Raw genomic sequence first — 57266 nt, 5'->3', positions numbered from 1 at the left:
GTCTCGCCAACGAGCATTTCCTCGTGGTGGCCAATGCGGCCAACGCGCCGACGGTGCACCGCGAACTGGCGGCACGCGTCGAGGGCTTCTCCGCGAACGTCGACGATCAGTCCGCGGAGACCGCACTGATCGCGGTGCAGGGACCGGCCGCGCAGGGCATCGTGCAGTCCCTCGTTCCCGCCGAGCAGGTCGACACTGTGGCGGAGTTGAAGTACTACGCGGTCACGCGCGCGGTGGTCGCCGGCATCGACGTCCTCCTCGCCCGTACTGGGTACACCGGGGAGGACGGCTTCGAGCTGTACGTGCCGAACGAGCTGTCCGTGCCGTTGTGGCGCGCATTGCTCGACGCCACCACGACCCGCGGCGGCGTCCCCGCCGGCCTCGCCTGCCGCGACACCCTCCGCCTCGAGGCCGGAATGGCGCTGTACGGCCACGAACTGAACCTCGACACGAATCCGTACGAGGCCGGGCTCGGCAAGGTGGTCCGGCTGAACAAGGAATTCGTCGGCCGCGATGCCCTGCAGAAGTTGTCGGATCAGTCTCCGCAGCGGGTGCTCGTCGGCCTCGCCGGAAGCGGCCGCCGGGCCGCCCGCGCCGAGTACACCGTGTTGGACGCGTCCGGCGGATCGGCGGTCGGCACCATCACGTCCGGGGCGCTGTCTCCGACGCTCGGGCATCCGATCGCGCTCGCGTTCGTAGACGTCGCGTTCCGCGAACCGGGCACCGAACTCACCGTGGACATCCGCGGCAAGAAGGAACCGTTCGTGGTCACGCCGTCGCCGTTCTACCGCCGCTCCTGAGCCGTTCCCACCCACTTCAGCCCCGAAAGGGTCACACATGTCTTCGCACGCCTTCCCTGACGACCGCAGCTACACCGACGATCACGAGTGGGTCCTGATCGAGCCGGGCGCCACGCTCCCCGACGAGCCGGTCCGCGTCGGCATCACCTCGGTCGCCGTCAACTCGCTCGGCGAGCTCGTCTTCGTCGACCTGCCGGAGGTCGGTGCGACCATCGTCGCCGGCGAATCGTGCGGCGAGGTCGAGTCGACCAAGACCGTGTCCGAGCTGTATCCGCCGGTGAGCGGCCGGGTCACCCTGATCAACACCGCCGCCGTCGACGACCCGGGACTGGTCACCGCCGACCCGTACGGCGAGGGCTGGCTGTTCGCCGTCCAGCCGTCCGCCGCCGGCGAGCTCCTCACCGCGGCCGAGTATGCCGAGAAGAACGGGGTGCAGGCATGAGCGTCCTGAACCGCGATCTCGCGGATTTCGATCCGGACGTCGCCGCACTGATCGGCAAGGAGCTGGGGCGCCAGCGCACCGGCCTCGAGATGATCGCGTCGGAGAACCACGCACCGCTTTCGGTGATGCAGGCGCAGGGGTCCGTGCTGACCAACAAGTACGCCGAGGGGTACCCGGGCCGGCGCTACTACGGCGGCTGCGAGCACGTCGACACGATCGAGCAGCTCGCCATCGACCGCGTCAAGGCGCTGTTCGCCGCCGAATACGCCAACGTGCAACCGCATTCCGGTGCCACCGCGAACGCGTCGGTGATGCACGCGCTGATCAAACCGGGCGACACGATCCTCGGACTGTCCCTCGCCGACGGCGGCCATCTCACGCACGGCATGCGCCTCAACTTCTCCGGCAAGCTCTACAACGTCGCCGCCTACGGGGTGTCCGAGCAGGACTACCGCATCGACATGGACGAGGTGGCGAAGGCGGCACGCGAGCACCGGCCGCAACTGATCATCGCCGGCTGGTCCGCCTACCCCCGGCACCTGGACTTCGCCCGCTTCCGGGAAATCGCCGACGAGGTCGGCGCGTACCTGATGGTCGACATGGCCCACTTCGCGGGTCTGGTCGCCACCGGATTCCACCCGTCCCCCGTCCCGCACGCACACGTCGTCACGTCGACGACGCACAAAACCCTCGGCGGACCCCGCGGCGGCATCATCCTGACCAACGACGCCGCCATCGCGAAGAAGATCAACTCCGCGGTGTTCCCCGGCCAGCAGGGCGGCCCACTGGAACACGTGATCGCAGGCAAGGCAACGGCATTCAAGATGGCGGCCGAACCCGACTTCGCGGAGCGTCAGGAACGCTGCCTCGACGGTGCGAAGGTCCTCGCCGAACGGCTCAGCCGACCCGACGTCAAGGAAGCCGGAATCAGCGTCCTCACCGGCGGCACGGACGTGCACCTCGTCCTGGTCGATCTGCGGGATGCCGCCATCGACGGGCAGCAGGCCGAGGACCGCCTCGACGCGATCGGAATCACCGTCAACCGCAACGCCGTCCCGTTCGATCCGCGGCCGCCGATGGTGACGTCCGGTCTGCGCATCGGCACGCCCGCACTCGCCGCCCGCGGCTTCGGCCGCGACGACTTCGTGACGGTCGCCGACCTGATCGCCCAGGCACTGGTCGCGCCCGCCGACGCGGACACGTCCGGGTTGGCCGCCCAGGTCCGGGTGCTCGCGGACAAGTACCCGCTCTACCCGGGCTTGTAACTCGTGACGATCAGTGTGTTCGACCTGTTCTCGGTCGGTATCGGACCCTCGAGTTCGCATACGGTCGGGCCGATGCGGGCAGCGGGCACGTTCGTCGGCGACCTCGACACACTCGGCCTTCTCGGGGACGTCGCCGGTGTCCGTGTCGATCTGTACGGATCGCTCGCGGCCACCGGCGCCGGCCACGGCACCATGTCGGCGATCCTCCTCGGCCTCGAGGGGTATCGGCCGGAAACCATCGCCACCGAGGAGATGGAGACGCGACTCGACGAGGTGCGGGCGAGTCGGCGGATCCGCCTCGGCGGGACCGCCGACATACCGCTCGCCGAGGACGAGATGGTGCTGCACCCGTTGACGGTCCTCGATTTTCACCCCAACGGAATGACCCTCACCGCCACCGGCGTGACCGGCCGTGAACTGCACGCGCAGACGTACTATTCGATCGGCGGCGGATTCGTCGTCACCGGCGCCGAACCGGAGCTGCCCGTCGACGCGGGCGCGAATTCGCTGTCGTTCGGGTCGGCGCGCGAACTGCTCGCCCTCAGCGAGCACTACGGTCTCACGATCAGCGAGGTCATGCTCGAGCACGAACGCGCCCTCCGGCCCGAGCCGGAGGTCCGGGCGCGGCTCCTGCACATCCGGGACGTGATGGTCGAGTGCCAGCAACGCGGAATCAGCCGGGACGGGTACCTGCCCGGCAGTCTGCGGGTACGCCGCCGCGCCCGCGGCTGGTACGAGCGGCTGAATGAGGAGGATCCGGGTCGTGATCCCGCGTTCGCCGAGGACTGGGTGAACCTGGTGGCGCTCGCCGTCAACGAGGAGAACGCGTCCGGCGGACGGATCGTCACCGCCCCCACCAACGGGGCGGCCGGCATCATCCCGGCGGTCCTGCACTACGCGCTGCACTACACCCCCGCCGGGAAGGCCGACCCGGACGGAACGACGGTGCGATTCCTGCTGGCGGCCGGCGCAATCGGATCCCTGTACAAGGAACGGGCCTCGATCTCCGGGGCCGAGGTGGGCTGTCAGGGCGAGGTGGGTTCCGCGGCGTCCATGGCCGCCGCCGGGCTCGCCGAGATCCTCGGCGGCAGCCCGCAGCAGGTGGAGAACTCGGCGGAGATCGCGATGGAACACAGTCTCGGTCTGACGTGTGATCCCATCGGCGGCCTGGTGCAGATTCCGTGCATCGAGCGCAACGCCATCTCGGCGGGCAAGGCGATCAACGCCGCCCGGATGGCGCTGCGCGGCGACGGCACCCACCGAGTCAGCCTGGACCAGGTGATCGAGACGATGCGGGCCACCGGCGCCGACATGAGCTCGAAGTACAAGGAGACCTCCACCGGCGGTCTCGCCGTGAACGTGTCGGTGAACCTCGTCGAATGCTGACGTAAGTCCTCTAGGGCCAGTGAATGAACGCGGTGCCGGGGATCCGATCGGGATCCCCGGCACCGCGGTCACGCATGTGCGGGCTGCAACAGACCTATTCGGTCGAATCGCTCCGCACGGTCGGAGAGTCGCTGGGTGGTGTCTGCCGCATCGAGGAGCGACAGTTCGCGGTGGAGTACCGCACCCACCCGGGTGCAGAACGCCGTGGATTCGTCTGCCGCGTCCGGTAATTCGGGAATCACCTCGTCCACGATGCCGCTCGCGAGGAGATCGGACGACCGGATTCCCTGCCGGGCGGCCATGTCCGGAGCGTGTGCGATGTCGTGGTGCAGGATCGCGCTCGCACCTTCGGGCGGCAGGGGCGACAGCCAGCCGTGCTGGGCCGCGAGCACCCGATCGGCCGGGATCAACGCGAGCGCGCCGCCACCGGTGCCCTGCCCGAGCAGCAGGGAGATGGTGGGGACGTCCAGCGAGACCATATCGGCGATGCAGCGGGCGATCTCACCGGCCAGACCGCCTTCCTCCGCCTCCTTCGACAACGCCGCGCCCGCGGTGTCGATGACCGTCACCAACGGCAGATTCAGTTCCGCCGCCAGCCGCATTCCCCGGCGGGCTTCCCGCAGAGCGCCCGGGCCGAGTGGCGACCGCGTGGTCTGCCCTCGACGGTCCTGCCCGAGCAGGACGCACGGCATGTCACCGAACCGGACGAGAGCGAGGATCAAGCCCGGATCGACCTCACCCTGACCGGTTCCGTTGAGCGGAAGAACATCCGACGCGGAGTGGAACATCACCTCCCGCACACCGGGCCGGTCCTCGCGGCGCGAGGCGACCACCGAATCCCACGCGGGGACGTCCGGCAGACTCTCGGGCACGGGGGCGTCGGCGAGCGCCGGCCGGCAGGCACGGCTGGAGGTTATGATGCGCAGCGCGCGGTCGACGATCTCGGCGAGCTGATCCGGCGGCCGCACCGCGTCGATGAGTCCGTGCGCGTGCAGGTTCTCGGCGGTCTGGACCCCCGCCGGGAACGGCGACTCGTACAGCGCCTCGAACACGCGCGGTCCGAGGAAACCGACGAGCGCTCCGGGTTCCGCGATGGTGACGTGCCCCAGCGACCCCCAGGACGCGAACACTCCGCCGGTCGTGGGGCTCCGCAGGTAGACGAGGTACGGCAGGTGCGCCTCCTTGTGCTTGATCACCGCCGCCGTGATCTTGACCATCTGCAGGAACGCGGTGGTTCCCTCCTGCATTCGCGTGCCACCGGACGTGGGCAGGGCGAGCAGCGGAAGGCGTTCGCGCGTGGCGCGCCGGATCGCGGCGACGAGACGCTCGCCTGCGGCCACTCCGATGGAGCCGCCGAGAAAGCCGAATTCGCAGACGAGGATTGCCGTTCGGCGGCCACGGATGGTGGCCACTCCGGTCAGCACCGCCTCGTCGAGGCCGGTCTTCTCCTGTGCGCGAAGAAGTTCGTCGGCGTACTCGGGGTCCGCCGCGACCTGGATCGGGGGCGTGTCCCACGACTCCCACGTGCCGGCGTCGACTACCAGGTCGAGCAGTTCGGGAGCGGTCAGGCGAGCCATCAGCTGCACTCTTTCAGCCACGACAGCACGGTGTCGTTGTCCGCACCGAGGACCGGTGGTGCGGTGTGCCGGGTCTCGGTGACCTCGGTGCCGTCCGGTTCGAAGAACCGCAGGGGCGGGCCCGGCAGCGTGATGTTGCCGAGTGTGCGGTGGTCGACGTCGACGAGCAGTCCCTGCGACTTGGTCTGCTCCCATTCGTAGACTTCGGAGATCGTCCGGACGCGTCCCGCGGGCACCCCGATGCGGTCGAGTTCGATGAGAAGTTCGTCGCTGGTGTACGCGCCGAACGCGTCCTCGACCAGTTCCAGGACCTGCTTGTGGTTCTCGACGCGTTCGGGATTCGTGGCCATTCCGGGGGTTTCCGGATCGAGGTGGAAGCCCGCGCAGAACCGCTTCCACAGTCCTTCGCTGCCGACCGAGATCTGGACGGCGCCGTCGGCGGTGCGGAACAGCCCGTAGGGCGAGATCGACGGATGGTGGTTGCCCTGCGCCTCACCGACCTCGCCGGCGACGGTCCACTTCGTCCCCTGGAAGGCGTGCACGCCGACGACGCTGGCCAGCAACGACGTTCGCACGACGCGGCCCCGTCCGGTGCGCTCACGTTCCTGCAGGGCGGCGACGACGCCGAACGCCCCGTACATGCCGGCGAGCAGGTCCGCGATGGGCACGCCGACGCGCTGGACGTCGTCGGGATTGGGGCCGGTCAGCGACATCAGTCCGGCCTCGCCCTGCGCGATCTGGTCGTACCCCGCGCGTCCGCCTTCGGGTCCGTCGTGACCGAAACCGCTGATGGACAGGACGACCAGGCGCGGGTTCAGCTCCGCGAGCCGTTCGGTGGTGAATCCCAGGCGGTCGAGGACGCCGGTGCGGAAGTTCTCCATGAGGACGTCGGCGCGCCGGACGAGGGATTCGAGGGTGGCCCGTCCGTCTTCGGCCTTGAGGTCGAGGGTGATCGACTTCTTGTTCCGATTCGCGGACAGGAAGTACGTCGATTCCCGCTTGGCGTCAGCAGGGTTCACGAAGGGCGGCCCCCATCCGCGGGTGTCGTCGCCGCCGTGCGGGGTCTCGATCTTGATGACGTCGGCGCCGAGGTCGCCGAGCATCATCGCCGCGTGGGGGCCCGCGAGTGCGCGGGTCAGATCGACGACGACCACTCCTTGCAGCGGACCTGTGCGCTCCATCGTGTTCGTGGACATGTGAAACCACCCGTTACTTCCTGGCGAGAGCCGCGAGAGCTGGACTGTTGGTGCAGTGACCTAGTGGACTAGCCAATTAAATGAAACATCTGATTCGGCCGATGTCAAGAGGTGAAAAGTCGATGCAACGACGCGGGGAGGCGGGCCGGTCGCCTCCCCGCCGGCCGTCAGAGCCAGCCGGGCACCACGAGAATCGCCCAGGCCACGAGTGGCCCGATGGCCACGACGAGGGCGCTGTACTTCAGGATCTGCTTGTAGAAACGGTCTCGATCGACATTCTGTGCGTTCGCGAGGACCAGCGCTCCGTTGGTCGAGAACGGGCTTACGTCCACGATGGTCGAGGAGATGGCAAGCGCGACGATGACGCCCACCGCGCCCACCTCGCCGGCGAGGAGGAAGGGGACGGCGAGCGGAATGGTCGCTCCCAGAATCGCCGTGGACGACGCGAATGCGGAGACGATGGCCCCGATGTAGCAGAGCAGAAGAGCGACGAGAAGAGGCATCCCCAGGCTGGCCACCGCGTTTCCGACGTACTCGACGGTTCCCGCCTCCTGCAGGACCCCCACGAAGGTGAGCACGCCGCCGATGAGCAGAACCGTCGACCAGCTGATCTGCGCGATCGCACCCTTCTGCGCCTTCGGCGAGGCGAGCGCCAGGACGACGGCCACCGTCATCGAGATGAACCCCACGTCCAGGTCGAGGATCAGCGAGAACACCGCGAGCGCGGCGAGACCGACCAGAGTGAGGGCCTGATCGAATGTGACTCCGGGGCGTGCGGGTGCGCCCGCGAGGGCCGGCGTCGGGCGCACCTTGGTCGCGGTGGCCCCTCCGGACCCCGAGTCGCCTCCGGTCGCGGGCACTCCTCCGCCCGAACCACCGGCGCCGCTTCCTACCGTGTCCTCGGCGCCGTCGTCGTGCACGCTGCGCCCGATCAGGTCGCGTCCGCCCAGGAAGACGAACAGGAGCACCCCGATAGCGGCGTTGAACAGGAGGCTTCCGAGGAACAGGGTGAGCGGGCTATTGGTCAATCCCGCCTTGGACGCGATGTCGTTGACCGTGACGCCGTAGATGCTGATCGGCGAGAATCCGCCCGCCTGGGCTCCGTGCACGACCATCATGCCCATCAGGAGAGCGTTGATCTTGTAGCGGGCGGCGAAGCCGAGGGCAATCGGCGCGACGATCGCGACCGCGGCGGGGCCGAGCGCGCCGATAGAGGTGAGTACCGCCGTGATCCCGAACATCACCCAGGGGATCAGCGCGACACGTCCGCGGACCAGCCGGACCGCCCCGCGGACCATGAGGTCGACGGTCCCGTTGTTCTGGGCGATCGCGAAGAGGTAGGTGATGCCGACCAGCGTCAGGAACAGGCTGCTGGGGAATCCGGCGATGATGTCGTCGCTGCTCATGTGCAGCGACAAGGTTCCGACGAAGAAGGCGGCAACGAAGCCGAGAGCGCCCATGTTCACGGGCAGCACGGTCGCCGCCAGGAACATGACAGCGAGCGCAAGTATGGGGATCAACTCGGTCGACATGAAAGTCTCCGGTTCTGTGGCAGTGGCAACTGGTCTCGACCGCCGCCGGCGAGCAAATTGACTCAGTGGCAGATTGGCCTAGCCACTTCATAAAAGCAGTGTCGTGGATCACTGTCAATAGGAACTGTGGATGCGGTTACATGCCTGTGCGAGATACCGTGGAGTAGTTTCAGTGGAATGGAGAGTGGGTGGCCCAGTGGCTGAGCAACTGCGTCCGGTAGCACGACCGCGGCTGTACGAGGTGATCGTCGAACAGCTCTGCGCTCATATCGCCGACCACGAGATGACGCCGGGCGACCGACTCCCCGCCGAGCGTGAACTCGCCGCTCAACTGGGCGTGAGTCGCGCTTCCCTGAGTCAGGCGCTCGTCGCCCTCGAGGTACAGGGCGTGGTGTCGGTCCGGCACGGGGACGGTGCCGTGCTCGTCCGCCGCCCCATCGAGGAACGAGCCGTCAAGGCGCTGCGCGAACACGCCGATCGTCTCCCCGAGGTGATCGAGGCCCGCGAGGCACTCGAGGTGAAGCTTGCCGGGCTCGCCGCCGAGCGCCGGACCGACGCGGAAATGGCGGCGATCGATGCCGCCCTCGCGACGATGGAAGCCGAGATCGCCGCCGGCGATCGCGGCGTCGTCGGCGACGAACAGTTCCACGAGGCCATCACCGTCGCGGCGCACTCGTCACTGCTGGCCAAGCTGATGCACGAGATTTCCGGGCTGATCCGGGAGACCCGGATCGAATCCCTGTCCCAAGCAGAACGCCCGCGGGCCTCGCTCGAAGGGCACCGCCGCATCGCGACGGCGATTCGAGACCAGGACTCCGCGGGCGCTTCCCGTGCGATGGCCGATCACATCCGGATGGTGTCCGACGTCGCGCTGCTGCGCGAGGGCGGATAACCGGGTCTACCCGCCGACCACCGACTGCGGCCGGTGGGCACCGAGGATCTCGTCGGTGTCGGCGCCGAGTACCGGCGGCGCGGACGTCAGACGCGGGCGCTCGCCTGCGAAACTGACCGGGAACGCGATCTGCTGCAGGCTGCCCAGCGTCGGGTGGTCGACCGTGCCGATCATCCCGAGTGCCGCAGTGTGCGGGTCGGCGTAGATCTCGTCGAGGTGCCGGATCGGTGACACGGGCACGGCGTGAGCGGCGAGTGTGTCGCACCAGTGCTCCACGGTTCCCGACGCGAAGGCCGTCGACAGTTCCCGCTCGAGATCGGAGCGATTCGCGACGCGGTCACGGTTGCGCTCGAATCGCGGGTCTGTCGTCAGGTCTTCGCGTGCGATCGCGGAGCACAGGCTCCCCCACTGAGTGTCGTTGCCCACCGCGAGGACGAAGTATCCGTCGCTCGCGGGAAATGCTTGGTACGGAGCGAGATTGGGATGACCGGAGCCCAGCGCGCCGGGACGCTCGCCGGTCGCGAAGTAATTGGTCGCCCAGTTCACGTGCAGGGCGAGCTGGCATTCGAACAGTGACGTCGTCACGTACTGGCCTCGGCCGGTCCGCGACCGCTCCACCAGGGCAGCGAGCACTCCGATCAGACCGAAGAGTGCCGCCCCCAGATCACCCATCGCGAATCCTGCCTTCATCGGCGCCCCGCCCGGCTCACCGGTGAGAGACATCAGCCCGCCTGCGGCCTGCGCGATCATGTCGTAACCCGGTTCGTCGCGCAGCGGACCGTCCTCGCCGAACGCGGAGATGTGCAGCACGACCAGATGCGGGTACCGCTCGGACAGCGTCCGGTAGTCGAAGATTCGCTGCAATCCGCTGCCGGGCTTGAAGTTCTCGACGACGACGTCGGTCTCCTCCAGGATGCGATGGATGACGTCCTGTCCCTCTTCCGATTTGAGGTCGACGGTCACCGACTTCTTGCCCCGGTTGATCGCGAGGTAGTACGTGGCGTCGGGGCCGACGAACGGCGGACCCCACGACCGTGTCGGGTCGCCGCCGTCGGGGTGTTCGACCTTCGTGACGTCGGCGCCGAGGTCCGCGAGCGACATGGTGGCGTACGGTCCCGCGAGGATCTTCGAGAGGTCCAGCACCCGCACACCCGCGAGGGGCGCCGGGCCGGTGTGGGTGGTGTTCACAGGAGAACTCCTGTCGCAGAGTCGGATCGGGGTGCGGCGGTCTGAGCGGCATCGGCGGTGACATCGGTGTCGTCGACGACGGCAGCGAGGTGGTCGAGGGCAGCCCCCGGGAGATGTCCGGTGTCGCCGGACAGGTAGGCGTTCGCGACGAGCAGCGACCGGTAGCCGCTGCCCGAGGTGATCGCGAAGTCGGCGAGGTCGTAGAGCAGGGTGGCCATCGCCGCCCGGGCCAGCTCGTTCGCGTAGCGCGCGCATCCGGCCTGCGCGGTGTCGTCGTCGCCGGCGACCAGCAGATCGCCTTCCTCGACCAGGTCGTCCCAGCGTCGGCGGAGAACGTCTGCGCCGGTGCCGCAGTCGGGTCCGAGTCCGGCGAGGATGCCGCGCATCGTGTCCGCCAGCCGGCGATGCGCATCGAGCTTGCGCATGCACCGCAGCACGTCCAGGGCGATGACGTTGCTCGACCCTTCCCAGATCGACCCCAGGTGGGCGTCGCGGACCAGGCGCGCGTGGGCCCATTCCTCGATGTAACCGTTGCCGCCCCGCACCTCCATGGCCTCGCCGGTGACCACGCGCGCCCGCTTGCAGATGTAATGCTTCGCGAGCGGGGTGAGGACCCGGATCAGGGCACGCGCGGAGTCGTCGCCGGCGTCCGCCGCCTGCAGACACTGCGCGCTGTACGCCACCAGGGCGAGCGCCGCCTCGGCGTCGAGGGCGAGCGGCAGCAGGGTTGCCCGCATCAGGGGCTGGTCGAACAGGGCCTTGCCGAACACGACCCGCTCCCGGGTGTGGTCGACTGCGTCCCGCACGGCTCGTCGCATCAGCGCACTCGACCGCATCGCGTTCGACAGCCGCGACGTGTTCACCATCTCGGCCATCTGCCGGAACCCGCGGTCGAGTTCGCCCACCTGAAGGGCGTACGCACCGGCCAGCGACACTTCACCGCTGGGCATCGAGCGGGTGCCGAGCTTGTCCTTCAGCCTGTCGATCGTGTAGCTGTTGCGGTCGCCGTTCGCCAGAACCTTGGGCACCATGAACATTCCGACGCCGCGGGTGGACTGGTCGTCGCCGCCGGGGAACCGGGCCAGGGTCACGATGACGTCGGCGTCGGGATTGGACGCGAACCACTTCTTCCCGGTCAGCCGCCACGCGTCGCCGTCACGCTCGGCCCGGGTCTCCGTGCGGGCGATGTCGGTGCCGGCCTGCGGTTCGGTCATGAACATCGCACCGGTCATCGCGCCGTCGGGGTCCGTCGACGTCAGTGCGTCGATCCACGGTCCGAACACGTCCGGGTCGCCGAACATGCGCAGCGTGCGGGCGGAAGCATCCGTCATCGACACCGGGCACGCCAGCCCGAACTCGGCCTGCACGAACACGTACGACGCGAGGTACTTCACCAGGTGCGGTGGGACGTCGTCCCAGCCGTGCAGGCCGCCGCGGTGCGACAGTGCCGACAGTCCGTATTCGCTGTAGGCGGCTCGGCACAGTTCCTGGTAGGAGGGGTGGTACGCGATCCGGTCGATGCGTTCGCCGTCCCGGTCGAACTGCTGCAGCACCGGCGGATTCTTGTCGGCGGTGGCGGCGAGGGCGTCGAGCCGGTCGCCGGCGTCGGCGCCCAGCCGGTCGAGCAGGGTGTTCAGCTTGTCGCGGTCCGACGGTGCGGTCCACCGGTCGACGACGGCGCGCAGGGCGGGATCGGTGTGAGCGAAATTCATGAGTGGGCAGCATCTTTCCGGGTCGAGGTGTGTTCGGGGCGGGGCTCGGCGTCGGCCCGGTCCGAGCGGGCTTTCCCGCGGCGGAGCAGCAGCGTCATGCAGGCGAGCGAGAGCACGACGTAACCGAGTCCGAGGGCGACGACCGGCCAGATCGAGTCGGTGTGGGTGAGCAGGAACTGGCAGAGCATCGGGGCGGTTCCGGCGAAGATCGCCGTCGACAGCTGATACGACAGCGAGATTCCGGTGTAGCGGACGTTGGTCGGGAAGACCTGGGCGAGGATGCCGGCGAGCGCGGCGTAGTACATCGCGTGCGGCGCGGTGGCCAGCACCATGCCGAGCATCGCCAGGGGCACCGACCCGGTCTGCACGAGGAGGAACATCAACGGCAGCAACACGAGTTCGGGCAGCAGCATCCACCGGACCGCCCGCGACGGATCGATTTTCGTGGCCAGCACGGCGCCGAACGGCTGCACGAGTACCTGCGCGACGAGCGCGATCGTGATCACGAGGAGGAAGTCCCCGCGGTCGAATCCGAGGTCGGCGGTGGCCCACGCGAGTGCGAACGTGGTCTTCACGTAGGTGATGGCGACACCCGCGACCACGGCCCCCACGCCGAGGGCGAGTTCGACCGGGTGCGAGCGCAGTACCTCGACGAGCGGCATCCGGGTGCGCTCCTGGGCGACGACGGCCTTCTTCATCTCCGGCGTCTCCGAGATCCGCAGCCGGATGTACAGCGCGACGACGACGAGCGCGGCGGACGCGAGGAACGGCAGACGCCAGCCCCAGGACTCGAACACGCTGTCCGACAACAATGTCAGCGCCAGGAACGCGAGGGTCGCGAGCAGATTGCCGACGGGCGATCCCTGCTGCGCGAATGCGCCATACAGCACCTTCTTGTTCGGTGGCGCGAATTCGGTGGCGATGAGCACGGCGCCACCCCACTCACCGCCCATCGCGATGCCCTGGACCACGCGGAGCGCGACGAGGAGGATGGGCGCCCAGATCCCGATCTGCGAGTAGGTGGGGAGGCAGCCGACGCCGACCGTTCCGATCCCCATCAGGATCAGCGTGATGATGACGGCGTTCTTGCGGCCGAACTTGTCGCCGAAGTGGCCGAACACGATCCCGCCGAGTGGGCGGGCCACGAAGCCGATCGCGAACGTCGCGAATGCGGCGAGGGTGCCCACCGCGGGCGAGGCGTCGGGGAAGAACAACCGGCCCAGCACGAGTGCGGAGGCGGTGCCGTAGATGTAGAAGTCGAACCACTCGATGGTGGTGCCGACGAACGCGGTGACACCGGCCTTGCGGGCCTGCTTGGTGCTGTATTCGGGTGGTGCCGCGTCGCGGCCGGGATTCGGGTTCACGGTTCTCCCTGACTTTCGTGGGGCGTCACGCCGACGCAGAGGTGGTGTGCATCACTATGGTCGGGATTCCGTGTAGAGTCCAAGACTTAATTCAGCTTGTTTAGGTGATTCAGACACATAGTCCCGAGGAGGGTCGTGGAGCTCCGTCACCTGCACGCGTTTCTCGCGGTCGCGGAAGAACTGCATTTCGGGCGGGCCGCCGAGCGTCTCCACGTGGCGCAGTCCCCGCTCAGCCAGACCGTGCGGGCCCTCGAACGGGAACTGGGAACCGATCTGTTCGTCCGCACCACCCGCTCCGTGCGGCTCACGGCCGCCGGCGAGGCGCTGGTGGGTCCGGCCCGGACCATCGAGGCGCAGGTCGGGATCGTGAAGGGCATCGCGCAGGCGGCGGCAGCCGGGGAGACCGGCCGCGTCACCGTCGGCTTCGGCGGCGCGGGCGGCTACACGGTGCTGTCCGTTCTCGCCCGCTCCCTCGCCGACGCCTACCCCGGCATCGAACTGGACCTACGCCCGCAGATGTACTCCGGTGAGGTGCTCGACGCCCTCACCCGCGGAACCCTCGACATGGGCATCGTGGGGTTGCCGATCCCGCGGGGCTTCGCCACCCACACCGTGCGTGTAGAGGCACTGATGGTCGCGGTCCCGGCCGGGCACCGTCTCGTCGACGCGGGCGCCGTCGTGCCGCAGGAACTGGCGAGCGAACGGTTCGTGATCTACCCCGCCGAACACGGTTCCGTGGTCCGCGACGCCACGCTCGCCCTGTGCGCAGCGGCAGGATTCGCCCCCGTCGTCGCGCACGAGGCGCCCGACCCGTACAGCCTGCTCGCGATGGTCGGCGCCGGGGTCGGCGTGGCCGTCGTGGTGGATTCGACCGCGCACCTCACGATGGACGGCGTCGAATACCTGCCCATCGCCGGCGACGCCCCCACCCTCCCCATCGCCATGGCCTGGCAGGACTCCAATCCCTCACCTGCGGTGCAGACGGTCACGCGGGTTCTGCGCGACGTTATCGGGGAGGTCGGGTAGCCGCTGCACGGGGGAAGCTCAGGCCGACACCGAGAAGACGTCGGCCAGGTGGGTGATTCGCAGGGCACGCGCGAGCTTCGGGCGATCGCTGCCGTCGGCGATGTTCTCACCCTGCGCGCCGAGGTGTGCGATGACCTCGGCAGCCCAGGCCACATCGCTCTGTAGCGGGGACAGTTCGCGATTGACGATCGGTGTGTGGCCGACATGCATGCAGAGCTTGCCGGTCATGCCCATCGACCTGGTGACGGCCAATGCCTCGGACAGATCGGGTTCGCCTGTCAGGCAGGGGCCGTCGATGGGACCGGGGAGTCCGGCCGCCCGACTGGCGACGACGAGCCGTCCCCGTGCGTAGGCCAGCGCGTCGGGGTCGGCGCCCGCATTGGTGTCGCGGCGGAAGTCGCCGGTGCCGAATGCAATTCGGGTCGTGGCATCGGCCGAGGCGATGTCGAAAGCGAATTCGACGCCACGCGCCGATTCGACCAGGGCGAGGATCGGGATGCCGGGCAGCTCGGCAGCCGTGCGATCGATGTGGTCCGCAGATTCGGCCTTGGCGAGCATCACGCCACTCAGTCCCGGGAGCCCCCGGATCGCGTCCAGATCAGCGGTCCAGTCCGCGGTGGTGACGTCGTTGATGCGCACCCACCCGGTACCCCCACCGGCCAGAAAAAGCGCAACATCCTCGCGGGCTTGTGTTTTCGAGGACGGAACGACACCGTCCTCGAGGTCGAAGATCACCGCGTCAGCCGCCGAGTTCGTGGCTGCGGCGAACTCGTCCGGACGTGAGCCCGCGACCAGGAGCCAGGAGCGCGCATGTGTCGCGGGGACTATGGCGGCGTGTGCCGACGATGTGAGGGTCATCCGATTCTCGTTTCCTCTCGATGTGACTTCTACTCGGGCGAGGACTGCGCTGTCCTGCATTCGAGGTGCTGGTTGTGAAGCGTCGATCAGTGCGCGGCGACACCGGTGAGATGGTCGAGTGCGGAGAATTCGCTGTCCACGGTGGGCGCGGTGAGCAGGCCGGCGAGTCGCCGGGGGGACAGGATGTCATCGACCTGCGCGCGAGTGAGCAGACCGTCGTCGACGGCGAGGTCGCCGACGTAGGCGCCGGTCGCCAGCGCCCTCTTGGCGATATCCGCGCTGGCGGCATAGCCGATGAACGGCGAGAGCGCGGTGACGATGCCGATCGAGCGCCGAACACCCCGCTCGAGGTGGTCGCGGTTGGCGGTGATCCCGTCGACGCACTTCACCGCCAGGGTGTCCGATGCCGCGGCCAGGTGCGTCGTCGAGCGCAGCAGGCTGTAGACGATCACGGGTTCGAACGCGTTGAGCTGGAGTTGCCCACCCTCGGCGGCCATCGTGACCGTCAGATCGTTGCCGATCACCTCGAACGCGACCTGGTTCACCATTTCGGGGATGACCGGGTTGACCTTGCCGGGCATGATCGACGAACCGGCTTGGGCCGGAGGCAGATTGATCTCACCGAGTCCGGCGGTCGGCCCGGAGGAGGTGAGCCGCAGATCGTTGCACGTCTTGGACAGTTTCACGGCGACACGTTTGAGGATTCCGGAGACCTGCACGAATGCTCCGCAGTCCTGGGTTGCCTCGATCAGATTGCCGGCCGGGACGACCGGTTCACCGGTCAGCTCGCGCAAGTAGTTGCAGGCGAGCGCGGAGTACTCGGGATGTCCGTTGATCCCCGTGCCGATGGCGGTGCCGCCGAGGTTCGATTCCAGCAGCAGAAGCGCTCCCTCGGAGAGCCGGGCGCAGTCCTCGTTCAGCATGATCGAGTAGGCGGCGAACTCCTGCCCCAGGGTCATCGGTACCGCGTCCTGCAGCTGGGTGCGACCCATTTTGACGATGTCGTCGAATTCGATCGATTTGCGCTCGAACGACTCCGCGAGCCGACCGAGCGACGCGATCAACATTCGGAGGTGCTCGACCAGCGCGAGCTTGATCGCGGTCGGGTAGACATCGTTGGTGGACTGACCCAGGTTCACGTGAGCGAGGGGGTCGAGTTCGGTGTAGGCGCCGCGCCCGAATCCGAGGATCTCGAGTGCGCGGTTCGCGATGACCTCGTTGACGTTCATGTTCGACGAGGTGCCCGCCCCGCCCTGGATCGGATCGATCGGAAACTGGTCGAGCAGTGCCCCGGCGCGAATCTCCGTGCACGCGGCCACGATCGCATCGRCCCGCCGGGCATCGAGGAGACCCAGGTCCCGGTTCGCCAGGCAGGCAGCTTGTTTCACGGTCGCCAACGCCGCGACCAGCGCCGGGTACTGACCGATGGCAGACCCGGTGATCGCGAAATTGTCCATCGCCCTGGCGGTGTGGACGCCGTAGTACGCCCCCGCCGGTACCGCCAGATCTCCGATCGAATCGTGCTCGATCCGCACATCGCTGTCGCTCAACTTTTCCACCAACACCCAACTCGCCGTTCTACTTGACAGGGACTATGACGTCGATCACTGTTGTCGAACAGTACACCACATCCAATATATTGGAGCTGCTGAATGACGACAACCCGAGCCATCCCCGCTGACTCCGCGACAGCACCCGAGGACGCCGACGCGTCTCGCACCCCACGCAGGTGGTGGAAGTTCTGGAAGCTGCCGATCGGCGTGCAGTCACTGATCGCCGTCGGCGTCGGCGCACTCATCGGCACGTTCGCCCCCGCCGTCGGCGAGCAACTCAAACTGGCCGGCGACGTGTTCCTCAACCTTGTTCAGATGATCGTCGTCCCCTTGGTCTTCCCGCTCATCGTGCTCGGCATCGCGCGCATGGATTCGGCGAAGAAGGTCGGGCGCATGGCCGCCAAGGCGATCCTGTACTTCGAGGTCGTCACCACGATCATCCTGCTGATGGCCGTCGCGCTTGCGAAGCTGCTCGACATCGGTTCCGGCGCCCCCGTCGCCGGCGCCGACGGTGCGTCCGTCGAGACCCTCGAGCAGGGAATCGACTTCCACGAACTACTCCTGCACGCTGTTCCCAAGAACGTCTTCGCCGCCTTCGCGGAGGGGAACCTGCTGGCAGTGATCGTGTTCGCCGGGTTCGTCGGCGTCGCACTCGCCGCGATCGGTGAGCAGTCGAAGCCGATGACGTCCGTACTCGACTCACTCGCCAGCGCGATGTTCAAGGTGGTCGGTTACGTCATTCGCCTCGCGCCCCTCGGGGTCCTGGGCTTCATCAGCTACGACGTCGCGCACTACGGGTTCGGGAACCTGTCGAGCCTGCTCGGCTTCCTCGCCGTCGTCTACGTCGGTATGGCGATCATCCTCGGCGTCATCTTTCCGATCATCGCCGCGATCTTCCGCGTCGAGTACGTCACCATGCTCAAGGCCATCGGAAATCTGGTCGGCCTCGCGTTCGTCACCCGCAGCTCCGAGGCAGTGCTCGCGCCGCTACTGCTCAAGCTCGAGGGGCTCGGCGTCAGCCGCTCGACGACCTCGTTCGTCGTGCCGCTCGGCTACTCGTTCAACACCGACGGCTCCGTTCTCTACCAGGCTGTCGCCCTGGTCTTCCTCGCCAACGCGTACGGCGTCGACACCTCGATCCCCACCCTGCTGCTGATGGTCGGCGTGCTGGTCATCTTGTCCAAGGGCATGGCCGGCGTTGCCTCCGCCTCGATCGTGGTGCTCATCGCCGCAGGTAACACCATCGGCCTGCCCGCCGAAGCCGTCGCGCTCCTGCTCGGGGTGGACTTCATCGCCGACATGGCCCGCACCGCGGTCAACGTCGTCGGAAACTCCCTCGCCGCATCGGTGATCGACAAGTCCGAGGAGAAGGCCGAGGCGAAGGCCGGCCGGTCCGCCGCAACGCCGGGCGACGAACTCGGCGACAAGGTCCTCGCCGGGCGACGCAGCGCGGATGGGTAGCGGGGGCCCGGACAATGGACAGTCGACGAAGACGCACTCGGTATCGTCACGACAAGGCGCCCGGCACTCACCCACGCGGCCCCCGGGAGCGTGCGGCGTGCAGAGTACAGTATCCAGTATGTTGCGTGATAATCCGGTGGAGCGCCCCCGCATGAGCGACGTCGCGTTCGAGCGGATCTGCGACGCGATCGTCACCGGTGAGCTCGCGCCCGGATCCAAGGTCAAGGACAGCGAGCTGGCCGAACATCTGGGCCTGAGCCGCACCCCGGTGCGAGAGGCTCTGACACGGCTGATCGACACCGGACTCGTCGAGGCCAAACCCGCCGCCTTCACCCGGATCACCCCGCTGAACCGGGCCGATGTCGAGGCAACGCTGGCGGTGATGGAGGTCCTGGATCAACTGGCCGTGAAAACGGGGGTGCCCAACCTCACCGACGACATGATCGACGTGATGCGCACCGCCAACGACGACCTCGCGCAGGCGATCAAGACCGACAACATCGGTGCCGCCCTCGCTGCGGACGACACTCTCCACGGCGTCATCGTCGACGCCGCAGGCAACCCACTGCTCAAGCGCCTCATGCACCAGGTGCACCCGCAGATCCACCGGATCTACTACCGCAAGTTCTCCAGCCTCCGCGGCTGGCAGGACGCCATCGAGCACCACGACAACCTGATCACACTGTGCGCGGCCCGGGACGAAGCAGCGGCCGCCGAGATATCGTCGCAACACCGACGGTTCCTCGGCGGCCTGATCGGCGAACTCTTCGACATCGACGAGTCCACCTCGTAACCTGCCGCTACGAACGGCCGCCGCGGGCATGATCGGTCATCACCCGCGGCGGCCGTTCGGCGCGCCGGACCAAGGCATCCAACTGCTCGGTGCCGATCGGACTGCCGGGGAATGCCGCGACGCGGTTCAGCGGCATCGAGGCGGCCATGCGCAGCAGTGACGGGTCGTCGAACACGCCCGACCCGGAGGTCTGCGCCAGCGCCTCCCCGAGGATCTCGCTCCCCACCGGATGCGCCAGCCATTCACCGATCGTGGACTCCGCCGTGAGCACCGGAAGGGGTGCGTCACCCTTGACCGTCACGACCACCTCCCCGCGCAGGTCCCGCGACGAGGCGCCGACCCACACCCGGTAGTCGCCGCCTTCGACGACCCACCGCGACAGCGCCGCATCGAAGTACGCCAGGTCCTCGAACGGAATCGGGATCCGGACGGATTCGCTCGCACCGGCCGCGATGTCGACGTTCGCGAAACCTTTCAGCTCGCGCACCGGCCTGGTCACTGCCGAACCGGGGACGCCGACGTACACCTGGACCACCTCACGTCCGTCCCGGGGCCCGGTGTTCGTGACCGTCAGCGCAACCTCGAGTCCGGCGGCGGTCCGCGTCGCGGCGGGGGCGGAATAGTCGAAGCTGGTGTACGAAAGGCCATGCCCAAAAGGGAAACTCACCGCCACGTCCCGGCTGTCGTGATACCGGTAGCCGACGAACAGGCCTTCCCCGTACCGCACGTGGCCCGCCTCGCCCGGGAAGTCGAGGTACGCCGGGGTGTCCTCGAGTCGAACGGGAATCGTCTCGGCCAGCCGGCCCGACGGGTTGACCACCCCGAAGAGCACGTCGGCGACGGCTCCCCCACCGGCCTGACCGAGGAGCCAGCCCTCCACGATCGCGGGGACTCGCCCGGCCCAACCCGACACTCGCACGACGCTGCCGTTGGACAACACGACCACGACGCGCGGGTTGGCCGCGAGCACCGCGTCGAGCAGTTCGGTCTGCGCCGCGGGCAGTTCGATGTGTTCCCGGTCGAATCCCTCCGACTCGTCCTCCGCGGGGAGCCCGAGGAACACGACGGCGATCTCGGCGGAGGCGGCCAGCGACACCGCCTCGTCGACCAGTGTATTTGTCGCGCTGTCGGATTCATCGAGTGAGTATCCGGGCGCGAACGTGATCTCGGGGCCGACGGCGAGCGTCCGAATCTCGTCGAGAGCGTTGTCGAGGCGGGTCGGGACGATCTGCGAACTGCCCGCACCCTGGTAGCGCGGAGTGCGTGCGAACTCGCCGATCACGGCGATCGTCGTGTTCGCTGTGGGATCGAGCGGAAGGATTCCGTCGTTCTTCAGCAGCACGACACTACGGGCGGCGACATCGCGGGCGAGGGCGTGGTGGGCGTCGCGGTCGTAGTCGGCGGAGGGATCGAGGTTCGACCGCACCTTCTCGACCAGCGCGAGCACCCTTTCCGCCGCGGTGTCGAGTGCGGACTGCGCGAGGGCACCGGACTCGACCGCGGCGACGATCTGGGCGTCGGTGACCCCGTTGGTCGACGGCATCTCGAGATCGAGCCCGGCGGAGAGCGCGGCAACCCGATTCGACACGGCACCCCAGTCGGAGACGACGAGCCCGTCGAAACCCCATTCGCCGCGGAGGACGTCGGTGAGTAGCCACCGGTTCTCCGACGCGTAGACGCCGTTGATGCGGTTGTACGAGCACATCACCGTCCACGGAGCCGCGTGCTCGACCACGTGCCGGAACCCGCGCAGGTAGATCTCGTGCAGGGGCCGCGCGTCGATGTCGGCGCTCACCCGGAGCCGGTCGGTCTCCTGGTTGTTGGCGGCGAAATGCTTCAGCGACGCGCCGACCCCCCGTCCCTGCAGTCCGTCGACGAGGGCGGCACCGAGTCGGCCGCTCAGAATCGGGTCTTCGGACAGGTACTCGAAGTTGCGGCCGCAGAGCGGTGAACGCTTGATGTTGATACCCGGCCCCAGCAGGACCCCGACGCCCTCGGATTTCGCCTCGTCACCGAGGGCCCGACCGACCGCCTCGAGCAGGTCCGGGTCCCAGGTCGAACCCAGCGCGACCGCCGGTGGGAAGCACGTCGCGGGCACGCTGTCGCCGATGCCGAGGTGGTCGCCGCCGCCGGTCTGCTTCCGCACTCCGTGTGGGCCGTCGGTGAGATAGATCGAGGGGACACCCACCCGGTCGAGCGCCTTTGTCTCCCAGAAGTTCTCACCGCTGGTGAGCGAGGCCTTCTCTTCGGTGGTGAGTTCGGCGGATGCGGACGAACGAGTGTCCATGGTCCCTCTCTCCGTGGCGGCCGGGGTCGGGAGCATCGTATCGGGGGGACCGTCGAATCGGTGCGACTTTCCGCCGTGCCAATACATACGTACGTATGGTTTTCCCGCCTACGACAGCCGCACCACGACCGGCACGGATTCCCACGACCGCAGCGTGTTGTTCAGGTGCCGGCGCACCGGCCCGGCGATCTCCAGCGACTCCACCCGCGACGCCAGTGCCGTCAGCAGCGCCTCCGATTCGAGCCGGGCGACGTGCTGGCCGACGCACTGGTGAATTCCCATCCCATACCCCACGTGCCCCGACGGGTTGCGGCCGAGATCGAACACGTCCGGGTTCTCCCACCTGCGGGGGTCCCGATTCGCGGCGCCGAGGAACATCAGGATCTTCTTGCCGTCCGGGATGGTCGCACCGCCGATCTCGGTGTCGCGGGTGGCAGTGCGGAAGAACGTCTGGACCGGCGACTCCCACCGGACCGCCTCGTCGAACGCCGTCCGGGCCAGCGTGCGGTTCTCGCGCAGCCTCGCCCACTGCTCCGGATGCGTCGCGAACGCGTAGAGCACGGCCGCGAGACCGTTGACCGTGGTGTCCACCCCCGCCGTCAGCAACGAGCGCACGACGAGCGGCGCCTGCTCGTACGTGATGTCGCCGCGGTCCGCCGCCGCCCAGATCTGCGCGCCGAAGCCGTCGCCGGTGAGCGCGTCGCGGGCACACTGCGCCTTCACCCATCCGGACAGTTCGGCCACCCGCGGCGCCCCCTTCTCCACCAGACTGTTGGCGGGACCGAAACTGTTGAATGCGTGGTCCCCGTACGGCAGCAGGTTCTCCCGTCCGGCGTCGGAAATGCCGACGGCATCCGGAAAGACCCGCAGCGGAAACGCTGCGGCGAGGTCGGTGACCGCGTCGAATTCGGTTGTGTTCGCGAGCAACTGGTCGACGAGGACCTCCGCGTCCCGGAACCACGCTGCCCGCAGTTTCTGCAGCGCGCGGGGGCCCAGAATCTTGCTCAGCACCACCCGCGGAGCGTCGTGGTGCGGCGGGTCGGCCTCGAGCAGGACACTCGGGGGACGCCACGGCGTCTCGTACCGGAAGTTGCTCAGGCCGACCCCGGCAGCGGATTGGAACGACTGCCAGTCGGTCAGCGCGGCATGGACCTGCTCGTAGCGGCCCAGCGCAAAGACGTCGTATCGCCGCAGGTACACGACTGGTCCGGCGTCCCGCAGATCGGCCTGGAACGGTAACGGGTCCCGTAGGACGTCGAGGGCGAACGGGTCGGCGTCGCTGACGGGCAACGCGGGAGCGGGGGCGAACATCGTCACGGTGAGTCCCTTCGGGGTGGGGGTGTCAGAGGTCGAGCACGAGGCGGTCGGAGCAGGACCGGGAAACGCAGATGAGCATGCAGTCGCCGGCGGACCGCTCCTCGTCGTCGAGGACGGAATCGCGGTGGTCGGGGGCGCCGGCGAGGACGGTGGTCTCGCAGGTCCCGCACGTGCCCTCGCGGCACGAGGACAGAACGTCGACCCCGGCCGCCTGCACGGCGTCGAGGACGCTGGCGCCGGGTGTCACCGTCACCGCAAGGCCGGAGCGCGCGAGTTCGACCTCGAACGGTTCGTCGCGCACCGGCGCGCCGTTGTCCTTCGGCACGAAGCGTTCGGTCCGCAGCGTACCGACAGGCCAATCCGCGCAGCAGTTTTCGACGGCGGCGAGCAGCGGTCCGGGCCCGCAGACGTAGACCTTCGCGTCGGCGGCGACCGCCGCGAGACACGCGGGGAGGTCGAGGTGGCCCTGCTCGTCGCGAGGCACGACGGACACCCGGTCGCCGTAGGCGGCAAGTTCGTCCCGGAACGCCATGGACGTGCGGGTGCGGCCGCCGTACAGGAGTTGCCAGTCGATTCCCATCAGCTCCGCCTGGCGGACCATCGGCAGCAGCGGGGTGATCCCGATACCGCCGGCGATGAACAGGTACCTCGGTGCGGGGACGAGCGGGAAGTTGTTGCGCGGACCGCCGACCCCGACGAGATCACCCTCCGCGAGTACGTCGTGGACGTACGCCGACCCGCCCCGGCCCGCCGGTTCCCGCAGCACCCCGACCCGGTAGCTGTACGCGTCCCACCGGTCACCGCACAGCGAGTACTGCCGCGTCAGCCCGTTGGGGAGCAGCAGGTCGATGTGGGCCCCCGGGGCCCAGTCCGGGAGGCGCCGGCCGTCGGGGTGACGCAGGGTCAGTGCGACAACACCGTCCGCGACAAGCTCTTTGGCGACAACTCGCAGCGCCGCGTCCGCTGGCGCACCGGAACAAACCGGGTTCTGTGGCATCTCGACTCCTCGATCTCGCGTTTGTTCGAGGATCTTCCGAGCCGGGGGTGAGCCGCCAGATCATTTTCAATAGTTGAAAGTCGGGATGTAACCGGGGTCACTCAACGAGGCTGCCCGCCCGGACGCCGCCGAGGCTGAGTTATCAGGTGTGCGCCCTTCGGCTGATGTCTTTGTCGACGGCGGTGGCGATGTCGTGGACGAGCCGGGAGTGCCAGAGTTTGTGTGCCTCGAGGTCCGCGGTGAGCGCGTGGCAGTCCGGGCATTCCCGGGGGCTGGGTTGCGAGGTGCTTTCCATGATGCTGCGCTTTCTGGGAGAAGTGGTTCCGATTCCACCGTGGCACGGGCGGGGCGGATAGTCCACCGCGCACAGCGTCACAGACATTGGTCAGCCGCCCGCGCAATTGCGCCGGATTCCGGCAAATCCGTGGGAATCTGCCACCTGGGCTTGCCTCATGTCGACGCCGCCGCCATCACGCGGGTGATGCCCTTCGCCGCCGCCCGCAGTGCGGGGATCTGCGCGTACGCCTTCTCGTCGTTCGGCACGATGACCGACAGCGCGGCGACCACCTTGCCGTGGCCGTCCCGCACCGGGACCGCGACGCCCGTGGTGTCCGGGTAGAGGTGTCCGGCGCAGAGGATGTAGCCGTGCCGGCGCACGTCGGCCAGGACTCCCCTCAGCTGTCGTGCGGTGCGAATCGTGTTGTCGGTGTAGACCTTCAACGGTTCGCTCAGGATGCGCTCCTGCAGCTCCGACGGGCCGTGCGCGAGCAGGACCAGCCCGGACGAAGACACGTGGAGCGGCATCCGGCCCGCGATGCGCGTGTAGTTGACCACGGCGCCCGGTGCCGTGAGCCGCTCGATGAACAACACCTCGTCGCCTTCGAGGACACCGAGCTGAGTGTGCTGCCCGACGACGGCGTGCAGGTCCTCCATGAACGGCATCGCCGCTTCCCTGAGTCCGAGGGTCGGGGACGCCCGCGACGCGACCTCCCACAGGCGGACCCCGATCCGCACCTTCCGGTCCTCACGCTCGAGCCAGCCGCACCCCACCAGCTCGTCGATCAACCGCGACGTCGTGGAGATGTGGAGACCGGACCGTCGCGCGATCTCGGACACCGTGAGCAGCGAATCGTCCGAACGGAACGATTCGACTATCCGCACCGTCCGGGCCAGGACGGATTCGCCGGTGTGCACACGTGCCATGAGTTCAGTGTGCACACCGGCCGGCGCTCAGCGCAGGTCGCGCCGCCGGAACGCCGCCACGCCCACCACGAGCAGCACCACCGTGATCAGGAGCAGCCACACGATCGGCGTCGCCTCGAACTGCCCACCCGGCAGCTTCGGGGCGTGGCTGAACGGCTCCAGATTCAGCACCGCCTGCGGGAACTGCGCGATCGACCCGACCATGAAGATCAGGAGGAACGCGACGAGCACGCCCCACGCCACCGGCGTGAACCGCGGGACCACACCGAACAGGAGGACCGTCACGCCGGCGAGCATCCAGATCGCGGGAAGTTGCACGAGCGCCGCCCCGATCACGTCGGGCAGGGCTCCTCCCACGTCGCCGATGGATGCGCCGTACGTGAGTCCGGCGGCCGCTCCGGCCACGATCATCGCGACCGCAGGTCCGAGCAGCGCGAACAGGATGTGGCTCGACGCCCACCGGACGCGGCCGACGGAACCGGCAGTCACGGGTTCGAGGCGCTGGGCGTTCTCCTCGGAGTACAGCCGCAACGACGCGGAGATCGCGTAGGCCGCGGCGGCGACCGCGAGCATCGTGAACGCGTAGCCGATGAACGATTCCTCCAGCGACTGCGAGCCGCCCATCCGGGTGATGATGTCCCGGATCGTCTGGCTGTCGCCGACCTGGCCACCGATCCCTTTCGCGGCGCTGCCGATGAGCAGGCCGTACAGTCCGAGCCCGGCGGTCCAGGCCGCGAGCGTGCCGCGGTGCATCCGCCACGCCAGTCCCAGAGTTCCGGCGAGCGCCGGCGACGCGTCCGTGGGGCCGGGGCGTCCGGCGATCAGACCGGCGCCGACATCACGTCGACGCAGGAGAGCGTATGCCGCCCAGGTGAGTACAACTGCCGTGACGAGACTGGGGACGACGACCCACCAGCGTTCCTCGGCATACGGCCGGATCTGCAGATCCCAGCCGAGCGGCGACAACCACGACAGGGTGCCGGACCCGGCGTCACCGACCGCGCGCAGCGCGAACGCGACCCCGAGCACCGTCAACGCGACGCCGCGTGCGACGCGGGCGCCGGTGCTCACCTGCGCCGCAACGGCGGCGACCGCAGTGAACACCAGACCGGAGCAGGCCAGTGACGTCCCGAAGGCGACCGAACCGCCCGCCGGAAGGTCGCGGGCGAGCAACGCTGCCGCACAGACGATTCCGGTGACTACGGACGCGCCGCCGGCGAGGAGCAGCGCCGCGGTCAGGCCCGAGTACCGTCCGACGGAGGTGGAGTCGAGAAGCTCCGCCCGACCGGTCTCCTCCTCGGCGCGGGTGTGCCGGATGACCGTCAGGATCACCACCAGCCCGATCAGCGTGTAGTAGATGCCGGCCTTCCAGACGCCCACCGAGCCGAGGCTGGAGTTGAAGATCGGCCCGTACATGGCGATCTGCGCGGGGCTGGCCGCGGTGGTGGCCGCGAACTCCGCCAGCTGGGCGTCGGAGGTGTAGATGTCGGCGATGCTCGCGACGTACAGCGCGGGCGCGAACGCGAAGATCAGGATCCACAGCGGCAGCGCGATCCGATCCCGGCGCAGGAACAACCGCAGAAAGTGCAGCGTCCCCGTGAAATCCGAGGAAGATACCGGCGCCGGTTCCACGGGCCGGTAGCGGGACACCGTTGCGGTACTCATGCCCGCACCTTCTCCACCGTGTCGGACGACGTTGTACCGTCGTCGATCTCGTAGTGCCGCAGGAAGAGTTCTTCGAGGGTCGGCGGCTGACTGACGAGGCTGCGTACCCCGGTGTCGCCGAGCACGCGGATGAGCTCGCCGAGATGTTCGCTGTCGACCTGGCAGTGCAGCGTCGACCCGTCGAACTCGATGTCTTCCACGCCGTCGATGCGGCTCAGATCGCCGGGGTCACCGAGAAGTTCGGCGGTGATCGACGTACGGCTGAGGTGCCGCATCGACGCCAGTGTCCCGGATTCGACCGTGCGTCCGGCCCGGATGATGGTGACCCGCTCGCACAGCGCCTCCACCTCGGACAGGATGTGACTGGACAGCAGCACCGTCACACCGCGGTCGCGGGCCTCGGCGACGCACTCACGGAAGACCTGTTCCATCAACGGATCCAGGCCCGACGTCGGTTCGTCGAGCAGCAGCAGGCGAGCGTCGGACGAGAACGCCGACACCAATGCCACCTTCTGACGATTGCCCTTCGAATACGCCCGACCCTTCTTCCGCGGGTCGAGGTCGAAACGCTCGATCAGATCCTGCTTGCGGGGCTCGTCCAGACCGCCGCGCATCCGCGCGAGGAGGTCGATGGTCTCACCGCCGGACAACGACGGCCACAGGGTCACGTCGCCGGGGACGTACGCCATGTCGAGGTGCAGGGCGACGGCGTCGCGCCACGGGTCGCGCCCGAACACGGTGGCCTCACCGCTGTCGGAGTGCAGGCTGCCGAGGAGAACGCGAATGGTGGTGGATTTGCCGGCGCCGTTCGGCCCGAGGAAGCCGTGCACCTCCCCTTCGCCGACCTCGAGGTCGAGTCCGTCCAACGCCCGGGTTCGTCCGAACGTCTTGACCAGGTTGCGCACTTCGATGATGGCACTCATAGCTGCTCCTAGTTCGGGGAGTCGGTATGTTCTGAGCGAGCCGCGCCCGCCTGCGCGGCGCCGTCTTCGGTGGCCAGATATGCCTCGAGCGTCGACGAATCCGGCAGCAGGCCCTCGGTGTACATCTCGAGGGCGGGCAGCGTGACGTCGGTGGCGAGGTCGCGGATGGCCGTGGCGTAATCGAGCGGAGTTTCCTTGTCGGCGCGCATCTGCAGGTAGAGCAGCATGGCGCCGACGTTGTAGAGGGTGAGGTAGCGCGCCCGCGCCTTCGGGTTGCGGCTGGGCCGGACAGTTCCGGCCGCCACGCCCATCGCGAGATACTGCTCGGTGTCTTCCACCATGTGCTCGAAGAGGGACTCGCCGAGACCTCCACCCGCCTGGAAACTCCGCACGATGTACGCGACGAGCGGGGCGTACTGCTCGATCTCGGCGAGGGCGTGCATTGTGCCCGCCGGCCCGGGGGTCGAAATCGCCTCCGCCTTCTGCTCCCGGATGATCCGCAGGACGTGGTCGTCGCATTCGGCGCGCAGGCCGTCCTTCGAACCGAAGTGGTGAATCACCAGACCGGGTGACACCCCGGCTGCGGTGGCGATCGCCCGTACACCGGTACTGAAGCCGTGATTGCCGAACACCGTGATGGCCGCGTCGCGCACTCGGGCACGCGTGGTCAGATCGGGTTGCGGGACCTCGGAACCGGCACTGGTTGAACGCATGTTTAATACGCTAAACGCGCGTTCAACCGAGCGCAAGGGGTGAGGGCGTCAAGATTTCGTCAACGCGGGGAGTCCCGGCTCGGCCGGGTGTCCGGTGAACACGACGCTCGGGCGGGGATACCGATTGCGGGCGCACGCCTCGTCAAGGGCCTCGTCGATGACCTCCCGCAGATCGGCCCGGTCTGCGCCCTCCAGGACCAGTTCAGTCAGGATCACCCCGTAGTCGCGCCGGACCTGTTCCATCAGCCCGATCGCGTCGTCGATGGCGTCGAAGTCGGCTGTGCAGCGGAAACCGATCAGCCGCAGTTGCGGCTGTTCCATCACCGCACGCAGCGCGTCCTCGACCCCCGGGCCGAGCGCCGAAGGGTCGAGCACGATGTTCTGCCGTGGCTGCTCGTGCACGAACGGGTGGGGAAGACGAAGCGTCATCGGAACCTCCTCGGGGATTCAGTTCCAGATCTACCCCCGCCACGCGAGGTCGCGGCCGTTCTTGACGGCACTATGACTCCGATGGCCGCAATCCTGACGCGGTGTTGGCGCCGCGGCGGGTCTTGTCGCGCGCGTTCTTCCCTATGCCGTTGCCTTCTCGACCGCGTCGTGTGTGAGACCGGCCAGCTTCTCGACGTTCTCGGTGGTCGCCGGATAGCCGGCCGAGGTCACCCCGATCACGTACTCGCCGGCGAGCGCGCCGTACCCGATGTGCGTGTCGTCTCCCTGGGTCACGGAGCCGGCGAAGGCCTTGTCGCCGACGTCGGCCGGCGCCGGTAGCGCCACGAACCCCTGGACGGCTTCGCTGTTGTCGATCGCTTGCTCGAATGCGGTCGCGGCTGCGTCGACGCTGGGATATCGATCGACGGAGACGGTCACCCTACTGCCGTCGCCCCCTTCGTAGATCACCATTCGCGTCGCGTCGGGAGTACCGGAAGCAGTGGAGTTCTCACTCGTCGCCGTCTGTTGTTCCATCTCCGGGAAGTACGTCTGGACGACGTCCAACCCCACCACAATCTCCTGAGGCAACAGGATCGCCTCGGATGTCGTCGCGTCCTGCTGCGATTCGGCGTCAGACTGCGTGTCCTGCTGCCCACACGCACCCGCGAAAAAGACTCCGGCCAGGATGATCGCGAGGATGGCGAGAGGCGCGCTACTGCCGATCCTTCGCACTCGGTACCGCTCCGCTCGTTGCACCATGCTCGACACCCCCTGTTGCTCGGGACAATGCCTCGTCGGGTGGCCAACTGGTAGCTGACCGACCGGAACTCGCACGGCGTTAATTCTCGCCGATCCGGGCGCCGTGGACACTCACTTCGCTACGTTCGGCCGTTCCGCAAGCTCACCGGGGTCGATGTCAGAACGGGTTGTAGATCCAGACACCGCGGTAATCCCACTCGGTCGACCCCGTCGGAATCTTCATCTTGTACAGATCGTGTTCATTCCCGACGTGATCGAACTGGCGACACCAACTCTGCCCGTGAAAGGACGCACACTCGATCGTCCGACTCGTGCCGTACGGACTCAGGATGATCGATTTGCCTGCGTTCGCTCCGAACACCCCGGGATCCAGAGGTATGACGAAGTCGGATGTCCGGTCCTTGTAACCGAACGGGTCGGGATCGACGGGGTCGGCGAATGCCGCCGGCACACAGATGCCCAACGGGATCAGGGATAAGATCGCTACTGCGATAAACCTTTTCACTTGCACTCCTTTCACGTTGGGACACGATCGCCGCATTTGTTGAATCACCGCCTGCTCGAGTGCCTCCGCGCGCGCGTCAGGGGACGGCGAACGTCCCACCGGCCGGATGGAGAACGGGCCATGGAGAGTTCAGCGTTGCCACCGCTACAACCTGACCGGCTCCCGTTCGTACCGCTGCCGATCGACGTTCGCACGAATAAAGGGCGCCCGGTTCCAGTAGGACGGACCCGCGAGCGCCGGTTTCGAGGTTGAGCCAATGAACCCACGCGCTCTCGCAGTACGCGCCTGTGGGAAGCGGTTCTCGCGCTTCGAACACGACCATTCCGGATTCCCCGCCCGAAGTCGCTGTGGGAGTCATCGCGACCACCCACGGGAGCATGCACGTGGCGAGCCCGCCACACCGAGACAGATAGGGCGACGACACCTGGAACGGCACTGTGGTCTCGCGCGTCGTGTCGGTTGGCGCCGCAGACGCTGCAAATGCGTTGAACGCAAGAAGGCCGAACATCATCACCGCCAGAACAACGATTTGTGCGAGAGGTGCACGCCGTCTTCGACACCAGATCTCCACTGCCGACCTCCTGACACCCCGCGCGCTGCATCGGGCAACTGCCCTGTACATCGAGAGCCACCGTAGGCCGTTACTGCCGGCGCGTTGGCGGGCAGTTCCACCCCTTGAATCGGGCTCGGACGACGGTGATCGTCAGGTCGGTCACGCGTTCGGGGGCGCCTGCGGGATGTGCTGGGGTCCGATGACGGAGAGAAGCTGTAGTTTTTCGTGGCTTTCGCTGCCGGGGATGGCGGTGTAGACGAGAAGGAGGTGCGACTGGTCGGGGTCGAGAAGTGTCTGGCAGGTCAGTTCCAGGGCGCCGACCTCGGGGTGCATGTAGCGTTTGACGCCGTTGTAATGGATGCCGATTTCGTGTTCGTTCCAGACGGTGCGGAATTCTTCGTTGTGGGCGAGCAGCAGTTCCATGAGGTGAGCGGCCCGTGATCTGGGGCCGCGGAGCGTGACCATCGCGCGTAGTCCGGAGGCGAAGACGCGGGAGTGCAGCGCGTGGTCGTCGGGGTGGTAGAGCGCGCGGGTGGCCGGGTCGGTGAACCACCGGTAACCGATGCTGCGGGCAGGGCCGGTGTACCGGGTGGTGTCGCCGGTGAGCGCGACGCCGAGCGGGTCTGCCGAAGTGTCTCGCCGAGCTCGGTGACGACCTCGGCGGGGGTGTCGGTGAGCCGGTCGAAGATGCGGAGCAGGCCGGGACTGATGTGTTCGCTGGTCGCGCCTCTCGCGGGTGGGTTGTGCCCGGCGAGGCGGAACAGGTGGTCGCGTTCGTCGAGGGACAGATGCAGCCTCTGCGCGATCGAGGCGATCATCTGCTCGGACGGGTGCGGGCCGCGCTCCCGCTCGAGCCGGCTGTAGTAGTCGGCGGAGATGTGGCAGAGCGTGGCGACTTCTTCGCGGCGCAGACCAGCGGTTCTGCGCCGTTGCCCACGCGGGAGTCCGACGTCTTCAGGTTGAAGTGACTCTCGGCGGCGGCGCAGGAACTCGGCGAGCCCCGCTCGATCGATCACGACTGCTTCCTCCTTGCTTCCAGTTCTGGTTTCAGTCTGCCCTCGGTACCGGAGGGCTGCCTGGGATCGACAGGCCGTGGATGTCTCGGTGGATCGGGCGCAGCCTGAGACCACATCCACATTGCAGAGAAAACAGGAGCAGGACATGACACGCACACGACCGGACATCACCGTCCCCGACCTCTCCGGGAAACTCGCCGTGGTCACCGGCGCAAGCGACGGCGTCGGACTGGGCCTGGCGGCGCGCCTCGCCGCCGCCGGCGCCGAGGTCGTCATGCCAGTCCGCAACCCTCGCAAGGGCGACGCGGCGGTCGCGAAGATCAAGCAGCAGCACCCGGAAGCGGCCCTGTCCCTGCGGGACCTCGACCTGTCGTCGCTGGGCTCGGTCGCCGCGCTGGGCGCCACGCTGCGCGACGAGAACCGTCCGATCCACATCCTCGTCAACAACGCCGGCGTGATGACACCCCCGGACCGGCAGACCACCACCGACGGGTTCGAGCTGCAATTCGGCAGCAATTACCTGGGGCACTTCGCGCTCGTCGCCGACCTACTACCCCTGCTGCGCGCGGGACACGCGCATGTGACCTCGCAGATCAGTGTCGCCGCGAACCAGCACGCCATCAACTGGGACGACCTGAACTGGGAACGGTCCTACCACGGCCAGCGCGCGTACAGCCAGTCCAAGATCGCGCTCGGCCTGTTCGGACTCGAGCTGGACCGGCGCAGCCAGGCAGGAGGCTGGGGGATCACCAGCAACCTTTCCCACCCCGGCATAGCGCCCACCAATCTCCTGGCCGCACGCCCCGAGGTCGGCCGCGCGCGAGACACCGCCGGCAGGCGCCTCATCCACGCACTCTCCCGCCGCGGCATCCTCGTCGGAACGGTAGAGACCGCACTGCTTCCGGCCCTGCTGGCCGCCACCTCACCGGACGCACGCGGCGCCCGCCTGTACGGTCCCAGCGGTCTCGGTCACCTGTCCGGCCCGCCCGCCGAACAGTCCGTCTACTCCCGGCTTCGCAGCGACGACGACGCCACACGCATCTGGCAGATCTCCGAGCACCTCACCCACACCTCCTTCCCGACCGGCGACAGCGTCCGTCCCCGCCTCGGATCGACAGGCCCTGACAACCGTCGACCGCGGTGAGCACCTCGCGGTCGCCCTCGGGGAGCCGCGCCGCCACAGTCATTCGTGGTGTTCCACGACACGCCGAGGCCCTGGGCGCCCCGAGCGAACGTGTATCCGGCTGCCAGATAGGCATTCTCGTTGCGTCGGTAGCCGCCGTCGATGTATCGGTTGTCGCCGATACCGCAGGGAGGGTCTGAGGGACTCAGCGGCTGGTTGCCGAATACAGCTGCGTGAGTGGCGGTCCAGTTTGCACGATTTGTAACAGATCCTGTCCCGCTGCCGAAATGGAATGGGGGGCGACGGACGTCTCAATTCTCGTGGTCACGAACGAATGGAGCGCTGATGAACAAGCAGCTGGGACGACGGGTCTGTGCTGCGGCACTCACTGCTGTCGGACTGGGAACCGCGGTGGCGACCGGAGGAGGCGCTGTTGCGAGTGCTCAGCCCGCGCCACCGACATCGACGACGATGACGTGCTCGAGTGCGAATCCCCTCGTCTGGGCACCGCCGTTCACGTGGACCATCAACGCCGCGTCCGGGGAGTCGCTGCGACCGGGTGGGTCTGCACTGGAGCCGGCAATTCTGCTGAGCGGCGGCAACGAACTGCCGACGCCGCCCGGCGGTCTCATTCCGAGCATCGGCGTCAACTGGTACGGCACGCGGGTGTCGGTCGACTGGCACAACACGACAACCGGCGCGACCGGACACAGCGTCAGCGATGAGGCGGCCTGGCAGCAGAAGCCCGGCATCCCGATCAACCGAACGTGGACGGGAACCGGGACGGTGGCGTTCACCGTGACCGTCCAGACCGGCGCGGGATGGTGGTTCGTCAATTCGCAGAACGCCGTTTGCCAGGGAACGATTTCCGTCGTGCCCGGTCGGTGACCTCGGACGCCCCTCGGCTACAGGTCAGGCGAGGGGCCGTTCGCCGTTCGCCTCGGCGAGTTCGGCAAGCCTGTCGACTGAGGCCAGAAGCATGTCCGACGTGGTGGCCCGGGCGCGCTCGAGGCGTTTCTCGTCGGTCAATCGCGACCAGTCGTAGGTATGCGTGACGCGGACGCTCGCCTCATCGACTCGGTCGAGTTCCCAACGCCACAGATGACCCGGCGGCTGATCGCCTTGCACCGAGGGCAGCCAGGCGATCAGGCGCCCCTCCTCGAATTCCACCACGTGGTTGTCGCGGATGCCGCCGTTGGTGAGCGTCATGGTGAACACGTCACCGACGGCGCGCACCCGCTGCCCGGCGGCGGCCTCGGCCAGGTTGTCGTTGCCGTCCCAACGCGGCTGCTGCGCCGGGTCGGCAATCAGTTCGAAGACCGTCGGTGCCGAGGCTGCGATTATGCGGCCGACGGTCACCACGGTGGGAATTCCGTTCTCCTCAGTCATAACTCGATCCAACCATGAGACGTCCGCAGATCCCGAGCACCATGTCTCTTCGCACGCGCGGCAAGTCGGTCTGTGGAGGGGTGATCGACTTCCCGGCGACACGGAGATCAACGTGTATCGAGTTCGCGAACCGGCCGACGTCTGGATCGCGGATCCGGAGTCGAGCCCGTATGTTCTGAACAAATGTCCATCGAGGGATGGTGACCGTGACAACTGGAACAAGGATCGAGCGACCGCGATGCTGTTGCACGGGGTGTGGGACTCCATGGGTGCTCTGGTGCGGGGGCACACGACGTTGCTCTTCGTGCTGAAGTTCGCAGTCATCGTCATCGCATGGCAGTCGCGATCAAAGGCTTCGCGATGACGGCCCGACAGAACGCCAATTCTTGCGCGCGAGCGTGGCGCCCGAGGTCACCCGGGGCGTGCTGACCGCCGCCGAACTCGAGGCGATGTGCGGCGACCGCAAGGCGCGAAAGGCGTTCCGCAAGGCCGGAGCCGGTCGAATGGAGCGGACCCGCGCCGTACATGTCCTCGACGCCGCCGACGAACTTGCCGGTGCCCGCGGCGCGGACACCGACCGTGTCGCGTTTGCCCGGTCCGAACTCGCCCGCATCCGCAACGGCGCCCCGCCACCTACGAGGGACGCCGCCCCGACGATGTGAGCGCACCCGGTGCACGCCACGGGCGGGTGGGCGAACAGTAGCGTACCGATCGAGACATTCCGGACAACCAAGGAAAGGGCACAACCATGCGCAATTTTCGACGTACGGCAGCAGTGGGAGCCATGCTCGCGGGACTGATGACTGCCGGGGCGGCAACGGCGTCCGCCGCTCCGTTCGGCTCCCTCGGCGACGGACCCGACCTCGTGATAGAGCAAGCGAACGCCGAGGGTGTCAACGCGTGCGCCGTGCGTGTCACGAACGAGGGCGACGGGACCGCCACCGGAGTCACGGTCCACACGCCGCTCGTTTACGAGAGCAGAAGCCTCGGCACGCTCGCCCCCGGCGAATCGAAGATCGCCGAATACTTCGATTGCGGATTCTCGGAGCGGATCTTCTACTTCGCGACGACGAGCGGCGAAACGAATTGGGCCGACAACTTCCTGTACATCGAACTCTGAGCGCCGCCGACAGCCCCGGAGCGGAAGAACTGTCGGCATTCGTCCCTGTTGGACATTTGTGCATGTGGCGGAAAGCGTGACTGTGCTGTAGAACATAAACAGCGAGACCGGTTTGTGATATGAACCACATCTAAACGTTACTTTGCGACACCACTACACAGACATGAACAACAGTTCCGGGGGGAGCGGATCCGCGCAGGTGGATCCGGGTTCGGGAACGGTAAGGACACCACATGCTGTTACCGATGGCACCGACCGATTCACTGTTTCTGCTCGGCGAATCCCGCGAGCATCCGATGCACGTCGGCGGCCTGGCGGTGTTCACGCCGCCCGAGGGGGCGTCGGCGGCCGATGTGCGCGCGATGTTCGATGCCGCGCTGATCGGTGACCAGGTGGCGGTGCCGTTCCGTAAGCGGGCCCGCCGTTCGGTGACGTCGCTCGGCCAGTGGGGCTGGGACACCCTCCCGCACCACGAGGTCGACCTGGAACACCACGTGCGCCGGGACGCCCTGCCTCAGCCGGGCGGAATGGCCGAACTGATGACCCTGGTGTCGAGGCTGCACGGCACCCTGCTCGACCGCAGCCGCCCCCTGTGGGAGATGCACCTGATCGAGGGCCTCGCCGACGGCCGCTACGCGATCTACACCAAGATCCACCACGCCCTCGCTGACGGTGCATCCGCGATGAGGCTGCTCCGCGACAGCATGAGCGAGGACCCGCATCGTCGGAACATGCCCACACCGTGGCAACCCCGCAACCCGCTGACGGCCGTGCCGGACGCGGGCGTCGCGGTTTCGGGTGGGCTCGGCTCGGCACTGCCCGCGATGGCGTGGGACGCCGCCCGCGCCGCGGTCGGCGAGGTGGCCGGACTCCTGCCCGCAGCGGTCGGCACCGTGGATCGCGCCCTGCACGGCAAGGGTGGTGCGGTGTCGCTGACCGCACCGCACACCCTGTTCAACGTGCCGATCAGCGGAGCCCGGCACGTCRCCGCCCGGTCCTTCCCCCTCGAACGGATCCGCCTGCTGGCCAAGCACGCCGACGCCACCATCAACGACATCGTGCTGACGATGTGCGCGGGCACCCTCCGTGCCTATCTGCACACCCGCGACGCGTTACCGGACAATCCGCTGATCGCGATGGTCCCCGTCTCCCTCCGCGCGCCGAATACCGGGGCCGGAGGCAATCGGGTGGGAGTGCTCATGTGCAACCTGGCCACCCACCTCCCCGACCCCGCGCACCGCCTCGAGACCGTGCGCAACTGCATGAACGAGGGCAAGGCGGCCCTCCAGGCGATGAGTCCCGCCCAGGTGCTCGCGATGAGCGCCCTCGGCGCCGCCCCGCTCGGAGTCGAGATGTTCCTCGGCCGCCGCGGCCCGCTGCGGCCACCGTTCAACGTCGTCATCTCCAACGTCGCCGGCCCCCGAACCCCGTTGTACTGGAACGGGGCCCGGCTCGAATCCCTCTACCCGCTCTCCATCCCCACCACCGGGCAGGCACTCAACATCACGTGCACCAGCAGCGACGACCAGATCGTCTTCGGCCTCACCGGTTGCCGCCGCACCGTCCCGGATCTGCACCCCATGCTCGATCAGCTCGACGCCGAACTCGATCTCCTCGAGACCGCCGTCGGACTGTGACCTCGGCGGAGCATCTGCGCGATCACACCGTCACCGTGCTCGCGGCGGCCACGCGCACCTGAAATTCGAGGCGTGACACGGCCTCCCGGGCGGCGTCGAGCGCCTGCTCGGCGGTGTCCCCGACCGCGCGTGCGCATGCGACACGCGAATCGGACGACTCCAGGACGTTGACCGCGCCGCCCGGGCGGACCAGGAGTTGCACGTCGGTCACGCCGTCGACGTTCCGGGCGTCGTCGACGCCGCTGACATCGGTGAGAACACCCGCGACCGGTGCGGCGGCGAACCAGATCGCGGAACAGCGAGCCGGCCGCTCCTCGGCGAGGACGGCCCGGATCCCGGGAAGGACCTTCTCCCCGACGGTCTGCCGCACGACGCATTCGGCGAGGTCCACGCCGGTGGCATCGAGGGCCAGGGACGGTATCTCGTCGCCGCCCATCCGCACATGGGTTTCGATCACCCGGGGACCGGTCGGGGTGAGCACGATCTCGGTGTGGGTTGCACCGAACTCCACGCCGACGGCATCGAGCACACTCGTCACGTACGTATGGATCCGTTCTTCCTGCGCCGCGGAGAGGGCTGCCGGTGCCACGTGCCCGAGTTCGACGAAGGTCGCCGGGTCGGAGTACTTGCGGGTGACGGCCACGATCTGGTGTTCGCCGCATTCCGAGAAGGCCTCCACGCTGAATTGCGGGCCCTCGTGGAACCGCTCCACGAGCACCCCGCTGGTGGTCAGGCCGTCGAAGTCGCCCCCGGCGCGTGCGAACGCCGCGGCCAGTGCGCTCTCCTCCCGAACCACGGCCACCCCGGCGCTGCCCGCGCCGCACACCGGTTTGACCACGCAGGGAAAGCCGTGTTCGAACGCGAAGGAACGCAACGCCTCCACGTCGGCGACGACGGCGGAGGCGGTGGCGTCGACGCCGGATTCGCGAAGCGCGGCGCGCATGGCGTTCTTGTCGTGGACCGACGTCACCGTGCGGCGCGAGTGGGTGGACAGGCCGAGGGCCTCCCCGATCGCGGCGCAGCGGTCCTGGTCGCGTTCACCGAACGTGGCGATCCGGGTGAACGGATGCTGCGCATGCGCGGCCGCGGCCAAGGCGATCCACTCCTCGTCCGGCGCGTCGTGCCGCACGGCGATGACCCGCGAATGCTCGGCCAGACGGCGAAGCTTGGCGACGAATTCCAGTCGGCAGATCACCGAGGTCTGGGTGCCGGGGAGGGCATCGCGGACCCGGCCCGGGAGGTCGCGGCCGCTGCCGACGACGAGGACGTGTTCGGTCATTTCTTCACCTCGAGTATCGAGAAGGGAGACAGTGCAGGATGGTCGCCGGCCGGGAGTTCCTTCGTCCGTGCGCGTTCCGCGAGACTGCGACGCGCCGCCGTCCGGGAGACCAGTGCCGCGGCACCGAACGTCCCGGCCAGGACGGGCCACGCCAGGAGACCGGCCGGCAACAGGACGACGACCAGAACGGCGGGGCCGAGCACCTTCTGGCCCGTCATGCCGAGGCTGAACGCGCCGAGATAGCGGGCCACGGCGGGCTGCGGGGACAGTTCGGCCGACAGTTCCCAGGCGGCCACGGAGTGGATGTTCTCGGCGATCGACAGTGCCACCACCGCAACGACGACGGCGGCGATCGCCGGACCGGTGTCGGCCATCTGGCCGACGGCGAGTGCACCGCAGCAGAAGGCCATCAGCGCCCCGGTCCACGTCAGGAGTCGCGCCGCCGCGGACGTGCCGTCGGCGAACCGGGCGACGTAGACCTGCAGGACCACCGTCAGCACGGTGTTGACCGCCATGAGCACCGGCACCCACGCGAGCGGCACCGACGTGTACTCGATGACCCAGATCGGGAGCAGAACGATCAGCACAGTGTCGTACAGCGACAGCACACCGTTGCCGACCGTGAAGACCATGAACCACCAGTCGCGGAACGGCGAGCGCACCGCGGTTCCGGCCGGCCCGGGATCAGCCGGGAGAGCCTTACGTTGCACCACCGTTCCCGTCCTCCGGAGTACGAACCGGACGGCGAACGCGATGACCACGAAGGAGATTCCGTTGCCCAGGAACAGCGCCGTGAACGCGGCGGAGGTGCCGGTCACGAAGACGACGCCCGCCAGCAGGAACCCCGCATTGAGACCCACGTTCCGGATGGCGCGGATGGTGGCCATCGTCCGGGTCCGGTCGTGGCCACCTATCACCGCCGTCACGACGGCCTGCTGGATCGGGCTGCTCGCCCGGTCGGCCGCGGTGAGCAGCACGGTGAGCACCAGGTAGCCGGTGAAGTCGGATACGAGCGCGAAGCATCCGTAACCGATACCGCGCACCAGCAGGAGGGCCACATAGAACCGGCCCGGTCCCACCCGGTCGGCCAGCCTGCCGAGGGGCACCGGGGCGAGCAGGGCGAGCGCACCCGCTGTCGTGGTGGCCAGGGCGATCTGGTTCGCGGGGAGACCGACGACGCCGATGAAGTACAGGGCGAAGGACGCGAAGAACATCCCGGTGCCCAGCGAGTCGATGCCGGCGCCGACGGCGAGCGTGCGACCGGCCGGGCTGTCGGGGAGCAGCGCATCACCCAGCCGTCGCAGGCGGGCGTTCACGGGATGCTCCCCGGCGTCAGGAAGGCGTGCACCAGATCGGCCGACCGCTGCACGTGGGTGGGTGTCGCCGCCTCGGGCGCCGGACGCCGCAGGTGGTTCCAGGCGTACCGCCGGGCCGCGTTGACGAGTAGTTCGGCGTCCTGAGCCGACGCGGCCGACGCGGACTGCGCGACCAGCGCCGCCGCGATGAGGAGCCGGCTCATCCGGTCGACGAGCACCCACCCGGCGGCGGCGACGGTCGCGGGGTCTGCCCCCACCCATTCGTGGCGGGTTCTGTCCAGGGCACCGAGCGCGTCGTCCACCATCTGCCAGGCCGCGAGCAACCTGCCCTGGGGGGCCGCTCCGAGAAGCTCCCTGGCCCGGTGGGCGGCCGCGTCGAAGTGTTCGCGAATCGTCAGCAGTTCCAACGCATGGGTGGTCAGGGTCCAGCAGTCGGACCGGGCGGTGCCGCTCCCGTCGGCGCGGGTGGTGTCCGCGGCAAGGGAGTAGGCGATGCAGCGCCGGGCCACTCTCCGGGCGCGGCCGTGCGACTGCTCCGGGAGGGCCTGCCACGCCCGGGCGGCCATCACGTCGACGACCCGGTCGGCGATCTCCTCGCGACGCGCATTCGCCCACGCGCTGCCGTCGAGCAGGTATGCCGCGCTGGCGAATCCGGTGACGGCACCTTCCAGGATGCCGAGACCCTCGGCATCCCAGATCGCCGCGACCCGATCCGGTACTGCCGAAGACAGTAGACGCGTGCTCATGCGAACTCCAGCCAGTGCCGGTAGGTGGGCTCACGCCCGCGGACCACGTCGTGGAAGACGTCACGCAACTGTTTGGTGATCGGGCCGCACCCGCCCGCCGCCACCGGCCGGTCGTCGACCGACGCCACCGGGACCACCTCGGCGGCCGTGCCGGTGAGAAACGCCTCGTCGGCGACGTAGAGCTCGCTGCGGGTCAGGCTCTGCTCCCTCACCGTGATCCCCAGGTCGCGGGCGAGCGTGATCACGGTGTCGCGGGTGAGACCGGGCAGGATGTTGTCGCCGACCGGCGGGGTGATCAGCTCACCGTCGCGGACGGCGAAGATGTTCGCGGCGGACGCTTCGGCCACGTGCCCGGTGGAGGTGAGCATCAGCGCGTCGTCGTAACCGGCGCGCAGCGCCCCGACCTTGGCCAGAGCCGAATTGACATAGGCTCCCGTCGCTTTGGCGAGCGGTGGGACCGAGTGGACACCGTTTCGTTGCCAGCTGCTGACGACGAGTCGGCAGCCCTCCTGGTCCGCGGTTGCGCCGAGGTACGAACCCCACGGCCACGCCGCGATCGCCACCCGGGCAGTGTCCAGCGCGGGCGCGACACCCATCGAGCCGTAGCCGAGGTAGACGATCGGTCGCAGATAGCCGGAGTCCAGGCCCGTCCGGCGCAGCAGTTCGAGCGAGATCTCGGTGAGCTCGTCCACCGACCACCCGGGGTCCATCAGGTACACCCGCGCCGAGTCGTGCAGCCGTCGCAGGTGGTCGCGCAGCCGGAACACGGCCGGACCGCGGTCGGTCGCGTAGGCCCGGATGCCCTCGTAGACACCCCATCCGTAGTGCAGACTCGGTGTCAGCACGTGGACCTGCGCCTGGTCCCAGGCAACGAATTCACCGTCCATCCAGACGGTGCCGGTCGGGATCAGTTCCATTGTTCTGCTTTCGGTTCGGTGGCGGCGGGCCGCCGGGACGGGACAGGGACTGCCGGTGCGCCGACCTGGTCCAGCCGCCGCTCGATGCTGCGCGACTGCAGTGTCAGAGCCTCTCGATACTTGTCGGCGCCTTCACCGCGGAAGGCGAACCAGCCCCAGCGGGGTCGCAGTTCGCATCCGCGGGCGATCTTGGCCTCGTAGGCGGCGAGTCCGTAGTGGACGCGACGGATGCCGTGCTCCACCGCCCACCGCGCGGTCTCGTGGTAGGTCAGGGTCAGGTAGCAGCCACGAATCCCCGGGGCGAAGCCCGCGGTCCTGGCGAACAACGCGTCGGGGGTGCGGAGGTAGAGCACGAATCCCACGAGCCGACCGTCGAGTTCGGCACCGAGCACCACACATGAATCGCCCAATTCTTCACGGACGGCGTCGAAATCGCGTCGGACCCGGTCCTCGCCGCCGGGCAGTCCGTACTTGGCCCGGTGCGCGACCTGGAGGGCGACGACCTCGTCGTCGATCGCCTCGCCACCCCAGCGGACCACCGTACGCAGGCCGGCGGCGGTGTAGTCCGCGACCTCCTTGCGGAGCCGGACGCGCCGGCGCTTGCTCAGGCTCGCGACGTATTCCGCCCAGGTGTGTCCGCTCAGGTCCTGCACACCCTCGGCGCCCAGCAGGGCCGCCGTGTACCCGGTGCGGGTGGCGGACCCGTCCACATCGTCGGCGTCAGGACACCCGACGTACAGCAATGCCGTACTGCGGCAGCCGAGTTCGTCGCCGGCCTGGTGGAGCAGGCCGGGCAGGGCCGCCATGACCGCGCGGCGCTGATCGCGGGAACGGCCGGGCGCGTGCGCGACACCGTGGTGGTTTCCGAACGTCGCGAGCGCCAGCGACGGGTACTGATCCTCGCGGGCACCGGACAGCGCCGCGGTCAGCTCGGCCCAGCGCAGCCGATCGGGGTGATCGAGCAACTCCGGTTCGGCCATCGGCCCTGCGGTTCCCGCCAGCCGGGGCGGATCGTAGAAGAGCAGGCCCTCTGGCCGCGCCGTGAACAGCAGCGGCGCGACCGCGACGGTGCGGCCGTCCGCGCGCACCTCGAGGTAACGCACCTCGTGCAGGTCGGTGCGTTCGGTGAATCGCCACCACCGCGCGTCCTCCCAGATGATGTCCGGGTCGGCGATGCCCGCGAAGTCGGCGGCGGTGGGGCGGGCGCCGCGGGGCAGGACGTGGCCGGTGATCCCGTCGACATGGGTGGCGGTCATGCTGCGCCCTCGCTTTCGGCACGGTCCCAATCGAATCCGGCGCTGACCTGTTCTCCGGTGGCGATCAGCCGATTGCCCAGCGCCGTGAAATCGGGGTCGGTCACCACCCAGTAGGCGAGGAAGTCCGCCGACTTGCGCTCGTTGTACCGGGCAGGGGTCCAGTCGTCGCCGACGTGGGTGTTCAGCGTGAAGTCATGCACGCCCGGCGGAGTGTCCGGCAGTCGCAGCACCCGGCCCCGGCGTGGCGGCACGCCGTAGAACGCTGCGTGCGGGGCGATCGCCACCCGGTCCCGGACCGCGTCCAGGTCGGTCGGCAGCCCGCATTCCACCCGCGCCCAGAGATGCCGGGGGTCGATGCCCAGGACGTGGCGGAGCATCGTCGGGATCGGTCCGCCGCCGATCCGTGCGGCCACTTCGCAGAGCACGATGTCGCCGTCGGCGGTGACGAAGAACTCGGCGTGCACGCAGACGGTGGGCGGCGAGCGGAGTGCATCGACGAGCCGCCAGGTCTCGTCCACCAGGCGTGCGCAGACCGGGTCGGTGGTGTCGACCGAGCGGGAGCCGAACGGGGCGTCGGTCCAGTGCTCGAGGCACCCCTGACCGGTGTAGCGGGATGCGATGGCGGCCACCGGGTCTCCGGCCACGCGGAACGCGTCCACGTGGTGCACCGCACCGTCGACGAATTCCTCGACTTCGTACGGTGTCGCCGTGACGATGTCGGCGAGTCGGGCTGCCTGCTCCGGCGAATCGAGCACGTACACGCCGGTGGAGCCGGAACCGCTGCGCGGTTTGACGACGACGCGACCCGGGTTCTCGGCCATGAAGTCGACGATGTCCGCCGGGCCGCGCACGGGGGCGAAGGCCGGGACGAGAAGCCCTGCGGCCTGCGCCAATTCCTTCATCAGGATCTTGTCGCGGTAGGCCCCCGCCGTGGCGGTGTCCAGGCCGGGGAGGCCGAGTTCGCCGCGCAGTCCGGCGGCCCGCTCCACGTCCACCTCGGCCAGCGCGAAGACCGCGGTCGGCCGGTGTCGTCCGGCGAGTTCCCGAGCGGCGGCCAGCACGGCGTCGTCGTCGTGGTAGTCGGTGACCGTGACGATCTCGGCGAATCCCTCACCCGGATCCGATCCCTCGGCGCAGACCGCCCCCAACCGTCCGCGCATCTCCGGCAGCCACTGGGCGAAGGGCAGCCCGGCGGCGCGCGGGCTGATCAGTACGAGAATCATCGAGAAGCCTCCTTTCTCGTCACGGTCAATACGTCGAAAGTTGTTTCGAGCGTGGCGAAAACCTCCGCGGTCCGGGGGTCGAGCGGTATTCCCCGGACCCGCCGTTCGCGCTCGTGGGCGCGTTGCGGATCGCCCGGGGCCACCACCGGTGTCCCGGTGGCGGGCGTTGATCCGCGGACGGTGCCGAGCAGGTCTGCCAGCCCGGCCGCGAAGTGCGCATGCCCGCTGAACGCTCCGGGATCGAGGGCGAGGACGAAATGGCCGACCCCCCGGCTTCGACCGGGCGTTCCCTCACCCACTTGCTCGAGCTGCCAGTCGGGCGGCGACCCGGTCAACACGGCCCCCAGCAGAGTGACCGCCATTGCCAGGCCCTGTCCCTTGTAGCCGCCGAGGGGCGACAGGGCGTACGCCTCGCCGGGCTCYGCGGTGGGCTGCCCGTCGCGGTCGGTGGCCCAGCCGCTGCCCAGTGGTCGCCCCTCGGCCCGGCGGTGCTTCACCTCACCGAAACACACCTGACTGGTGGCCATGTCGAGGGCGAGCCCGTCGTCCCCCGTGCCCGCGGCCACGCTGATCGGGTTGGTGCCGAACAGCGGTTCGACCCCGCCGTACGGAGCGACCCGGGAGGCGGCGGACGTGACGGCGATGCCGATCATCCCCTGCCCGGCCAGGTGCCGGGTGTACACCGACGCCGCGCCGAAGTGGTTGGAATTGCGCACGCCCACCGCCGCGACGCCGAAGGCCTTGGCCCGGTCGGCTGCGAGGCGGGCGGCGGCGAGTCCGGCGAGCACGCCGAGTGCGCCGTCCGCGTCCAGCAGCAGTCCGGCCCCACGGTCCCGGACCACGGTCGGGCACGCCGCCGCATTCGCGACGCCGGTCGCGAGTTCGTCCAGGTATTGCGGCAGCAGCCGCAGACCGTGGGTGTCGATGCCGCGCAGGGACGTGTCGACGAGCGCGGCAGCCACCTGATCGGCGTCGTCCTCGGGCACTCCGGCCTCGACGAGTGCGATCGAGGCGAGCCAGCGGGCCTCCTGCTCGTCGATCAGCGAACCAGTGTTCGGTGTCTGGTGGATCATGAAGTACTCCAATGCATGAAGACGTGGGGCCCGATGCCCGGGATGTCGAATTCCGGGCCCAGAATCCGGAAGCCCTGCTTGACGTAGAAGCCGGCGGCGGTGGTGCGGGCGTTGCACCAGACCGCGCCGGCGCCGGCCAGCGTGGCGTTCGTGAGTACGGTGCGCAGGAGTGTGGTCCCCGCACCGGTACCGCGGACCTCCTCGAGGGTGGCCATACCGCGGAGGCGCCGCCCCCGGCCGGGGAGAAGATTTGGCACGGCGTGCGTTTCGGGGGGATCCTCGTGGTACAGCGAGGCCACGCCGACGGGGCGCCCCGCGACGAGGGTGGCGAAGTGCCGGGTGCCGGCGTGCGCGTCCTCGGGGTAGACGCAGGTCTCGGCCGGTTGACCGGGCCGGAGCACAGTGTGGCGGATCGGTCGCACGTCGGCGGCGGACACCGGCCGCACCCGCCAGCCGTGGGCGGCCGGATCGGGAAGGTAACCGGAACCGGGACGATCCGGCAGGCTGACGCGGCCGGCGCCGTCGAGTGTCAGTCCACGGCCGGTGTTCACCGCCAGAAGATCGACTGCGTCGACATCCAGGTGGTCGGCCAATCCCCCGAGATGGGCTGTGGCCGACACCCCGGCCGCGGATTCGGGCATGCACCCGAGCATCGTGATCAGACCGCGTTCACGCGCCCGGCGCAGCAGCGCGAGCGACGGGGTGATGCCTCCGGCCTTCATCGGCTTCACGTTGATGCCGTCGAACGCGTCGGTGCAGGCGTCCAGGTCTTGCGGCGACGCGATGCTCTCGTCCGCGATCACCGGGATCGGGCTGCGCTCCTTCAGGATCCGGGCATCGCGCCACGCCGAGCGCGGAAACGGCTGCTCGATCAGCTGCACGCCGAGTTCCTGCAGGCCGGGCAGGACGGGGAGCAGCCGGGACAGCTCCCACCCGCAGTTGCCGTCCAGGGAGAACGGCGCGGTCGTATGGCAGCGGAGTTCCTTGACGACGGTGAGGTCGCCCGGATCGGCGAGCTTGATCTTGTACGCCGACCACCCGGGTCGCTCGCGGAGTTTGCGGACCATCACCTCGGTCTCRTCGAGCCCGATGCTGAAGCTGGAGCGCAACTCCTGYGGGCGTCCCAGCCCGAGGGACTGCCACAGCGGCACACCGAGCAGCCGTGCCCGCAGGTCGTGCACCGCGGTGTCGAGGGCGGCCAGGACGAACGGCGAATCGGGAAGCTCCGCGGACAGGGCTCGCCACACGGCGAACGGGTCGTCGGGACCGAGGTCGATCAGTAACGCCGCAATCCGCCGCAGATCCGCGTGCATCCGGTCCAGGCCCGAGTTGTAGTGGTCGGTCATGAACGCGGATGCCTCGCCGAACCCGGCGACACCGTCCTGCTCCACCTCCACCACCAGGCCCCGCTGCACCGGAATCGCTTCTCGGGCAGAGCGCCACAGATGCCGTTGCGTCAAGCTGATCTCGTGCGCGGTGACCTTCACGCGGTGCCTCCGACGCCGAAGAACTCGCGGTCGCGCGGGCCGTGCGGGCGGAGGTCGTCCCACCACTGCGCGTGCTCGTCGTATTTCGCGAAGAACGGTTTGCCGACCAGGTCGGGCCGGCGTGCCTGCAGGAACCGCAGCGCGAACGCACGTCCGCCGTCGAGATCGACGACGCCGTCGACCACGACCTTCCCCGGCGACGCCGACATCACCGGACCCCGCGCGGTCCGCCCGAGTCCGGAGACCCGTTGCAGCGCTTCGCGGTAGATGTCGACCGCTCGCGCCAGTGGCAGACCGAAATACGGTCGCGCACCGGTGTCCCGCTCGACGAACATGTAGTACGGCACGACCCGGTTGCGGACCTGCGCCTGCCAGAGGTCGGCCCACGTGCGCGGGTCGTCGTTGACGTGACGCACCACCGGCGCCTGAGCGCGGAGCACCGCGCCGGTCGACGCCAGCCGGGCCAGCGCCGTCCGGGCGGCATCGGTCTGCAGTTCCGCGACGTGCGACAGGTGCAGCATCATCGCGACGTGTTTCCCGGCGGCGGTCAGCCGCTCGAGCAACCGCAACAGGTCGTCGGCTTCCGGCCCGGCCAACAGCCGGTACGGCCAGAACGAGACGGCCTTCGTGCCGATCCGGATCGTCTCGACGTGTTCTCGCCCCGGTTCGAGTAGCGGCTGCAGATACGAGGCCAGCAACTCGGTCCGCATGACCAGTGGGTCGCCGCCGGTCAACAGCACGTCGGTGATACCGGGGTGCAGGTCGAGGTACCGGGTCATCGCCTCCGGCCCGGACATGGCCATCTTCAGGTCCGGGGTGTCCACGAACTGGGCCCAGCGGAAGCAGTAGCCACAATAGCTGTGGCAGGTCTGCCCCTGGCGGGGGAACACCAGCAGGGTCTCGGCGTACTTGTGCTGCATGCCCGAACCGTCGATGTCGTTGTGCTGCGGAACGTTCATGCTCAGCTGGTCGCCGGGATGCGGGTTCAGCGCCGCCCGGACCGTGTCGACGGCCTGCCGGACGGTGCCCCGATCTCCCTGCGCCACAGCCTGTTCGATCAGCGCGAAGTGCTCGGGCTCGAGCATGTCGCGGTGCGGGAAGGTCAGCCGGTAGATCGGGTCGTCCGGCGCACGGCCCCAGTCGATCAGTTCGTCGACGACGTAGCGGCTGACCTTGAACGGCAGCACCTGGGAGACCACGTGGGCCTCGTGCCCCAGGGTCGGGTCGCCGGTTCGTTCGGCGACGAGCTTGCGGAGCCGGTCGCCGCTGATCGATCGCGGAGCGAGGGCTGTGCGGGTGTCGATATCGAGCACGGTCATTTGTCCGTCACCGCCAGACCCCAATCGAAGTCGACTTCGCCCAGAACATTCATGTCCGACATCAGCGAATACAGACCGCTGTAGTCGCGCACGAGCCGCGAACCGGACTTCTCGGCCCGCACGTCGGCGAGCATCTTCTCCCATCCGGTGACCTTCTCGATCCGGAAGATCGCCTCCCACGTCGAGTAGTCCGTGGCGACGAACGCGTCCAGTCCGGCGACCAGCATGTCCAGGAAGAATCGGCGTTTGACGGGGTCCAGCATGTCGTACACCAGCTTCGCCATCTCGTCGGAAATGGATGCGTGGCAGTACTCGTCCCGGTTGTGCAGCTTTGCGGTGGTGGAGTTGACCACCTGGATGTCATGATCGTCGGCGAGCAGATCGAGATACGCGTTGATCGAGATCTCGGACACCGTGGCGAAGGCCAGCGTGGTCAGGCTGCGCTGCCAGCGTTCGGCGGCACGGGCCCGCAGCCGACGGTGTGCCCGTGAGGTGTGGGATTCGGGTAACGCGCTGTCGGGGAACGGGTTCCCTCGTTTACGTCTGGTCAGCGCACTCGCGTTGATGTGCATCAGGGTGTGGTACTGCTCGTCGACCATGGCCTGGGCGAGGGCGATATCCATGTCCTGGCCGCCGAGACCGGGGAACTCCCCGTCCATGACGAGCGCGAACGCCGGGTTGGCGACGCGTTGCTCGGCGAGCACCGTGTGCCGGTTGTACGCGATCCAGGCCCAGCTCAGCAGCCGCGACCGCAGCGCGTCGGGCATCGCCTGCCACGTCGGATGGTCGCGGAACGGCACGATGCCCTCGGGGTAGTCGGCCCGGCCGGCGTCGAACAACTCGTCGAGGTCGGGCTCGTCGCGCTTCACCGTCGACCGTCGGTGCCAGTTGCCGGCGAGGCGGCTGATGACGGCGTTCTCGGCTTCGTCGGCGGGGTCGAACGACGGCAGCCCGGGGAGGTGGACCAGGCCGTCGGCGTCGGAGCACTGCAGGTCGTCGATGATCATGCGCGGGTCCGGTCGCCGGCCCAGAAACGGGTGAGGTGACGGGCGCGGTCGGCGTACTCCGAGCGCGCGTGCAGCATGCGCTGGTTGTCCCAGATGAGCAGCGCATTCTCGGGAATCAGCACGCGGGTGCGCAGTTCGTGGAACAGGTCGCTGACGCGATGCGCCAACCTGCGACCGGCCAGGCCGAGCGGCAGCCGAGTGTCGTCGACGTCGGAGTCGTGGTGTGGGTCGTAGTCGGCCGCGGTGAGCAGGTTGTAGCTGAAGCGCAGGGCGGTGCGGCCGGTGTCGTCCGCGCCCAGCATCGCGGTGCGTACACCCCCGTCCGGGCCCGGGAAGGTCAGTTCGGCGTCCGTCATCAAGGTGAGCTCGGCCGGTTCCAGGGCGTCGACGAGCCGCCGGATGTCGAGCAGATCGGTGTGGCCGCCGCCGCAGCGCGCCTGCCGGTGGCAGAACAGCGCCAGGTACGCCGGGCTGGGATTCCAGCCCGGGGCCTCGGTATGCGCCAGAATCGTGTTCGCGCTCTGCGAGTACGCCCGATGATCGTTGCCGGGACGGTACGTCACCTCGTGGGTGAGCAGACCGTTGTATTGCGGGACCAGATCACCCAGGGAGCCAACCACTTCCGCTGCAGCGGTGCGGTCGGGCACGTCGTGGACGACGACGTAGCCATCCTCCTCCAGCCGGGACCGGTCGACACGGCCTTCCACCGTTCCCACACCCGCAGAAACGACATGACAATTCGGCGACATCCATTCCTCCATTCCGAAAACCCGACTGGGATACGTACCCCGTGATACCGGTCGTTCGAGACCGGGATCGTCGTGATCGGTTTCAAGAATGTGGTCGTGCCGCCACGCACACCAGGCACCCTAGGGGAGCCAAAACGTCACCCGGAACGAACTGCCGGGGCTGTAACAACAGGGTGCGGGTGAGATTGCGCCGCCGGAACGAGCGGTGGTCGCTGTAGCGTTCTGCGGTCGTTCTCGATGGCGGAAACGGTGCAGATCCCCAGAGGGCCGTCGCGGTCGAACATGGTTGCCGAGCCCACCGCGACTCCGTCGCACGCGCGGTGGCTGTCGGCTTCCAGTCCGAGTTCGATCCCCTCCGGCAGTCTGGTCAGCGCCAGCGTGACGTCACCGTTGATGTATCCGATGCCCTCGGTGCCCATGTTGGTTACCAAATTGGTCAAGTCGGCGATCATTGCTGCACGCACGAAGGGGGTGGTCGCTTCTCCTGCGATCACCGACCACCCTGTCGTCCAGATCCGTTTCCGATCAGAGGTTCGCCAAGCCGGTCCTCCGTGCGGCAACGGCCCCCAGTCGGAATTCTCCCCACTGGTGCCGATCAACCGCTCGCCGACATGCTCGGCCGGCGAGGGAGGCTGAGGGATGCGGGAGTCGACCCAATGCGCTCCTGCTGCGTTCCTCGATTTCCGGTAGAAAGCAACCGTGGCCCTGGCCACGGCTTCATCCGACTGAATCAATTCCGCTTCGACAAGTCGAATTCGGTTTCCCCACCGGATGATCCGTGATCGAACATCGATCCGACCCATCCTCACCGGACGAAAGAGATCCGCGGTCACTCGGGTGGCGAAGAATTCATCCTGCTTGTACTCACCCTCGATGGCGTGGGCAAGCAAACCCAGCACCGCCGGACCGGACACCATGTCCGCCGCCCATCCGCTGATGGCGGCCGCCCTCGGCTCGTACCCCGAACCTGCACGAGCGAAGAACGGTTGAGCGGTGTGTGCCGATCTGGCTGTCGCCTGTTCCGCGTCGAGCTGCGCGTCGGCTGTCACTTCAGTTCCACAGCGTGGCGGCGTCGACCGCTTCGGTGGCCGGGGGGCCGGGTAGCCCGGGCTCGCTGCGGGAGAATCGCGGCGCGGGCCGGTGCTGGGTGACCCGGTCCAGTTCGACGAGGGATCCGCGCGCGGCGATGTGCGGGTTCTGGGGTGCCTCGGCGAAGGTCAGCACCGGKGTGGTGCAGGCGTCGGTGCCGTCGAAGATCGCCGCCCATTCGTCGCGGGTCTTGGTGAGGAACACCTCGGCGAACTGTTTCTGCAGCTGCGGCCAGCCGGTCCGRTCGTTCTGGGCCGGTAGATCGRCCGGGTCCAGTCCCAGACCCTCMACCAGCAGTGCGTAGAACTGTGGTTCGACCGCACCGACGGCCATGTATCGGCCGTCCGCGGTTTCGTAGGTGTCGTAGTACGGCGCGCCGGTGTCGAGCATGTTCACCCCGCGCTCGTCCGACCACCGGCCCATACCGCGGAAGCTCCAGATCATGTGCGACAACGCCAGGGTGCCGTCCACCATGGCSKYGTCGACGAYCTGACCCTTGCCCGACGTGTGGCGCTCGATCAGCGCGGCGAGGATGCCGAACACGAGGAACATCGAGCCGCCGCCGAAGTCGCCGACCATGTTCAGCGGCGGCACCGGGCGCTCGCCCTTCCTGCCGATCGCGTGCAGCACACCGGTCAGCGAGATGTAGTTGATGTCGTGGCCGGCCGTCTGGGCGAGTGGACCTTCCTGCCCCCAGCCGGTCATCCGGCCGTAGATCAGGCGCGGGTTGTGCGCCAGTGCGACGTCCGGGCCCAGWCCCAGGCGCTSGGTGACGCCGGGGCGGAAGCCTTCGATGAGCACGTCTGCCCGCTCGACGAGGCCGAGGACGAGTTCGATGTCGGCGGGGTCTTTGAGATTCGCTTCCACGACGCGGCGGCCGCGGTGGGTCTGGTCGCGGGGCTGCCCGGCTGTCGGSAGCAGGCCGGCGCGCTGTACRCGGACCACGTCGGCGCCGAGGTCGGTGAGCAACGTCGCAGCGTGCGGGCCGGGACCGATGCCGGCGAGTTCGACAATGCGGACACCGGTGAGTGGTCCGGTGCAGGGGGTGGTCGCCATGAATTCTCCCTCTACTTCTGGGCGATGGAACATGTTGTGACGCTGAATGTTCAGCCGACTCGAGCGGGTTGCGTGGTGGACAGCAGGGTGGGCAGTGCCCGAGCGAGGTTGCGCTCGTGGATCTGCGAGGCACCCTCGTAGATGCGCAGCGCCCGCACGTCACGCCACATGCGCGGCACCGGGTGTTCGCCCACGATGCCGGCTCCGCCGAGCACCTGGACCGCCCGGTCGGCCACGACGGATGCCATCTCGGTGCAATAGAGTTTCGCCGCCGAAATGCGATGCCGCGGCGGGGTGCCGGCGTCGAATTCGCGGGCGCAATCCAGGATCATCGACCGTCCCGCCTCGAGCTCTGCGTAGCTGCGACCGAGCATGGCCTGGACGGCGCCGAACTCGGCCAGGGGTTGCCCGAATTGCTCCCGCTCACCGGCGTGCCGCACGGCCTCGGTGAGCAAGCGCGTGGCCTGACCGACGGCGGTGGCCGCGACGTGGGTGCGGGCCTGGTTGATCCCGCGCATGGCGTGCGTCATTCCCAGGCCTTCCACCCCTCCGATCAGCCGGTCTGCGTCTACTCGCACCCCACGCAGACTGACCTCGGCGACGGGCCCCTCGGCGTGACCGTTCATCAACTCGGGCAACCGGGTCTGCACGCCGGGAGTGTCCCGATCCACCAGGAACGACGAGACACCGCCGTCCTCGGTGCGGGCGAACACCACCAGCACGTCCGCCCACCCGCCGTTGGTGATGTAGCGCTTCTCCCCGTCGATGACGTAGCCGCCACGCGTCCGGGTCGCGGTGGTCCGTACCGCGGACGCGTCGCTCCCGGCGTACTCCTCGGTGAGCGCGAAGGCCATCACGCACTCCCCGGCCGCCATCGCGGGGAGGTACCTCTCGCGCTGCGCGTCGGTGCCGTATTCGAGCAGGATCTGCGCGGCCAGCCCGATGCTCGTCGAGAACCGCGACCGGTACACCGCCGAGGATCGGGTGAACTCGAACGTCAGGAGCACCTGCTGCTCGACGGTCCACCCGAGGCCGCCGACGCTGGTGGGCAGGGTGATGCCGAACAGACCGAGCTCGCTCATCCGTCGGACGAGGTCCGGGGGCACCGCACCGGCGGCGACCATCTCATGCTCCCGCGGGATCAGTTCGTCGTCGGTGAAGTCGCGAATCACCTGCCGGTACGTCTCGAAGTCGAGGGTGCGGACCCGGGGATCGATCACGTGAATGCTCCTGTTCGTGAGGGTGAAAGCTCCTGCGGGACTGGGTCAGAAACCGGCCGACTTGGCGATGATCGTCTTCATGACCTCGTTGGTGCCGCCGTAGATCCGCGAGACGCGGGTGTCCGCGTACAGCCGGGCGATGGGGTATTCGAGCATGTAGCCGTATCCGCCGTGCAGCTGCAGGCACTTGTCGATGATCTCGCCGGCGTTCTCGGTGCAGAACAGCTTCGCCTTGGCGGCATCGGCGACGCTCAGGTCGCCGGTCTCGTGTAGCTCGATGGCCCGGTCCACCATGGCCTGCGCGGCCTCCACCTTGGCGATGCATTCGGCGATGACGAATTTGGTGTTCTGGAAGTCGGCGACGGGCTTGCCGAACACCTTGCGGTCACGCACGTAGTCGGAGGCGAACGTGATGGCGCCGGTGGCGGCGGCGGTTGTGGTGACCGCGATCATAAGGCGCTCCTGCGGAAGGTTGTTGGCCAGGTAGCCGAACGCCGCGCCCTCTTCGCCGAGCAGATCCTCGACAGGCACCCGCACGTCAGTGAAGGAAAGCTCGGCGGTGTCGGAGGTGCGCATGCCGATCTTCTCGAGCTTGCGACCCACCTCGTAGCCCTCGCTCGTGGTGTCCACGGCGAGGATGCTGAGGCCGGCGCGGCGGTTCTCCTCGGTGGCCGGGGAGGTGCGGCAGACGACGAGGACGCGGTCGGCTTGAACGCCTCCGGTGATGAAGGTCTTGGCGCCGTTGAGGATGTAGTGGGTGCGGTCCTCCGACAGCCGGGCGGTGGTCTTGATGCCGGCGAGGTCCGAGCCGGTGCCCGGCTCGGTCATCGCGATGGCGGTCATCATGTCCCCGCTGACGAACCCGGGCAGCCAGCGCTGCTTCTGCTCCTCGGTGCCGTAGGTGAGCAAGTAGGGCAGCACCAGGCCGGTGTGCACGCCGAATGCACCGAAACTGACTGCGGCGCGGGCGGTCTCCTCGGAGAGCACCGCCTGGTACTTGAAGCTGGTCTCACCGGCTCCACCGTAGGACTCGGGTACGGTCATTCCGAGCACGCCCAGCTTGCCGAGCTGACGGTAGAAGTCGCGCGGCACCATGCCCTCGCGCTCCCAGTCGGCGAAGTTCGGCGTGACCTGCGACTCGATGAAGTCACGGATGACTTTGCGGAAGTCTTCATGTTCCTGGTTGAACACGATGCGCTGCATGTCTTTTCCTTCTTTCTGCGGACTAACGTGGACGGGTTTGGGGAATGCGGCCGCGTCAGCCGAGGATTCGGGCGCGGTCGCGGTCGGAGTTGACGGTGAGGAGGGCGATCACCGCGCCGATGACGGCGGCGATGCCGAAGATCTGGAAGGCCGAGGCGTAACCGCCGGCGGGGGTGGCGGCATTGTCGACGATGACGCCGGTGAGGTACGGGGCGATCAGGCCGCCGGTGGCCATCATCGCCATGAACACGCCCAGCACGCCTGCCATCTGCTGCGGCGGGCAGATCTCCGAGATCGCGGCATTGAACAGCGGGATGATGACGGTGCCGACACCGTAGCCGATCGAGACGACCATCACCGCGACGATGGGCGTCTGGATGTACGGCATGGTGATCAGTGCGACGCCGCACAGCAGCAGTGCGATTCCCGGCACGATGCCGCGCAGCACCCGGGAACTGGCGCCGCGCACCAACAGCCGGTCACTGACCGAGGTGCACAGGAACATGAAGAACAGTCCGGCGATGCTGGGGATCCCGAACATGGTGCCGGCCTGCACCCGCGAATAGCCCAGGCCGACCTCGAAGTAGGACGGCAACCACGTCAGCACGACGGTGACGAGAGCGTACATGGTGAAGACTGCGGCGAGCGCGCCGAGAAAAGTCGGTGTCCGGAGGATCCGGGACCATGGCACCTTGGGGTCGGCGGTCGGCGCAGCGGTGTCGAAGTTCGCGGCGGCCTTCTTGACGGGGCGCTTGCCGTAGGGCCCTCCTTGCCAGGTCACGAGCCACACGACGGACCAGACCACGCTGACCATGGCGAGGATGAGGAACGTGGATCGCCACCCCCAGTTCGCGACGGCCAGGGCCATCAGTGGGGCGATCAGAATCTTGGCGATCGACGCACCGGAAGCCAGGAAAGCGCCGGGCAGCCCACGCTTCTCTACGGGATGCCAGGAGTAGGCGCCGGTATGGATCAGCGCCCCCGACGGCCCCTCGAAGAATCCCAGCGCCATCCGGCTGATCAACAGCATCGTGAAGCCGGCAACGACCACCAGCGGCACCATCGACGCCGCCCAGGCCAGGCACAACAGCAGTAGCAGCCAGCGCAACGACATCCACTTGTGCAACACCCCGGCAAAGAAGCCGCCAACGGTGAATGCCAGGAAAAATGCACTGCCTACGAGCCCGATCTGGGCGGAGGTCAGACCGAACTCTTTGGCCAGCGGCTGGGCAACCAGCCCGAAGACGGCCTTGTCGGCCCAGTTGACGACGACCAACAGCACCAGAATTCCGGTGAGGCCCCAGGCCCGCACGCGGGACTCCCCTCCTACTTCGGGTGACACAACGGGGGGAACGTCCTGCTTGCTCGATGTCATTCTCATCGATCCTTTCGGGCAATGGCGACGGCTGCGCGGCGCGGAGACGCGGGGACTCGGAGCGAACTGTGACGCGAACCACCCCGGTTCGAAAAAGTAAATCATCATCCGGCAACAAAGGGCAATAGTTCACTGAAAGACGTCGAACACTTCTCGCGATCACGCCTTTGAGCTACGAAATCAGCTGCAAGACGGCGGGAAGAGCGTGGTGGACAGAATCCGCCCGGTCGTGTTAAGTAAATATTGATTCGATCAGAGAGGGGTCAGATATGACTCGCAAGGTCCACGTCGCCGGAGTCGGGATGATCCCGTTCACCAAGCCCGGCAAGAGCGAGAACTACAACGTCATGGGCGAGACGGCTGCCCGCGCAGCATTGCGTGATGCCGGGATCGAGTACTCCCTCGTTCAGCAGGCCTACGCGGGGTACGTGTACGGCGACTCCACGGCCGGTCAGGCCGCTCTGTACGGACTCGGGCTGACCGGAATCCCCGTCTTCAACGTCAACAACAACTGCGCCACCGGCTCGTCGGCGCTGTACCTGGCCCGCCAGGCCGTCGCCAGTGGTGCCGTCGAGTGCGCTCTGGCCGTCGGGTTCGAGCAGATGAAACCCGGTGCGCTCAAGCGGGTCTGGGACGACCGCCCGGCGCCGATGTTCCGATTCGACGACCTGATGACGGAGATTCAGGGCGTCGACGAGACGTCCCCGCACGCGGCCCAGCTGTTCGGCGGCGCGGGCGTTTCCCACATGCAGAAGTACGGCACGAAGCCGGAGACGTTCGCGAAGATCTCGGTCAAGGCCCGCAAGCACGCGGCCAACAACCCCAATGCCGTCTTCCGCGACCTGCTCACGGAGGAGCAGGTGCTCGAGTCGCCGCACATCTTCGGCCCCTTGACCAGATACCAGTGCTGCCCACCGACCTGCGGCGCCGCAGCGGCAGTGGTGTGCAGCGAAGAGTTCGCCCGCAAGCACGGGCTGGCGGCGGACGTGGTGATCGAGGCGCAGGCCCTCACGACCGACACCGCCAGCACGTTCGAGGACCGGGACATGATGAAGGTGGTCGGCTACGACATGACCGCAGCGGCCGCCGCCCAGGTCTACGAGGCCGCGGGCATCGGCCCCGAGGACGTACAGGTCGTCGAACTGCACGACTGCTTCTCCGCCAACGAGCTCATCACCTACGAGGGACTGGGTCTGACCCCCGAGGGCACCGCCGAGAAGTTCATCCTCGACGGCGACAACACCTACGGCGGCCGGGTGGTCACCAACCCGTCGGGTGGTCTGCTCTCCAAGGGGCACCCGCTCGGCGCCACCGGACTGGCCCAGTGCGCCGAACTCGTGTGGCAACTTCGCGGTCAGGCGGGGGCGCGTCAGGTGGAGGGCGCGCGGATCGCCCTGCAGCACAACTTGGGGCTCGGCGGCGCGTGTGTGGTCAGCATCTTCAAGAAGGTGGGCTGACGTGGCACTCGATCCGGCCGTCATCGGCAAGGTGATCCCCGGTCACGAAGTGGTCGTCGAGCGCGGACGTCTGCGCTTCTTCGCGCAGGCCATCGGCGAGACCAACCCGATCTACTTCGACACCGAGGCCGCCAAGGCGGCCGGGCACCGCGATGTACTCGTGCCGCCGACCTTCCTGTTCTGCCTGGACATGGAGAAGCCGGACCCGTTCGCCCTCATCCGCGAACTCGGGATCGACATGCGGTACGTGCTGCACGGCGAGCAGGCGTTCAAATACCACTCGCCGGCCTACGCCGGCGACACGCTGGCCTACAACGGCACCGTCACCGACGTGTACTCGAAGAAGAACGGAGCGTTGGACTTCCTCGTCCGAACGGTCGACGTCACCCGCGACGGTGAGCCGATCGCCCGCCTCACCAACACCCTCGTCGTCCGGAACCCGAAGGCGGAAAAATGAAAACAGGCGACTCCCTCCCGGAATTGCAGCTCGCCGGCATCAGCCGCACCACGCTCGCGCTCTACGCCGGCGCCTCCGGTGACCACAATCCGATGCACATCGATCTCGACGTCGCGCGCTCCGGTGGCATGGACGACGTGTTCGCCCACGGCATGCTGTCGATGGCCTACCTCGGCCGACTGCTGACCAATTACGTTCCCCAGGAACGACTCTGCTCCTACGGCGTACGATTCGCCGCCATCACCCCGCTGCACGCGAAGCCGACGTGCACCGGAACCGTGACCAAGGTCGAGGACGGCCTGGCCCATCTGGACCTCACCGTCACCCTCGCCGACGGAACGGTCACCCTCCGCGGC

Annotated in this window: 52 protein-coding genes and 1 pseudogene (1 of these 53 running past the window's edge); 16 read left to right on the top strand and 37 right to left on the bottom strand. The window is 68.1% G+C overall.

Annotation, left to right across the window (positions count from 1 at the left end; all coding sequences use genetic code 11):
* The 4 genes in view from gcvT to AC1D1G_RS12005 are tightly spaced (at most 37 nt apart) and all read left to right on the top strand, a layout consistent with a single transcriptional unit that may run on beyond the window.
* A protein-coding gene (gcvT, locus tag AC1D1G_RS12020) for a glycine cleavage system aminomethyltransferase GcvT (protein WP_317568662.1) crosses the window boundary here: on the top strand, positions 1-800 show its 3' portion. The gene continues 316 nt to the left of window position 1, outside the view; 800 of the gene's 1116 nt are visible here — the last part of the coding sequence; its start codon lies off the left edge, out of view; it ends in the stop codon at positions 798-800.
* A 37-nt stretch (positions 801-837) separates the two neighbouring features.
* The gene (gcvH, locus tag AC1D1G_RS12015) at positions 838-1242 is read left to right on the top strand and encodes a glycine cleavage system protein GcvH (protein WP_317568661.1); all 405 of its coding nucleotides are present in this window, start codon (positions 838-840) and stop codon (positions 1240-1242) included.
* Positions 1239-2507 carry a serine hydroxymethyltransferase gene (gene glyA, locus AC1D1G_RS12010; protein ID WP_317568660.1) on the top strand — a complete coding sequence of 423 codons (1269 nt, stop codon included), beginning with the start codon at positions 1239-1241 and terminating at the stop codon, positions 2505-2507. The genes gcvH and glyA overlap by 4 nt, the downstream gene beginning before the upstream one ends.
* Before the next feature lie 3 nt (positions 2508-2510).
* Positions 2511-3893: an L-serine ammonia-lyase gene (locus tag AC1D1G_RS12005; RefSeq protein WP_317568659.1), complete on the top strand. Its 1383-nt coding sequence runs from the start codon at positions 2511-2513 to the stop codon at positions 3891-3893.
* Between the two features lie 68 nt (positions 3894-3961).
* Here AC1D1G_RS12005 and AC1D1G_RS12000 read toward each other — a convergent pair whose 3' ends face one another.
* The 3 genes from AC1D1G_RS12000 to AC1D1G_RS11990 all read right to left on the bottom strand — a co-directional run bounded on the left by AC1D1G_RS12000 (position 3962) and on the right by AC1D1G_RS11990 (position 8198).
* On the bottom strand, positions 3962-5470 hold the full coding sequence (locus AC1D1G_RS12000) for a carboxyl transferase domain-containing protein (protein ID WP_317568770.1): 1509 nt from the start codon (positions 5468-5470) through the stop codon (positions 3962-3964).
* Positions 5470-6666, bottom strand: a complete 1197-nt coding sequence (locus AC1D1G_RS11995; protein WP_317568658.1) for a CaiB/BaiF CoA transferase family protein — start codon at positions 6664-6666, stop codon at positions 5470-5472. Before AC1D1G_RS11995 ends, AC1D1G_RS12000 begins: the two co-directional genes overlap by 1 nt.
* 167 nt (positions 6667-6833) lie before the next feature.
* On the bottom strand, positions 6834-8198 hold the full coding sequence (locus AC1D1G_RS11990; RefSeq protein ID WP_477952277.1) for an SLC13 family permease: 1365 nt from the start codon (positions 8196-8198) through the stop codon (positions 6834-6836).
* Between the two features lie 196 nt (positions 8199-8394).
* Between AC1D1G_RS11990 and AC1D1G_RS11985 the strand changes: the two genes are divergently transcribed.
* The gene (locus AC1D1G_RS11985) at positions 8395-9090 is read left to right on the top strand and encodes a FadR/GntR family transcriptional regulator (protein ID WP_283332231.1); all 696 of its coding nucleotides are present in this window, start codon (positions 8395-8397) and stop codon (positions 9088-9090) included.
* A 6-nt stretch (positions 9091-9096) separates the two neighbouring features.
* Here AC1D1G_RS11985 and AC1D1G_RS11980 read toward each other — a convergent pair whose 3' ends face one another.
* The 3 genes from AC1D1G_RS11980 to AC1D1G_RS11970 are packed head-to-tail and all read right to left on the bottom strand — an operon-like array spanning position 9097 to position 13354.
* Positions 9097-10278, bottom strand: a complete 1182-nt coding sequence (locus AC1D1G_RS11980; protein ID WP_477952275.1) for a CaiB/BaiF CoA transferase family protein — start codon at positions 10276-10278, stop codon at positions 9097-9099.
* Positions 10275-11990, bottom strand: coding sequence for an acyl-CoA dehydrogenase family protein (locus tag AC1D1G_RS11975; RefSeq protein WP_477952274.1), 1716 nt, complete (start codon positions 11988-11990; stop codon positions 10275-10277). Before AC1D1G_RS11975 ends, AC1D1G_RS11980 begins: the two co-directional genes overlap by 4 nt.
* Positions 11987-13354, bottom strand: a complete 1368-nt coding sequence (locus tag AC1D1G_RS11970; RefSeq protein ID WP_477952273.1) for an MFS transporter — start codon at positions 13352-13354, stop codon at positions 11987-11989. Before AC1D1G_RS11970 ends, AC1D1G_RS11975 begins: the two co-directional genes overlap by 4 nt.
* 135 nt (positions 13355-13489) lie before the next feature.
* Between AC1D1G_RS11970 and AC1D1G_RS11965 the strand changes: the two genes are divergently transcribed.
* A complete protein-coding gene (locus AC1D1G_RS11965) occupies positions 13490-14380 on the top strand; it encodes a LysR family transcriptional regulator (protein WP_477952271.1) in 891 nt (296 codons plus the stop codon).
* 18 nt (positions 14381-14398) lie between these two features.
* Here AC1D1G_RS11965 and AC1D1G_RS11960 read toward each other — a convergent pair whose 3' ends face one another.
* Positions 14399-15238 carry an HpcH/HpaI aldolase/citrate lyase family protein gene (locus AC1D1G_RS11960; RefSeq protein WP_477952269.1) on the bottom strand — a complete coding sequence of 280 codons (840 nt, stop codon included), beginning with the start codon at positions 15236-15238 and terminating at the stop codon, positions 14399-14401.
* Positions 15239-15324: 86 nt separating this feature from the next.
* Complete coding sequence (locus AC1D1G_RS11955) at positions 15325-16773, bottom strand: aspartate ammonia-lyase (RefSeq protein WP_477952280.1); 1449 nt, start codon at positions 16771-16773, stop codon at positions 15325-15327.
* Positions 16774-16890: 117 nt separating this feature from the next.
* Between AC1D1G_RS11955 and AC1D1G_RS11950 the strand changes: the two genes are divergently transcribed.
* Positions 16891-18252, top strand: a complete 1362-nt coding sequence (locus tag AC1D1G_RS11950; RefSeq protein ID WP_477952268.1) for a dicarboxylate/amino acid:cation symporter — start codon at positions 16891-16893, stop codon at positions 18250-18252.
* Positions 18253-18403: 151 nt separating this feature from the next.
* The gene (locus AC1D1G_RS11945) at positions 18404-19045 is read left to right on the top strand and encodes a GntR family transcriptional regulator (RefSeq protein WP_477952266.1); all 642 of its coding nucleotides are present in this window, start codon (positions 18404-18406) and stop codon (positions 19043-19045) included.
* A 7-nt stretch (positions 19046-19052) separates the two neighbouring features.
* On the opposite strand, the gene AC1D1G_RS11940 is transcribed toward AC1D1G_RS11945, so the two are convergent.
* The 12 genes and pseudogenes from AC1D1G_RS11940 to AC1D1G_RS11885 form a co-directional block, all read right to left on the bottom strand.
* Positions 19053-21332 carry a glycoside hydrolase family 3 C-terminal domain-containing protein gene (locus AC1D1G_RS11940; RefSeq protein WP_477952265.1) on the bottom strand — a complete coding sequence of 760 codons (2280 nt, stop codon included), beginning with the start codon at positions 21330-21332 and terminating at the stop codon, positions 19053-19055.
* Between the two features lie 108 nt (positions 21333-21440).
* The gene (locus AC1D1G_RS11935; RefSeq protein ID WP_477952279.1) at positions 21441-22643 is read right to left on the bottom strand and encodes a cytochrome P450; all 1203 of its coding nucleotides are present in this window, start codon (positions 22641-22643) and stop codon (positions 21441-21443) included.
* Between the two features lie 31 nt (positions 22644-22674).
* Positions 22675-23646 carry a PDR/VanB family oxidoreductase gene (locus AC1D1G_RS11930; protein ID WP_477952264.1) on the bottom strand — a complete coding sequence of 324 codons (972 nt, stop codon included), beginning with the start codon at positions 23644-23646 and terminating at the stop codon, positions 22675-22677.
* Between the two features lie 142 nt (positions 23647-23788).
* A complete protein-coding gene (locus AC1D1G_RS11925; protein ID WP_005256569.1) occupies positions 23789-23941 on the bottom strand; it encodes a hypothetical protein in 153 nt (50 codons plus the stop codon).
* Positions 23942-24096: 155 nt separating this feature from the next.
* Complete coding sequence (locus AC1D1G_RS11920; RefSeq protein ID WP_477952263.1) at positions 24097-24849, bottom strand: IclR family transcriptional regulator; 753 nt, start codon at positions 24847-24849, stop codon at positions 24097-24099.
* Positions 24850-24876: 27 nt separating this feature from the next.
* On the bottom strand, positions 24877-26514 hold the full coding sequence (locus AC1D1G_RS11915; protein WP_477952261.1) for an ABC transporter permease: 1638 nt from the start codon (positions 26512-26514) through the stop codon (positions 24877-24879).
* Entirely contained in the window at positions 26511-27437 is a 927-nt protein-coding gene (locus AC1D1G_RS11910) for an ABC transporter ATP-binding protein (protein WP_280784771.1), read from the bottom strand. Before AC1D1G_RS11910 ends, AC1D1G_RS11915 begins: the two co-directional genes overlap by 4 nt.
* 8 nt (positions 27438-27445) lie before the next feature.
* Positions 27446-28150, bottom strand: a complete 705-nt coding sequence (locus AC1D1G_RS11905) for a TetR/AcrR family transcriptional regulator (RefSeq protein WP_477952259.1) — start codon at positions 28148-28150, stop codon at positions 27446-27448.
* 48 nt (positions 28151-28198) lie between these two features.
* On the bottom strand, positions 28199-28579 hold the full coding sequence (locus AC1D1G_RS11900; RefSeq protein ID WP_477952257.1) for a decarboxylase: 381 nt from the start codon (positions 28577-28579) through the stop codon (positions 28199-28201).
* A 141-nt stretch (positions 28580-28720) separates the two neighbouring features.
* The gene (locus AC1D1G_RS11895) at positions 28721-29338 is read right to left on the bottom strand and encodes a hypothetical protein (RefSeq protein ID WP_477952256.1); all 618 of its coding nucleotides are present in this window, start codon (positions 29336-29338) and stop codon (positions 28721-28723) included.
* A gap of 157 nt (positions 29339-29495) precedes the next feature.
* Positions 29496-29843, bottom strand: coding sequence for a hypothetical protein (locus AC1D1G_RS11890; protein ID WP_280784775.1), 348 nt, complete (start codon positions 29841-29843; stop codon positions 29496-29498).
* 712 nt (positions 29844-30555) lie between these two features.
* Positions 30556-31412 (bottom strand): annotated as a pseudogene (locus AC1D1G_RS11885) (helix-turn-helix transcriptional regulator).
* 145 nt (positions 31413-31557) lie between these two features.
* Here AC1D1G_RS11885 and AC1D1G_RS11880 point away from each other — a divergent pair.
* Together AC1D1G_RS11880 and AC1D1G_RS11875 are read left to right on the top strand one after the other, a co-directional pair.
* Positions 31558-32556: an SDR family oxidoreductase gene (locus tag AC1D1G_RS11880; protein WP_477952255.1), complete on the top strand. Its 999-nt coding sequence runs from the start codon at positions 31558-31560 to the stop codon at positions 32554-32556.
* 324 nt (positions 32557-32880) lie between these two features.
* Positions 32881-33423 (top strand): hypothetical protein, encoded by a 543-nt coding sequence (locus tag AC1D1G_RS11875; RefSeq protein ID WP_043789763.1) that lies wholly within the window; start codon positions 32881-32883, stop codon positions 33421-33423.
* Positions 33424-33447: 24 nt separating this feature from the next.
* Here the strand turns inward: AC1D1G_RS11875 and AC1D1G_RS11870 are convergent, their stop codons facing one another.
* Entirely contained in the window at positions 33448-33924 is a 477-nt protein-coding gene (locus AC1D1G_RS11870) for an SRPBCC family protein (protein WP_317568641.1), read from the bottom strand.
* A gap of 386 nt (positions 33925-34310) precedes the next feature.
* On the opposite strand from AC1D1G_RS11870, the gene AC1D1G_RS11865 reads away from it, so the two are divergent.
* The 3 genes from AC1D1G_RS11865 (at position 34311) to AC1D1G_RS11855 (ending at position 36681) form a co-directional block, all read left to right on the top strand.
* Entirely contained in the window at positions 34311-34586 is a 276-nt protein-coding gene (locus AC1D1G_RS11865) for a hypothetical protein (RefSeq protein WP_317568640.1), read from the top strand.
* Between the two features lie 86 nt (positions 34587-34672).
* Complete coding sequence (locus AC1D1G_RS11860; RefSeq protein WP_317568639.1) at positions 34673-35044, top strand: hypothetical protein; 372 nt, start codon at positions 34673-34675, stop codon at positions 35042-35044.
* A gap of 233 nt (positions 35045-35277) precedes the next feature.
* Complete coding sequence (locus AC1D1G_RS11855; RefSeq protein WP_477952252.1) at positions 35278-36681, top strand: WS/DGAT/MGAT family O-acyltransferase; 1404 nt, start codon at positions 35278-35280, stop codon at positions 36679-36681.
* A 22-nt stretch (positions 36682-36703) separates the two neighbouring features.
* Here the strand turns inward: AC1D1G_RS11855 and AC1D1G_RS11850 are convergent, their stop codons facing one another.
* The 16 genes from AC1D1G_RS11850 to AC1D1G_RS11775 form a co-directional block, all read right to left on the bottom strand.
* Positions 36704-37960 carry an ATP-grasp domain-containing protein gene (locus AC1D1G_RS11850; protein ID WP_317568638.1) on the bottom strand — a complete coding sequence of 419 codons (1257 nt, stop codon included), beginning with the start codon at positions 37958-37960 and terminating at the stop codon, positions 36704-36706.
* Positions 37957-39276, bottom strand: a complete 1320-nt coding sequence (locus AC1D1G_RS11845; RefSeq protein WP_477952250.1) for an MFS transporter — start codon at positions 39274-39276, stop codon at positions 37957-37959. Before AC1D1G_RS11845 ends, AC1D1G_RS11850 begins: the two co-directional genes overlap by 4 nt.
* Positions 39273-40022 (bottom strand): hypothetical protein, encoded by a 750-nt coding sequence (locus tag AC1D1G_RS11840; RefSeq protein ID WP_317568636.1) that lies wholly within the window; start codon positions 40020-40022, stop codon positions 39273-39275. The genes AC1D1G_RS11845 and AC1D1G_RS11840 overlap by 4 nt, the downstream gene beginning before the upstream one ends.
* Positions 40019-40939 carry a branched-chain amino acid transaminase gene (locus tag AC1D1G_RS11835; RefSeq protein WP_317568635.1) on the bottom strand — a complete coding sequence of 307 codons (921 nt, stop codon included), beginning with the start codon at positions 40937-40939 and terminating at the stop codon, positions 40019-40021. The genes AC1D1G_RS11840 and AC1D1G_RS11835 overlap by 4 nt, the downstream gene beginning before the upstream one ends.
* Positions 40930-42195 carry a GNAT family N-acetyltransferase gene (locus tag AC1D1G_RS11830; protein ID WP_477952249.1) on the bottom strand — a complete coding sequence of 422 codons (1266 nt, stop codon included), beginning with the start codon at positions 42193-42195 and terminating at the stop codon, positions 40930-40932. Before AC1D1G_RS11830 ends, AC1D1G_RS11835 begins: the two co-directional genes overlap by 10 nt.
* The gene (locus tag AC1D1G_RS11825) at positions 42192-43418 is read right to left on the bottom strand and encodes an ATP-grasp domain-containing protein (RefSeq protein WP_477952248.1); all 1227 of its coding nucleotides are present in this window, start codon (positions 43416-43418) and stop codon (positions 42192-42194) included. The genes AC1D1G_RS11830 and AC1D1G_RS11825 overlap by 4 nt, the downstream gene beginning before the upstream one ends.
* Entirely contained in the window at positions 43415-44491 is a 1077-nt protein-coding gene (locus AC1D1G_RS11820) for an Ldh family oxidoreductase (protein ID WP_477952247.1), read from the bottom strand. The genes AC1D1G_RS11825 and AC1D1G_RS11820 overlap by 4 nt, the downstream gene beginning before the upstream one ends.
* Positions 44488-45978: a GNAT family N-acetyltransferase gene (locus AC1D1G_RS11815; RefSeq protein ID WP_477952246.1), complete on the bottom strand. Its 1491-nt coding sequence runs from the start codon at positions 45976-45978 to the stop codon at positions 44488-44490. The genes AC1D1G_RS11820 and AC1D1G_RS11815 overlap by 4 nt, the downstream gene beginning before the upstream one ends.
* Positions 45975-47297, bottom strand: coding sequence for a KamA family radical SAM protein (locus AC1D1G_RS11810; RefSeq protein WP_477952244.1), 1323 nt, complete (start codon positions 47295-47297; stop codon positions 45975-45977). Before AC1D1G_RS11810 ends, AC1D1G_RS11815 begins: the two co-directional genes overlap by 4 nt.
* Positions 47294-48304, bottom strand: a complete 1011-nt coding sequence (locus tag AC1D1G_RS11805; protein WP_283351168.1) for an AurF N-oxygenase family protein — start codon at positions 48302-48304, stop codon at positions 47294-47296. Before AC1D1G_RS11805 ends, AC1D1G_RS11810 begins: the two co-directional genes overlap by 4 nt.
* Positions 48301-49053 carry a TauD/TfdA family dioxygenase gene (locus AC1D1G_RS11800; protein WP_317568630.1) on the bottom strand — a complete coding sequence of 251 codons (753 nt, stop codon included), beginning with the start codon at positions 49051-49053 and terminating at the stop codon, positions 48301-48303. Before AC1D1G_RS11800 ends, AC1D1G_RS11805 begins: the two co-directional genes overlap by 4 nt.
* Positions 49054-49190: 137 nt before the next feature.
* Positions 49191-50102 (bottom strand): acyl-CoA thioesterase domain-containing protein, encoded by a 912-nt coding sequence (locus tag AC1D1G_RS11795; protein WP_317568629.1) that lies wholly within the window; start codon positions 50100-50102, stop codon positions 49191-49193.
* A gap of 1 nt (position 50103) precedes the next feature.
* Positions 50104-51198 carry a CaiB/BaiF CoA transferase family protein gene (locus tag AC1D1G_RS11790; protein WP_477952243.1) on the bottom strand — a complete coding sequence of 365 codons (1095 nt, stop codon included), beginning with the start codon at positions 51196-51198 and terminating at the stop codon, positions 50104-50106.
* A 50-nt stretch (positions 51199-51248) separates the two neighbouring features.
* Positions 51249-52418, bottom strand: a complete 1170-nt coding sequence (locus AC1D1G_RS11785) for an acyl-CoA dehydrogenase family protein (protein ID WP_283351166.1) — start codon at positions 52416-52418, stop codon at positions 51249-51251.
* 45 nt (positions 52419-52463) lie between these two features.
* The gene (locus AC1D1G_RS11780; RefSeq protein WP_283332266.1) at positions 52464-53621 is read right to left on the bottom strand and encodes an acyl-CoA dehydrogenase family protein; all 1158 of its coding nucleotides are present in this window, start codon (positions 53619-53621) and stop codon (positions 52464-52466) included.
* 55 nt (positions 53622-53676) lie between these two features.
* Positions 53677-54996 carry an MFS transporter gene (locus tag AC1D1G_RS11775; RefSeq protein WP_477952242.1) on the bottom strand — a complete coding sequence of 440 codons (1320 nt, stop codon included), beginning with the start codon at positions 54994-54996 and terminating at the stop codon, positions 53677-53679.
* A gap of 269 nt (positions 54997-55265) precedes the next feature.
* Between AC1D1G_RS11775 and AC1D1G_RS11770 the strand changes: the two genes are divergently transcribed.
* From AC1D1G_RS11770 to AC1D1G_RS11760, 3 genes are all read left to right on the top strand, one after another.
* Positions 55266-56453, top strand: a complete 1188-nt coding sequence (locus AC1D1G_RS11770; protein ID WP_283332267.1) for a lipid-transfer protein — start codon at positions 55266-55268, stop codon at positions 56451-56453.
* 1 nt (position 56454) lies between these two features.
* Complete coding sequence (locus AC1D1G_RS11765; RefSeq protein ID WP_477952240.1) at positions 56455-56910, top strand: MaoC family dehydratase N-terminal domain-containing protein; 456 nt, start codon at positions 56455-56457, stop codon at positions 56908-56910.
* Positions 56907-57266, top strand: a 360-nt coding sequence (locus AC1D1G_RS11760) for a MaoC/PaaZ C-terminal domain-containing protein (RefSeq protein ID WP_477952239.1), incomplete at its 3' end; no start/stop codon positions are given. The genes AC1D1G_RS11765 and AC1D1G_RS11760, both read left to right, overlap by 4 nt.

Source organism: Rhodococcus sp. P3_B8, assembly GCF_056402775.1.
This window is presented reverse-complemented; position numbering and strand designations above follow the sequence as displayed.

Bases quoted from the DNA above. Each gene is read 5' to 3' on its own strand.
- AC1D1G_RS11810 (WP_477952244.1), bottom strand. From the start codon at position 47,297: ATGACCGTGCTCGATATCGACACCCGCACAGCCCTCGCTCCGCGATCG.
- AC1D1G_RS11775 (WP_477952242.1), bottom strand. From the start codon at position 54,996: ATGACATCGAGCAAGCAGGACGTTCCCCCCGTTGTGTCACCCGAAGTA.
- AC1D1G_RS11860 (WP_317568639.1), top strand. From the start codon at position 34,673: ATGCGCAATTTTCGACGTACGGCAGCAGTGGGAGCCATGCTCGCGGGA.
- AC1D1G_RS11935 (WP_477952279.1), bottom strand. From the start codon at position 22,643: ATGTTCGCCCCCGCTCCCGCGTTGCCCGTCAGCGACGCCGACCCGTTC.
- AC1D1G_RS11880 (WP_477952255.1), top strand. From the start codon at position 31,558: ATGACACGCACACGACCGGACATCACCGTCCCCGACCTCTCCGGGAAA.
- AC1D1G_RS11925 (WP_005256569.1), bottom strand. From the start codon at position 23,941: ATGGAAAGCACCTCGCAACCCAGCCCCCGGGAATGCCCGGACTGCCAC.
- AC1D1G_RS11945 (WP_477952266.1), top strand. From the start codon at position 18,404: ATGAGCGACGTCGCGTTCGAGCGGATCTGCGACGCGATCGTCACCGGT.
- gcvH (WP_317568661.1), top strand. From the start codon at position 838: ATGTCTTCGCACGCCTTCCCTGACGACCGCAGCTACACCGACGATCAC.
- AC1D1G_RS11915 (WP_477952261.1), bottom strand. From the start codon at position 26,514: ATGAGTACCGCAACGGTGTCCCGCTACCGGCCCGTGGAACCGGCGCCG.
- AC1D1G_RS11900 (WP_477952257.1), bottom strand. From the start codon at position 28,579: ATGACGCTTCGTCTTCCCCACCCGTTCGTGCACGAGCAGCCACGGCAG.
- AC1D1G_RS11805 (WP_283351168.1), bottom strand. From the start codon at position 48,304: ATGATCATCGACGACCTGCAGTGCTCCGACGCCGACGGCCTGGTCCAC.
- AC1D1G_RS11920 (WP_477952263.1), bottom strand. From the start codon at position 24,849: ATGGCACGTGTGCACACCGGCGAATCCGTCCTGGCCCGGACGGTGCGG.
- AC1D1G_RS11770 (WP_283332267.1), top strand. From the start codon at position 55,266: ATGACTCGCAAGGTCCACGTCGCCGGAGTCGGGATGATCCCGTTCACC.
- AC1D1G_RS11960 (WP_477952269.1), bottom strand. From the start codon at position 15,238: ATGACCCTCACATCGTCGGCACACGCCGCCATAGTCCCCGCGACACAT.
- AC1D1G_RS11930 (WP_477952264.1), bottom strand. From the start codon at position 23,646: ATGCCACAGAACCCGGTTTGTTCCGGTGCGCCAGCGGACGCGGCGCTG.
- AC1D1G_RS11940 (WP_477952265.1), bottom strand. From the start codon at position 21,332: ATGGACACTCGTTCGTCCGCATCCGCCGAACTCACCACCGAAGAGAAG.
- AC1D1G_RS11830 (WP_477952249.1), bottom strand. From the start codon at position 42,195: ATGACCGCCACCCATGTCGACGGGATCACCGGCCACGTCCTGCCCCGC.
- AC1D1G_RS11835 (WP_317568635.1), bottom strand. From the start codon at position 40,939: ATGGAACTGATCCCGACCGGCACCGTCTGGATGGACGGTGAATTCGTT.
- AC1D1G_RS11850 (WP_317568638.1), bottom strand. From the start codon at position 37,960: ATGACCGAACACGTCCTCGTCGTCGGCAGCGGCCGCGACCTCCCGGGC.
- glyA (WP_317568660.1), top strand. From the start codon at position 1,239: ATGAGCGTCCTGAACCGCGATCTCGCGGATTTCGATCCGGACGTCGCC.
- AC1D1G_RS11840 (WP_317568636.1), bottom strand. From the start codon at position 40,022: ATGAGCACGCGTCTACTGTCTTCGGCAGTACCGGATCGGGTCGCGGCG.
- AC1D1G_RS11870 (WP_317568641.1), bottom strand. From the start codon at position 33,924: ATGACTGAGGAGAACGGAATTCCCACCGTGGTGACCGTCGGCCGCATA.
- AC1D1G_RS11950 (WP_477952268.1), top strand. From the start codon at position 16,891: ATGACGACAACCCGAGCCATCCCCGCTGACTCCGCGACAGCACCCGAG.
- AC1D1G_RS11875 (WP_043789763.1), top strand. From the start codon at position 32,881: ATGAACAAGCAGCTGGGACGACGGGTCTGTGCTGCGGCACTCACTGCT.
- AC1D1G_RS12000 (WP_317568770.1), bottom strand. From the start codon at position 5,470: ATGGCTCGCCTGACCGCTCCCGAACTGCTCGACCTGGTAGTCGACGCC.
- AC1D1G_RS11910 (WP_280784771.1), bottom strand. From the start codon at position 27,437: ATGAGTGCCATCATCGAAGTGCGCAACCTGGTCAAGACGTTCGGACGA.
- AC1D1G_RS11975 (WP_477952274.1), bottom strand. From the start codon at position 11,990: ATGAATTTCGCTCACACCGATCCCGCCCTGCGCGCCGTCGTCGACCGG.
- AC1D1G_RS11995 (WP_317568658.1), bottom strand. From the start codon at position 6,666: ATGTCCACGAACACGATGGAGCGCACAGGTCCGCTGCAAGGAGTGGTC.
- AC1D1G_RS11895 (WP_477952256.1), bottom strand. From the start codon at position 29,338: ATGGTGCAACGAGCGGAGCGGTACCGAGTGCGAAGGATCGGCAGTAGC.
- AC1D1G_RS11905 (WP_477952259.1), bottom strand. From the start codon at position 28,150: ATGCGTTCAACCAGTGCCGGTTCCGAGGTCCCGCAACCCGATCTGACC.
- AC1D1G_RS11825 (WP_477952248.1), bottom strand. From the start codon at position 43,418: ATGATTCTCGTACTGATCAGCCCGCGCGCCGCCGGGCTGCCCTTCGCC.
- AC1D1G_RS11800 (WP_317568630.1), bottom strand. From the start codon at position 49,053: ATGTCGCCGAATTGTCATGTCGTTTCTGCGGGTGTGGGAACGGTGGAA.
- AC1D1G_RS11990 (WP_477952277.1), bottom strand. From the start codon at position 8,198: ATGTCGACCGAGTTGATCCCCATACTTGCGCTCGCTGTCATGTTCCTG.
- AC1D1G_RS11780 (WP_283332266.1), bottom strand. From the start codon at position 53,621: ATGCAGCGCATCGTGTTCAACCAGGAACATGAAGACTTCCGCAAAGTC.